The sequence below is a fragment of the Streptomyces sp. NPDC002520 genome (assembly GCF_053595235.1).
Window position 1 is genome coordinate 55,216 of record NZ_JBSFXG010000010.1, and the last position, 55,649, is coordinate 110,864.

The window sequence follows — 55,649 nt, forward strand, 5'->3', positions numbered from 1 at the left end:
GGGCGTTGCTGTAGCGGGGCCGGTTCAGCGAGACCACGGCGATCGGACCGCGCACTTCGTAGGTCACCACGGGACCTACGTCGTGGGGCTGCTCCTGCTCGCTCATGTGTCCTCCGAAAGTCGTCGCCAACGTGTCCTGTGCATGCCGGGGAGGCGGCAGAGCGCGCACATCCGTTATACCAAACAAGTGCTTGGTAGGCTATCGTGCGTGCTATCCCTGCCTGCCGTTCTGCGACGAGCCGACCGTCCGGAGCGCGCGATCACCTGAGGAGTGCTATGGACCTGACCTTCTCCGCAGAGGACGAGGCGTTTCGCGAAGAGGTCCGGCAGTGGCTCAGGGACAACCTCGTGGGCGAGTTCGCGCAGCTCAAGGGCCTCGGCGGGTCAGGCCGGGAGCACGAGGCGCACGAGGCCAGGACCGCGTGGAACCAGCACCTCGCGGCGGCCGGCTGGACCTGTCTGGGCTGGCCGGTCGAACACGGTGGGCGTGGACTGAGCCTGTTCCAGCAGGTCATCTTCCACGAGGAGTACGCCCGTGCCGATGCGCCGGCCCGGGTCAACCACCTCGGCGAGGAGCTGCTCGGCCCGACCCTGATCGCCCACGGCACCGAGGAGCAGCGCCGCCGCTTCCTGCCAGGGATCGCGGGTGTCACCGAGCTCTGGTGCCAGGGCTACTCCGAGCCGGACGCCGGCTCGGACCTGGCCAATGTCCGTACCCGGGCGCGGCGCGAGGGCGATCGCTGGGTGATCGACGGCCAGAAGGTGTGGACGTCGCTCGCCCAGCATGCCGACTGGTGCTTCGCCGTGGTCCGCACCGAGGCGGGATCGCAGCGGCACGCGGGCCTGTCGTACCTGCTGGTGCCGATGCGTCAGGAAGGCGTCGAGATCCGCCCCATCCAGCAGCTGACCGGCACCTGCGAGTTCAACGAGGTCTTCTTCGACGGCGCCGTCACCGACGCCGCCCTGGTGGTCGGTGCCCCCGGCGACGGCTGGCGCGTGGCGATGGCGACGCTCGGCTTCGAGCGCGGCGTGTCGACCATCGGGCAACAGGTCGGCTTCGCGCGCGAGCTCGACCTCGTGACCGACACCGCCCGCGCGAACGGGCGCATCGACGACCCCGACATCGCCGACCGGATCGCACGCGCGACCCTCGGCCTCGAAGTCCTGAGAACCCACGCGCTGCGGACGCTGAGCCATTACGACGCCGGATCACAGGGGCCGGAGGCCTCGGTGTCGAAGCTCCTGTGGGGCCGGTGGCATCGGGAGCTGGGCGAGCTCGCGATGGACGTTCTCGGGGGCAGCGCACTCACCGTCGAACGAGCGCCGTACGAACTTGACCGGCTGCAGAGCCTGTTCCTCTTCAGCCGCGCCGACACCATCTACGGAGGGTCGGACGAGATCCAGCGCACCATCATCGCCGAGCGCGTACTCGGCCTGCCGAAGGAGTCCCGAGGATGACCCGCACGCAGCAGCCCGTTCCCGCCTGCGTCCCGGCCCACGGCCTGCTGAGGGACCGGACCGTGGTCGTCACCGCGGCGGTCGGCGCCGGGATCGGCGCCGCGGTCGTCCGCCGGGTCCTCGGGGAGGGCGTTGACGGCCGGGTAGTCCATGGCGACCACAGCGATGCGACCGTCGACGAGTTCCGTGGAGATGCCCATCACATTCTGACGAGCGATTGCTTTGTGCACTAGCATTTGCTTGGTTTCTGGAAGCGTCAGTCTCACCGAGAGGAAGTGACATGCCAGGGATCCTCGACGGACGGGTGGCCCTCGTCACCGGGGCCGGCCGCGGCCTCGGACGCGAGCAATCGGTCTACGGGGCGCGGTCATGAGCGCCGCCCCCGAACTCGTCCCCCAACTCGCCCCCGCGGGCGCCTGGGCAGGACGCGAACTCGGTACCCGACGCGTGACGTGGACGGAGCGGGACGCGATTCTCTTCGCGCTCGCTGTCGGAGTGTCCCCGGACCGCCTCGACCTGGTCTTCGAAGACCGGCTCCGGGTGCTCCCGACCTTCGCGCTCACGCTCGCGCAGTGGGCGCCCGATCTGCTCGGCGCCGGCGGCGCCTTCCAGGTCGGCACCGCCCTGCACGGCGCTCAGCGGCTCGAGGTGCGCGGTCCGCTCCCACCGCATGGCGAGCTCGACCTGACCGCCCGCGTACGGGCGGTCTGGGACAAGGGAGCCGCCGCCGTCTTCGAGGTGGAGGTCACGAGCGAGCTCTTCCGGGCCACCTGGTCGATCTTCGCCCCCGGTGCGGGCGGATTCGGCGGCGAGCGCGGACCCTCGCGCCCGGCCGGGCCCTCCACACCTGCGACGTGGACGCAGGATCTGGCGGTGGCGCCCAACGCAGCCGCGCTGTACCGGCTCCTGGGCGACCGCCACCACATCCACATCGATCCACAGGCGGCCGCGGGGATAGGCCAGCCCCGGCCGATCCTGCACGGCCTCGCCACCCTGGCCTCCGCGGCGGTCGTCCTGGCCGATCGCGTGGATGCCCACCCGGCTGACCTGACCCGGCTCGAAGGCCGGTTCAGCTCGGTCGTGTTCCCCGGCGAGACGGTGCGCATCGAGGCCTGGGGCGACGGCGGGTTCCGGGTGCGCTCGCCCCGCGAGGTCGCAATCGACGGCGGCGTGGCCGAATTCTCGGACCGGTGCGTATGAAGACCCTGGTCATCGGTGGTACAGGCCTGATCGGCGTTCACGCCGCCCTCGAACTCCTGGGCCGCGGCCACGAGGTGGTGATCGCGGGACGTCGCCGGCCCGACGCGTCGTCGCCCGTCGCATCGCTCGACTTCAGGTCCGGCGACTATGCGAACGGCGACTTCGACATCGACGTGCTTCGGGGTTTCGAGGCGGTCGTCTTCGCGGCAGGCAGCGATGTCCGGCATGTGCGGCCGGAGAACGAGGGCGCGGATTTCTGGACGCGGTACCAGTCCGCCGGCGTGCCCGCACTGGCCCGTCGCGCGCGAGACGCGGGAGTCCAGCGCTTCGTGCAGGTCGGCAGCTGTTACCACATGGTCCGGCCGGACCTGATCACGACCGATCCCTATGTGAGGGCCCGCCGGGACGCCGACGAAGGGGCCCGCGCGCTCTCGAGCGGCGACTTCGCCGTCACCACGGTGAACCCGCCTCCCATCGTCGGAATGATCCCAGGCTCGTCCGCCCGCTGGTTCGCACGAATGGTGCGATGGGCCCGGGGAGAGCACGACGACCGGTTCCCGCCTCTGGTCGCGCCGCCGGGCGGCACCAACTACCTCACCGCACGCTCGCTGGCCGAGACGATCGCCGGGGCGCTTGAACACGGTGCGTCCGGCGCGGCCTACCTGGTCGGCGACCAGAACCTCACATACGCGGAGTACTTCCAGCTGCTCGTCGACATCGCCGGGGGGACCGGGCAGGTCCGGGTTCTCGATGCCGAACACCCTTTCCTCCCCGACCGGATGATCGTCCCCGGTCGCGGAGCAGTGGTGCGTTATGAGCCGCCCGCGGACGAGGTCGCCCTGCTCGGCTACCGGCGTGAGGACGTGGCCGCGACGCTGACCGAGATGGTCGAGGCGAGTTGAGGGTCGGCCCGAAGCTGAGCCGGCCCTCGTGACCGGCGGGTCGGCTCACGCGACCGCTGCCCCGTCCTTCGCCGGGCCTGCCGAGGTGCCCGCCGCCGGGGCGGCCCCGCACCTGGAGGCCGCTGCCCGGCAGCGAACCTGTACCGCGGCGGCCTCGCGCCGACGCGTCGAGAACGGGCGGCCGGCTCCCTGATGCGCCACCGCGATCATGCCCTTGACCTCCGCGATCCTGGACGCCGTGACCGGCGAGTGAATGAATCGAACCGGCGACCGGTGCACCAAGGCAGCCGTCACGGCTGGAGGATCGAGATCTCCAGCTCAGGATCGAATCCGGAGTCCGCAGCGACCCGGCGAGCGAACTCGCGAACACCCTCCAGTTGGCGTTCGCCGAAGGAGAAGTCCAGAGCCTCGGTGTAGTAGCGGCGCAAGGTCTCCTCGTCGAACGCCTCCCATCGGGCGGCCTGCTCGCAGACCTTGTCGACCTCGGCCATCGAGAGGTCCCGGGACTCCAGGAAGGCCCGGTGTACCTCGCGCACGATGTGTGGGTTCTGCTCCAAGTAGTCCTTGCGGGCGGCCCAGGCCGCGAAAACGAACGGCAGACCGGTCCATGCCTTCCACATCTCGCCCAGGTCGTACACCCGCAGGCCCAGCTCCTTGGCCTGATGAAGGTAGGTGCGCAGCGCGGCGTCGCCGATCACAACCGCGGCGTCCGCGTCCTGCATCATCACCGGCAGGTCCGGCGGGCAGGTGAAGTACTCCGGACGGACCCCTTCCCGTTCCTCCAACAGGAGCCGAGCCAGGCGTACCGACGAGCGCGAGGTGGAACCCAAGGCGACCCGGCGCCCGTCCAACTCGCCCAGCGGGACCTGGCTGAGGATCAGGCAGGAGGTCACCGGACCGTCGCTGCCCACCGCGATGTCCGGCAGCAGCACCAAGTCGTCGGCGTGCTTGAGATACTCCATGCAGGCGATCGGACCGATGTCCAGGGCTCCGTCGACCAGCAGGTTGCTCAGCCGGTCCGGGGTGTCCTTGGTCAGCTCCAGGTCGAGCAAGCTGCCGGTGCGGGCCAGGCCCCAGTAAATCGGCAGACAGTTGAGGAACTGGATGTGCCCGACCCGGGGACGCTTGGCCGGTACATGCGGGACGCGAGCTACGCGAGAAATATCCACTCCCGCAGGCTAGTGCTTCACTCCGAGAGCAGGATGTGACCTCTGGTGTCGGCTCCCGGGACTCTCGTGCCCTGCTGGTCCGCGCCCCCCCCCGCGAACGGCTGCCTGCGCTGTCCACCGCGTGACCTGTCGGTCGGTGGCCGCCTACCACGGCTGGTGTGGGCCAAGCGCCGCTGGAACAAGACAATCGCCCGCGACGCCTACGGCTTCCGCAGCCCAGGCAACCAGCGCTTCCGCACCCGCTGCGCGACCACCCGTCGAGCCCGTGGACACCTCGATGCCCGCTAATTTCGTTGAGCCCGCACCCTGCAATCGTGTTGGCTAGCGGCACCGAACTGTCAGTACCGCAGGTGTCCGCTTGGCTGTAGCAGGGAGTTGAACGTGCAGGACATTGCTGTCGACCCGGTTGCCCACAATCGGGCAGCCTGGGACAAGTATGTCCAAGAGGGCAACGAGTGGTCGAGGCCGGTGAGTGCTGAGGATGTCGAGCGCGCCCGCATGGGCGACTGGTCGATCGTTCTCATCGGGCGTGAGCCAGTCGAGCGCTCCTGGCTGCCGACGGACCTGACCGGCAAGGACGTGTTGTGCCTGGCCTCCGGCGGTGGCCAGCAGGGTCCGATCCTCGCCGCCGCAGGGGCGCGGGTCACCGTATTCGACAACTCACCCCGCCAGCTCGGCCAGGACCAGATGGTGGCGGCGCGCGACGGACTCGAGCTGCACACCGTCCTGGGCGACATGCGCGACCTCAGCGCCTTCGGCGACGCAACATTCGACGTCGTATTCCATCCGGTCTCCAACGTGTTCGTACCGGACTTGGCACCGGTGTGGCGTGAGTGCTTCCGCATCCTGCGACCGGGCGGAACTCTGCTCGTGGGCTTCCTCAACCCTGATGTGTACTTGTTCGACCACGAGGCGCTCGACGAGCGCGGCGAGCTGGTCGTCGTGCACAAGCTGCCCTACAGCGATGTCACGCAGTACTCCGCCGAGGAACGCGCCACGAAGTTCGGCGCGGATGCCCCTCTTGAATACAGCCACACCCTCACCGACCAGATCGGCGGGCAACTCGCCGCGGGGTTCGTCCTCACCGGCTTCGTGGAAGCGCCGCACCAATCCAACGCGTCCGCTCAATACATGTCGCACTATTTCGCGACGCTGGCGGTCAAGCCGGGCTGACCCAGCCGTGGGGCCGGCCGAGACGGCCGTGTCTCCGAATGGCCAAGTGGAGCGCTGTGCCAGCCCGACCCCCCCCCCACTAACTTCGCTGAGCCGACATTCACCAACTGGCCGCAGAGCCCGAACACGAAGCTGACCGCAAGGAGCACGGGAACCGTCACCACAGAGGGGGCCTTCCCTCGTGATGGTGGACACGCTTCGTTGATCACGCGGCGAGCGTGAGCTTAGCCGCGTGATCGTTATCGGCCAGCTCGGTCAGGGTGCCGACGACGGCCCGCTGGTAGGCGTCCTCGATGAAGGTCGCGGAGGGTCGGACATATCGCATGGTCGAGCTGACCGTTCAATGACCGCGCATCTGCTGGATCGCGGCCAGGTCGACGCACCGTCGTAGTTGTGGGTCGCACAGGCCCGCCGCAGGGCCTGAGGGCTGAACCGCTCGGCGGGCGGGACGTCCTTCGAGTTCCGTGGGACAGCGCAGCCGGCCGGTTGCGGATCGTCCCGCGATGCGGGCTGCCGCCGCACTCGTCGGCGAACAGCACCGGCGAATCGGGGAACTTGGGCCGCACATCCTCAAGGAACGATCGCAGCACGCAGACGCTGCTTGACCCGAACGCCGTCCAGAACTACGGAGATCGCCGACGGAACGATCCCTGCTTCGAGGCAGGCGGACTCGTGAACAAGGCCAGTGCTTGCCGCGCATTGGGCACGCGGGGATCGGCGACGGCTTGTTGCCCTTGTCTCGGTGTTCGCGGCTCCTTGTGAGTCGCCCCGCCCGTCATGCTTGGTCGGCGCGGTGGAGGGGGCCCGTCCAGCACGGACCGGCCCCCTCCAGTTCGCCGCCGGTTACCGGCGTTCAGCTCAGGTGGTGGGGATGATTCCGAGCTGCTGGAGGACCGTCACGCCGTCGTCGAGCCCGACTTCCTCGACGATGAGGCCGTCCTGGACCTTGAGCACCGTCGTGCCGGTGAAGCGGAGCTTCTTGCCGGAGGCCGCGGGCGCGGAGCCGATGGGAAGGTCATCGAAGATGATCGGCCCGGTGTGCGTGCCGCCGCCCTCCCACTGGCCGACGACGTAGTCGCCCTCGGCGATGAGGTCCGCGGTGCCCCAGAAGTTGAGATCCGGGAACGCGGTGCGGAACTTGGTCGCGAATTCGCGGACCTCGTCGTGTCCGCGCATGGGTTTGTGCAGCGAATACTCGAACCGGATGTCCGGAGCGGCGAGCTCGTCGATGATGCCGGGGTTGAAGGGGTTGCCCCAGAACTCCGTGAACCATCGGCCGACGATGGCCTTGTTCTCCTCGAGCGACATGAGTTTGTCCTTTCTTTCGGTGGTTGCCACCGGTCCGCCGACTGGCGTGGTGACATTTCGAAGACGTTGGCGGGAACCGATATGTGAGATCGGTGGTGAAAATTCGTGGGTGAGGGCGGAGTGCCTGGTGGTACGACCGTGTGGCCTTGTGCAGGGGAGCCCGGGGCGCACTGATACCGGATTTGCGTGCGTCATGAATCGAATGGATCGTCATGGCAGTCGCAGAGCCGTGGTGGTGCCCTCGCGGATTGATCCACGTCAGAATGTCGGACGTATTGCTGTCGGCCAGGCCGATATTCCCCTGGCCGCGTGATGCCGGCGAGCATGCGCGGGAAGGGCCGTTGTACGACCACGGAATGGGAGGGAGGACGAAGCCTGCCGCTACCGGAATTTCCCCTTGGAAGTTCAGACGTGCCCGGTCGGATCCGGTGGGGGCGTGGAGCGTCGGTGATGCCTCGGTCAGGCGGTCATCTCGATGGGGTGCAGGCCGAGGGCCTTGTAGATGGCCTCTGTCGCTGTGCCGTCTCGGACGATCACTCGGTCGATGCCCGCCGCGCGCGCGTTGCGCAAAAGTTCGATCTTGAGTACCTGCTCCACCCACGCCGCGTGGGTGGGCTCCGTCCATGTCACGACGTCGCGAGCGATATCGCCGGTCGGGTCGATGACCGAGATGCCGACGGTCTCGTAGCCCCTGCACGCGACGACGACGAGGCTCTCGTCGCGGATCGTGAAGGGCATCACGTCGATGCCACCGCAGATCGTGGCGGTTTGGAGGAGGTCTCCGACCGCCGCGCCGAGCTGGGCCGACTGGGCGCTCTTATCCGCGAGACTCGGGAAGTGGTAGGTAGGTGGCAGCGGTCGCGCGCTGCGTCACGATCCAGTAGTTGTCGACGTCGAAGCGGGTCAGGTCGTATTCCTCGCCCTGTCGGCTGGTCATGCGCATTCCTCCCTGCACGCCCATCTGCAGCAGCGGTGCCCGCGACCGTCGGGCGCATGACGGTCGCGGGCATGCTGAGCTGACCGATGTCAGCGGTGCCGGGCGATTGCCTCCCGGCACGTGGAAGACGCCGGGGCGAGGAGGAACGTGAGATGGGTGCCTGGCTTCAGGCTCGTGTCGGTCCGGCCCCGGCCCCGGCCCAGGCCCCGGCCGCGCCGTAGGCGACGTCCGCCCACAGGTGCATGAGCGCGTAGGAGCGCCACGGCGCCCACGCCGTGGCAACGGTCCGCGCCTGGCCGACGGTGACGGCTCCGAGCGCCCGGCGGGCAACCAGGTCACCGGGAGCGAAGGTGTCGGGATGCTGCGTCGCGCGCACTGTGAGGTAGTCCGCGGTCCAGGGACCGATGCCGGGGAGCGCGAGCAGGGCGCGGCGCGCCTCGTCGACGGTGAGGTGCGCGAGCGTGAATCCGTTCGCCCATTTCTCGGCGACGGCCCGAAGCGTGCGGGTCCGCGCGCCGGTGAGGCCGACGGCCGCCTGCAGTTCCGCGTCGGGAATCGCCGCGAGATCCCGTGGTGCCGGGAGGGCTCGCAGCCCGGCTGTCGGCGTCCCGTAGGCGGCCACGAGCCTGCCCATGAAGGTGCGGGCCGCGGCGAGTGAGACCTGCTGGCCGACGACCGTCGCGGTCACCGCCTCGAACTCATCGGGGTAGCCGATGAGCCGGAGGCCGGGCCGGCGTTCGACCATCGGCCGGATCAGCGGGTCCGCGGTGAGGTGATCGGCGATCCGCGCGGTGTCGGCGTCGAGGTCCAGCCAGCGTCGAATCGCGACCGCCATGCCGTCGGGGTCGGGCATCTCGTCAGGGAGGTCGGCGACGACCCCGTCCTCGGTGAAGGTCACCTCCACCCGTGCAGGGCCGCCTGCGTGGGGCAGAAGCCGGGCGCAGGTGCGGCCCGGGACGTCGACTTCTTCGGCTCCTGGGATCGCGTGGGCAGCCAGCATCCGTAGAGCGATCTCGAAGTCGGTGGGACCGTTCGGGATCAGGTGCAGGAGGGTCACGATGTCCAGATTCCGGAGCTGCCCCGTCGATGCGAGCCGAGCAGATGGGTGTCGACGATGCCGATCGCCTCCATGAGCGCATACATGGTGGTCGGGCCGACGAAGGCGAATCCGCGTCGGCGCAGCTCCTTCGACAACGCGATGGACTCGGCGGACTTCGTGGGGATCTCTGCAAAGGTCTGCGGGCTGGGCGTGCTCGCGGGCCGGAAGGACCACACCAGCTCGGCCAGGCCCGTCTCCTCACGCAGCTTGATGGTGGCGCGGGCGTTGGTGATGGTCGCCTGGATCTTCTGCCGGTTGCGCACGATGCCGGCGTCGGCCATCAACCGCTCGACGTCGGTCTCGGTGTACGCGGCGATCGTGTCCGGGACGAAGTCGTCGAACGCCGCACGGAACGCGGGTCGCTTGCGAAGGATCGTCGCCCAGGACAGACCCGCCTGGAACCCTTCGAGACTGACGCGTTCGTAGACGCCGCGTTCGTCCGTGACCGGCATGCCCCACTCTGAGTCGTAGTAGTCGCGGAGCAGAGGGTCGACGGCTGCCCATGCGGGCCGGGCGAGCCCGTCGTCCCCGACGACGACGCCGGGGTCGACAGTGGTGGTGCTTGCATCCTGTGTCATTCGATCACCCGGCGAGTCCGGTCATGCGCATCGTGATGTTGATCCGGCCCCGGCTGATGCCGCATCCCTCGGGGGCGGTGTTCTCGTGCACCTTGGTGACACCGTGGTAGGCCAGTCGGGCGGGTCCGCCGAAGACGAAGAGGTCGCCGGAGGCCAGCAGCAGGTCGGTATAGGGTTTTCCGCGGCTTTCCGTGTTGCCGAATCGGAACGTGCAGCTGTCGCCGATGGACAGTGATACGACCGGGGCGCGGGAGTTTTCGTCCTTGTCCTGGTGCATTCCCAAGCGGGCCTTCGCGTCGTAGTAGTTCACCAGCGCGGTGTCGGGCGTGTAGGAGCTGATCGTGGCTGCGTCGTGGCCGGTGACCTTGAGGGCATGCCGTCCCAGACGGATCATCCAGTCGGGGAACGGAAGGACGCGGGCGCCGTTCACGTCGGTGGCCTCTCGCGTGTACTTGTACGGTTGCCAGTGCCAGCCCAGGCATACGGTGCGCACCGACATCTCGTGTCCGCGGACCTTCGCGGCGCGGATGGGGACAGGGCCTTGCGCCCACTGGCGGAACTGGTCCGCGATCCACCTCTGCTGATCCCGGGTCAGCCAGTCAGGGACGAGGGTGACGCCCGGGGCGATGTCTGCCCTGTCACGCCGGGGGAGCTCCGGAGTGAACAGCGCTGTCATCGCTTGCCCTCCGTGTGTGTCTTGCCCTCCGTGTGTGTCTTGCCCTCCGTGTGTGTGAGGTGTACGAGGCAGTCGTCCGCGATGAGCCAGGAGGTGCCGTCCGTGCTTGCACCGGCCAGGCCGTCCAGATTGGTCAGGCCGACGAGTCGGAGGGTGCGCGGGTCGCCGACTCCGGCGGTCGCGAGGGTGCGTGCGGGGCTCCAGGGGGTCGACCACAGCAGCCGCCGGGTCATCTGTGCCCAGCCGGTTGCCGGCCCGACCATCACCCAGAGGTCGGGGTTGGCGGCGGCGAACCGTGACGCGTGGCGCAGCCAGGAGGCCCCGGTCTCGGGCCAGGTGATCGTGTCGAGGGTTCCGCCTCCTGCGCGGTCCCAGGACGATGCGATCAGGCGTGAGGTCGCAAGGGCGTTGGGGGTGCGGCCGGAGCCGATCACGACAGTGCGGGCACGGCGGTCGCGGGCAAGTCTGATGACGGTCGCGACCTCGGCGTCCGTGGCCGTCAGGTCCGCGTCGTAACTCGCTGACGTCTTCAGCAAGGGGCTGGTCAGGGCTTCCATCGTGAGCCGTTCTCTCGAGCGGTCTTCCACGTCTGATAGCGGTCCTTGCAGCAGGCTCCGCAGGGGCGGAACCCGGCGGCGACCGCCGTGGCCTCGTCGGCGAAGAAGACCCGGTGTTTCACATAGCCGCCGCGAGCGATGGCGCGCAGCGCGGAGGGACAGTCGAGTCGTCCGTAGATCTTCGAGTCGCGGTGGCCGCCCCACAGCCCCTTGACCGCAGACCGGCGGGGACGGCCGTCTGCCCCCACAAGGGTGTACGTCTTCGTCGCGTCGCTCATGCGACGCTCATGCGGCGTCATGGAAGACGAGGGCGAGGGTGTGACGTTCGCCGGACCGGATGGCGGATACGCCGTGCCGCACCGGCGCGGCGGACCATCCGCGGGCGGACCTGACGGGTCGGTCGCGGGTGGTGAAGAGGTATCCGTGGCCGTGCGGCAGCAGTATGGCCGTGCCCCGGGACTGGGCGCGCGGGCGCTGTTCCAGCAGCAGGAATTCGCCGCCCGTGTGATCCACTCCGGGTTCGTTGAGGTTGATCACGACCTGCAACGGGAACACGAGGTCGCCGTACAGGTCGCGATGCAGGGCGTTCCAGTCCTTCTCGCCGTAGTGGAGCAGGATCGCCGAAGACTTCGTCTGGCCGGCGTCGTGACACATTCGGAGCCACTCATCAAGCGAGTCCGGCCACGGTGCGGGCCGGCCGAGTTTGGTCCACCAGTCGCGGGCGATGGGAAGCAGCCGCGGGTACAGCGCCTGCTTCAGCCGCTCGATCGGTTCCGGGTACGGCGCGTTGAAGTAGCGGTACCGGCCCTCACCGAAGCGGTGCCGGCCCATGTCGACGGTGCTGCGGAACAGGCCGTCCTGCTCGTACAGGCCCCTGATCTCCACGGTCTCCTCCGGGGTCAGCAGTTGCGGCAGCAGTGCGCCGCCGTACTCGTCGACCTCCGTGGTGATCGCCTTCCAGTCGCCGGACTCGACGCGGTCGTACCACCGATCCGTCTTCTTCCTGGCCGCCTTCGCGGTGTTCATGCCGCGGCCTCCAGGTTCAGCAGAGTGGTCTTGGCCTCGAGTCCGCCGATGTAACCGCCGAGCGTGCCGTCGGTACGCAGCACGCGGTGGCACGGGACGACGATCGGCAGCGGGTTGGTCGCACAGGCGGTGCCCACCGCTCGGACGGCCTTGGGGTTGCCGACGAGCTCGGCCATGTCCCGGTAGCTGCGGGTCTGGCCGTACCCGATCTCGGGCAGATGCGTCTGCACGAGGCGCCGGAATCCGCGAGACAGGGACAGGTCCAGCGTCAGGTCGAAGACCTGGCGGCGCTTGGCGAAGTACTCGTCGATCTCGCGAGCCACTTCGTCCAGCCGCTTCGGGGCGCGCAGGACGCGCGGGCTGAGCTTCTGGCCGAGGGCTTCCAGAACTCGATCGTGGTCCTCGCTGGCGTACGCCACGCGGACCAGCCCCTTCGGGGTGGCGGCGAGCAGCAGCTCGCCGACAGGCGAGTCGATGGTGGTGTAAGCGACATCGACGAGACCGGCCCGCTCTGCCGCCTCCTCCAGACGGCGGTGGAGCCGACCCAGAGTGTCGGCGTCCACGGGCGACGACAGCAGGGCGGTCATGTCGTCATCGTGGCGAGTGTCGTTCATGATGATGCTCCTTTCGTGATCGCGCCCGGATATTGCTTCCTGAGATTCTTGAGCCCGTCCGCGGCGGCTCTTCGGGCCGCATCGACGGTGCCGCCGAGGATCTCCGCGATCTCGGCGTATGCCAGCCCTCCCACATAGCGGTAGGCGACCGCCTGGCGTTGTTTGCTCGGGAGCCCCTTCACCGCGGCCCACAGGCCGGAGTCCCCGGAGTCCGGGATGCCCCGCCCTGTCGGTGCTTCCGGTACCTCGTCGACCGGTAGGGGGCTCCTCTTCGCGACACGCAGCACGTCGATCGCCTTGCGATGCGCGATCGTCACGAGCCATGCCTCCACGTTCGCCGTCTCAGGCAGGTCGGGATAGGCGCGCATGGCGGCGAGGAACGTCTCCGACCATGCGTCGTCCGCGTCGTGCGGGCCGAGAACGACCCGGCAGACGCGCAGCACGGTTGCGCCGTGCCGCGCGACTACGTTCTCGAACGGTTGTTTCATGTCCATCCCATTGAAGACGTACTTGCGGTGGCGAACGCGTTCGTGTTTTCCGGTCAGAACAGCCGTCCTGCGCTGACCGTGGGCGGCTCCTCGAGCTCCAGCAGCGCCTGCTTGCGCTTCAGCCCGCCGGCGTATCCGGTGAGGGAACCATTGGAGCCGACGACGCGGTGGCAGGGCACGAAGATGCACAGCGGGTTCGCACCCACGGCCTGTCCGACCCGTTGCGCGAGGCCGCGGTCTCCGACCTGCTCGGCGATACGACCGTAGGTGGTCGTCTCACCACACTGGATGCTCTTCACGATGTCCCAGACGGCGTGCTGGAACGAGTCGCCCTCGGCGGCGAGCGGAAGATCGAACTGCCTGCGTCGCCCTGCCAGGTAGTCGCACAGCTGTCGGGCCGCTTCGTTCAGCAGCGAGTCCGTCGAGTCGCTCACCTCGGGACCGAACGTCTCCTGCGAAGGCCGACGGACGTGGTGCCTGAAGTACAGGCCGGCGATCGCCTCGCCCTTGGCAACGAGCGTGATCGGTCCGAGGTGCGTCTCGATCACGATGTGTCGCGTGCTCATCTGCTTTTCCCTTCTCCTGGCTGGTAGACGTGTGCCGCCAGCAGAACGTGAGATCTCAGTCGGTGTCGGTGTCGGTGTCGGTGTCGGTGTCGGTGTCGTTACCGGACGCCGTGCTGGGCGGCTGTAAAAACCTGCGGAGCTTCGCGCGAAGAAGCGTGCTCGACACGCCCCCGGTGCAGGAGGAGCGGACGACTCGCACACTGATCTCGGCAAGCTGTGACCTGTAGGCATCCCAGCGCGCCGATCATCTCGGCTATGGCAAGCACGGTCCGGCGGGCAGGGTCGGTGGTAACTCCCGTAACGGCGAACGCTCCAAGACCGTGCTGACGGACGTGGGGCCGGTGGGGACAGCCGCGCCCCGCGACCGGGACGGCTCCTTCGAGTCGAAGATCGTCATGGAGGGGCGGAAGCGTCTGACCGGCGTCGACGAGGTGATCGTCCCGCTGACCGCGAAGGGGCTGACCACCGGCGAGGTCCAGGCCCACCTGGCAGAGGTCTACAGCGCCGACGTCTCCCGTCAGGCCATGTCCACCATCACCGACAGCGACGCTCTTGAAAACCGTCGTGGCGCAAGGACCCACCCGCTGACGGCTACCGTCGTCCGTCTTCGTTTCCGTCAGTCAGTACTTTGCTCTGAAGGGCTTGTGGTGTCGGCGCCACAGCTTGCCTCCGTGAGACCGCGCGCGCCACGCGGTCGCCTGCCGCACGCAGCAGTGCAGTTGGGAGGAAGAGCGAGTCGGCCGAGATCATCGCCAACGCGAAGAAAGGCAGACCGAGCAGGATCCCGATGCCCGCGTGCATGGACATCATGATCGCAACCATCACGGTTCTCACGCGGCTGTTGAAAAGGGTGAAGGGGAAGGCGACTTCGACGATCACCGTGCCGTAGGTCAACAGCAGGACGATCAGACTGCTACTGGCGATGGCGTGGGACAAAGCGGGCCACGGGGCGACGTCGTCGAGGTGCAGCACGTAGTAGAGCGCCGTTCCATCCTGCCAAAAGGAGCCTTGGACCTTGTACCAGCCGGAAACCGCATAGATGAGACACACCTGGGCCGCGATCACGAACATTGCACCCGCGTGCACCACGTTTCCGACCATCTCCATGACGGTGCGAGGCTCTCCGGGGCCGTAGCGTCGCACCAGCCACCACGCCAGCTGCGCGAAGACGAAGGCCCAGAGCAACAGCGCCCAGCCGGTATCCAGCTTGCCCAGCCCGGTGACCAGGGCGAGCACGGCGGTGAAGAAAGCCCACATCACGATCCCGACCACGTCCCGGCCGTGCGCGGCACGCCGCGCGTCCAACGACCAGACCCGGCCGCAGCGGGTGAATACCAGATAGATCGCCATGACGTGGATGACATCTGCGCCGCCGTCCCCCTCGAACGGGTTACGGTTCTGAAGTGCCAGCACGCCAATCATGAAGAGCACCGAGGCGGTACGGGTCCGCCACCCGAGGAGCAGCATCACCGACGCGGCGATCGCCGCCACGTAGACGATCTCGAACCACAATCGGCTGTCATGCCACATGAGTACGGTGAACGCCTGGTCCGTCGTGTTCCATTCACGGGCTATGGCCCAGCTCCATGGGCTGCCCGCCCCGTAGAGCTCGTTACGGTGCACCCACTCGCGCAGCAGCAGGGCGAGCCAGGTAAGTGAGAAGCCGATTCGAATGACGGCCGATTGGTACGGCGCTACGACATCGCTGGTGATACGCGCGAGACCTCGCCTGACAGCTGCGCCAATGCCGCGCGACAGCCGGGCGAATGGGGGCGGTTCGGATGATTCGCCGGGGGTGGTCGGAGAGCGTGTGGTCACTTGAAGTCCTCCGCCTTGACGGCCCACCACGGTTGAACCACATAGCTGGTCCGCGTATCGCTCTGCTGAACACTCCACGGGGGCTGTCCCACCGGCGTGTTGGCCGAGCGAAGCTGGATGAGTTGCACGGTGCCGCCGTTGACCTGTGGTCCCAGACGATGGGCGACGATGCGCAGCAGGTACTGCTGCATCAGCTTCCCGTACAGACCAACTGGACGTCCCTCGTTGTCGAGCGAGTCGACGTAGTTGGCCCAGGCGTGATGAAGCTCGTTCTGGTGCGCCTGGCTGGGGAGGGGATTGTGCACGATTCTCTCGTCATCCATCGCGGTCAAGTCCACCCAGCCGGTATCAGTGAGGCTTCCGCCGGGCATCCGCACTTTCGCGCGAGCCTGCACGTGGGTATTCACCGATTGCGGATTGGGGGCGTAAAGCTGCCACTCCTGCGCAAACTCGGGGACGACATACTTGTCGATGGCCGCGGCGTGCTGCTGGGAGAAGGAATTCAAGGGGGCACTGTTGAAGAAGAGCATTGCCAAGTGCACGGTGGCCGCGACCACGGCACCCACCACCGCGAGCGCGACGATGCTCATCGATACAAATGAGAGACAGCGCTTTTGGCTCGCCCTGTCGACATTACCCATTGCGCGCCGCCCTGGACGTTGCCTGACACGCCGCCCTGCGCATTGCCTGGACAGGGGCGCGTCACCTAGAACTCTGATCGCCGCGTCATCCCGGCGACAAACTGGAGGCTGGAAGTGCCCCGTCCCCTTATGTTCCCTCGCGTTCGCCAGAGTGTCGACCGGGGACGGGCAGGCCGCTGCCTCGCGAATTTCGAGAGATGGCCTATTGGTACTCCAGCCGGACTTCTGTATTTGTCCTGGTCATCGGCCTGGCGGTGGGGAGTGTAGCGGGGGTGCGGCAAGAACAGCTGGCAGCTCGCGGAATACGCCGGCCACGCCACCCCACACGGCCTGCAGCACCTGCTCCCCCACAGCCGCTTGGACGCCAACGCCCCGCATGACGACCTGCAGACGTACGTGGCCGAACAACTCGGCCATCCGAGTGGTGCGTTCATCCTGGACGACATCGGCTTCGTGAAGAAGGACACCACCTCCGCCGGAGTACAGCGCCAGTACTCCAGTACCGCCATGTACGGCCGTCGGCCACCTAAAGCCCTCGTGGGTGAGCGGGACTTCGCCGCAGGCCAGGGATCGTAGATTCGCTGGACGTAGGGCTGGATCGTCCAGGTCAGGGTGCCCTTCGGGAGGCGCGTCAGCCGTAGGGCGTCGAACGGCGGGAGCAGTTCGGCGCGGACGGCGCCGGTGCCGTCGTCGAGAAGTTTGTGGAGGCGTTCGGTCAGGACGCATTGTCCGCAGATCCCTCGCAGGTGGCGTCGTGCTTCTCGTCCGCATCGTTCGCAGGTGAAGTAGCCGAGGCCGCTCGCGCCGGTTGGATCAATGGAACCGTGCTTGGCGCTGAGAGTGATCAGGACCGTCGCCGGTCCTTGGCGTGGGCCTAGGATTGCGAGGGTGACGGCAAGAACCAGTGACATCGAGAAGGCGGCCGGTGTGCTGCGCGCCGGCGGCCTGGTGGCCCTCCCGACCGAGACCGTTTACGGCCTGGGCGCCAACGCCGAGGACCCCGCCGCCGTCGCGCGCATCTTCAAGGCCAAGGGACGTCCGCCCTCCCACCCGCTGATCGTCCACATTGCCGGCGCGGAGTATCTGGACGACTGGGTCCAGGACGTGCCCGCGACGGCACGCCTGCTGGCCGAACACTTGTGGCCGGGACCACTCACGCTGGTCCTGCCGCGCGGTCCCCGCGTGCCCCTCGAAGCGACCGGTGGCCTTCAGACGGTGGCCGTGCGCGTGCCCGACCACCCCGTCGCACTCGCACTGCTGTCGGCCTTCGGCGGCGGTGTCACGGCCCCGTCCGCCAACCGCTTCGGCTCGGTCAGCCCCACAACGGCGGACCACGTCCGTGCCGAGCTCGGCGATGCCGTCGACTTCGTGCTGGACGGCGGCCCCTGTGAGGTCGGCGTCGAGTCGACCATCGTCGACGCCACGGGCGATGCCCCGAGCATCCTTCGGCCAGGTGGGGTGACGCGCGAGGACCTCGAAGCGGTGCTGGGGCGCCCGCTCGAAGTTCCCTCGGCGAGCCCTGTTCGGGTGCCGGGCCAGCATCCGTCACACTACGCGCCGCGAGCGCGGGTCCTCCTCGTCGAGCCGGAGAAGGTCGTCTCCGAAGCGGAGCTGGCGCAGGAGCTGGGGCACCAGGTGGGCATCTTTCTGCCCGCCTCCTTCACCGACGCTGCGGTGAAGGTGCACGCCGTGGTGAGGGTCCCCGGTTCGACGGCCGCCTATGCGCGCGGGCTGTACGGGTTCCTGCGCGAGCTCGACCAGCGAGGGTGCGACCTCATCATCGCGTCCTTGCCGGTGGAGGAGGGGCTGGGACTGGCGATCGCCAACCGGCTCCGCCGCGCCGCGGGGCCCAGGCCCACCGTGTGACCGGCATCGACGCTGTGCCTTTACTGCTCCCGGAGACGGGGGCCGGGCGGATTCGTGGCGGATTCGGCTGAGCGCCCACCGGTCTGGCAAACGGGGCACAGCTCCTGCCGCCAGTCGTCGGTGGCGACCGTTCCCCATCCCCGGCACACCTCGCAGCCCGCGGCCCGCCGCCCTGTCGCGGGCCGCACGGCCAGGGCGGTCAGGACGCGGCGGGGACCTCCGCATCGAGGCCGCGAGAGGCGACGAGCTGTGCACTGCCGTCGGCCAGGCGGTAGCACAGGCCCACCACGGCGGCCTGGCCGGCGGCGACCTTCTGGGCGAGTACCCGGGAGCGGTCCAGCAGCAGGTCGACGGTGTGCCTTATGTGCTCGGCGAGGATCTCCTCGGGCTCGACGTGTCCGGCGGCCCGAGCCGCCAGCACGCTGGGGGTCACGCGCTCGACGACGTCCCGGACGTATCCGGCCGGTGCCATGCCGTTCTCCAGGGCGGCGCACGCAGCGCCTACCGCGCCGCACGAGTCGTGGCCGAGGACCACGACCAGCGGGCAGCCCAGCACGTCCACGCCGTACTCGATGCTGCCCAGCACCTCGGCTCCGACGACGTGGCCTGCGGTGCGCACCACGAACAGGTCGCCCAGGCCGCGGTCGAAGATGATCTCGGCGGCCAGCCGGGAGTCGGAGCACCCGAACAGTACGGCGAAGGGCTGCTGGGACGGTGCGATCTCGGCGCGGCGGGTGGCGTCCTGGTTGGGGTGCTCAGGGGCGCCGGTGACGAAGCGCTGGTTACCAGCCAGTAGCAGCTCGAAGGCGTCGCGGGGCGTCGGGGACTTCAGCTCGGTCATGTCTGCAGCCTAGGACCCGGCACCAGCCGTCGCACCGCATGGTCTCGCCGGAGCTCGCCGGATCGGGCCATGCTGACGGCCTTGTCATCACCCCCAGGGGCCGGGCGTGAGCGGCCTCGATGCGGAACCTCGGCGCGCGGCGCTGCTACCCCGCCCCGGCCGGGCCTCGTTCGAACTTCTTCGGACCTGCGTCCTCACCCGGCCATGATTTCCATGATCTTCACGAACTCGCTGAAGTCGAGCAGGTCTCTGTCCTCGTCGTGCGCCCGAAGGGCAGGCACGACGAGGACCCAGCCGTGGTGGGACGTCAGCAGTTGTCCACGGGCGCGCCCGCCACGAGTTCGTACTGCGCACGCGCGTCGAGCAGCAGCGGCACCAGCGCGCGCATCGACTGCCGCAGCGGCACGAACGCGCCGTCGCCCTCGGGCCGCACCGTCACGCCGTGCAGGGCGAGTTCGTCCTTGACGTCGGCGTACTGGGCTGCGGTGAGCCGGTAGCCGCAGGGCGCGTTGTCCAGCACCTCGGACGGCTGCGCGGGCTGGTTGTCGGCGCCGCCGAGGTAGACCGGGCCGCGGTCGCTGTAGCCCGCCGCCCTGGCGGAGTGGGTGGCCGACACGATCTGACCGTGCCGCTCCCTCGTGAAGTCGAACAGGCCACGGAGAGCGGAGAGTTGAGAATGCACGCGGCGACGTTGGTTCAGTGCGGGGTCGGCCTTCTCGGCGTCACTGAGCGCGTCGACGCGGCTCTCGATGAGCAGGCCGATGGAGTGCTTGACCCCCGCCATATTGCGCAGGATGCGTTCCTGCCCGTCACCGGCGGTCTGCTTGAGGGGCTCATCGGTGACCGGGTCGGTCCAGATGCCGTACGTGCCGGTCGAGTACCCGGCACCGTTCGCGGCCGGCCGTACATACGAACCCGACAGGGCTTCGGCTGTCTCGTGCACCTTGGGGTCGGTGTTGAGATTGCGCGGCCACAGGTCGAAGAGGTCCTTGTCGTAGTACTTGGGTGTGGCGCCGTACTCGTGCAGGTCGTAGATGACGTCGGGCTTTTGGTCGCGGATCACGGCGGCCATGGCCCGCCCTTCGGCGGTCCGCAGGGCGAGGTGGTCGCGGTTGATGTCGATGCCGTCGGAGTTGCCCCGGGTGTTGGCGGCGCGGCCGTCCGGATTGGCGGTGGGCACGACGAGGAGGGTGCTGTGGGCGAGCCAGTCGCGGGTCCGCGCGTCCTGCGCGAAGGAGAGGCCGCGGATGGTGGTCAGACAGGCCTCGCGCCCGGAGGGCTCGTCGCCGTGCTGGGAACAGATCAGCAATACCGTTTCTGCGGTGCGGTGTTCGCCGATTCGAACGAGTTGGAGCGGGCGCCCCTGCTTGGTGGTGCCGATCCGGGACACGGACATCCGGTCGCTGGCCTTGTCGACGGCGGCGAGGTAGTCCTGCTCCTCGGGCTGGGTCGTCCAGCGCGCACCGCCGGAGGTTTCGAATCCGGTACGGGGCGGGGAGTCGGCGGCCTGCGCAGGCGCCGTCACCAGGGGAGAGGCGAGCGCGGCCGTCGCGATGGCCAGGGCGAGGGTGCGGGTACGGGGTGTCATCTGAGATTACCTCCCGGGATGCGGTGAGCCGGGCGCGGCGGGGCCACGCCCTTGGAACGGGACGCGTGGGGGGTGACAGATGCGGACGAGACGGAGGTGCCCCCTGCTCGAGCGGAACCGAGAGCTCGGGGGACCTCGGTGGCGCGTACGAAGACCGAGACGCCGTCGACGAACGGCACCCGGGCCGAGGTACGGGCCAGGTCGAGGGTGAGGGTCGAGGTGCTGGACGGCGGGTCGACGAGATTCTGGTCAGTGCCGGAAACGCTCGGGCGCCGCAGCCGCCTGAGCTGTTACGGCGATGCCGGCTTCTGCGACAAACAGCGACGTAACTGCCATTGCAAGACGATTGCGGCGTCTGCGGCTTGGCGCTGACGGTTGTTCAGATAAATACGCAACGCGTTGTCTCCTTCCGGGTGGAGCGAAGCAAATTCCTGCACCAAACCGCGCCAGTGGCAGAACCTAGCTCGGAAGATCAACTCCGCTGAAGATGATTTCAAGTCACGCCAAGGCTGCGTCAAGAAACCGCCCGGTAACCGTAAAGAGGTACTGGAATCCCGAACTTAAACGTTAGATCCATCACGGAAGATCACTGAAAATACCGCAGCGGCTGATTACTCTGCGCTAACGACCCCTCCAAATTTTGCCACCCAGATGGCTGAAAATTGCTGTTTCGGGCGCGGTTCGATCAAGCTCCCACCGGCACCGGCCGCACGACTTGCCGGGCGGTGGTCGCGTCGGTGAGGGGGGTCCTGCCGGGCGGGGACAGCAGCTGTGGACGGTAGCCGCATCCAGTGGCGGTCCACCTCTTGACAGGTATGAGTCGCGCTGAGTTTCATGGCGACGCTAACCGAATGTTCGGTCGGGAAATGGTGTCTATCGTGACAGAAGCTACTGAAGATGCGCCCAGTGCTGTTGAGGCCATGTTCGCTGCGGACAAGGCTTCCCAGCTCCTGGGAATCGAGATTCTGGAACATGGCGAAGGATCTGCGAGGCTTCGCATGACCGTGACTCCGGCGATGGTCAACGGTCACGGGATCGCGCACGGGGGCTATCTCTTCCTCTTCGCCGACACCGCCTTCGCGTGCGCGTGCAACAGCTACGGCCCCACAACAGTGGCCGCCGGCGCCGACATCGATTTCGTCGCCCCTGCCCATGAGAGCGACGTTCTGGTGGCCAAGGCCCAGGAGCGAACCCGGTTCGGGCGCAGCGGCATCTACGACATCACGGTCATGCGCGGCGACGAAGTGATCGCCGAATTCCGTGGCCGCAGCCGCGTTCTCCGGAGCGGTACGGCAACCTAAAGCGTGAAGGGCCCAGTCGGTCCTCTGCGGACATCTGTGTGTGCGGAAGCGGTGATCGGCGAGCCGGCCGATTCCCCGCGCTCGCTGAGCATCACGCCAGGCATCGGCTGCAAATGCATCGAGTCCTCCCGCCAACTGGGCTGTCGCCGCTGGACTGTGCAGGCAACGGTGACCTGACCTGACCTGACCTGACCTGACCTGGCCTGCCGGATGCCGCCGCTTGCACCGCCGCTACGAGCGAAAGGCCACGCACTTCCCCGCCTTCGTCACCATCGCCGCCACCCTCGTCCGTTATCGCAGGCTTGACGACCTCGCGCCGCGGTAATTCGATGGCGCGTACGGAACAGTGTGCCCACCCTGGTACCCGTGGCAGAACCCAAACACCAGATTCGAGCCCTACACACGGACTCCACGATCACCGTCTACCAGGCGTACGCCCCGGAGATAGGCCTACCGGCGGCCCGAGAGGGCCGTTTCCCGGCGGCGTGGCAGCGGGACCGGATGACATGGATCAAGCCGTCGTTCCTGTGGATGATGTACCGCTGCGGGTGGGGCGCCAAAGAGGGACAGGAGACCGTCCTCGCCGTCGAGATCTCCCGTGACGGCTTCGAGTGGGCACTGGAACACGCCTGCCTGTCCCACTACGAGCATGGGCTCCACGCCGACCACGCCACGTGGAAGCGCCAATTGAAGCGGGCTCCGGCCCGGGTGCAATGGGACCCCGAACGCGACCTGCACCTTCAGCCGCTTGCCCACCGGTCGCTCCAGCTCGGCCTCGCCGGCGAAGCCGCACGCCTCTACGCCGATGGGTGGACCGTCTCCATCACCGACGTCACATCGTTCGCCCACACGATCCACGCGCATGTACGAGACGGAGACCTGGACGCCGCACGGCAACTCCTGCCCCGTGAACGTCCCTACTCCGTGAGCGACGGGGTCCTGGCTCATCTGCGCGAATAAGGTTTGTGAACATCACAGAAACGCCCGAGCCGCGGCGGAGTGGATCAGTCCGGCTCGTGCATGATCACGCTGTGCCGTGAGTCAGCGCAAGTCGTACCCCGGCGAGCTGTCCGACGCCCGATGGGCCCTGACCGAGCCGACGTCGACGGCCTGGAGACAGGCGCGGCTCGACCGCAGACCCACCGGCCAGTCGGCCAAGGTCGACTTCCGTGCCGCTGCCGACTCGACAGCCTCGTACTCGGTCACGTTCTCACTGGTCATCGACGCATCTTCCATGCTCGGGAGTTACACCGAACGTTTTGCAGTCCTCAACAGGGAACTCGTGCTCATAGACACCGCGTCCGTCGGCCCGGCCGGAGGCGCGGTGCTCCTACGCCGTGAGACTCACGCACTGTACGGATGGGCCCGGAAAACTGCCTCGGCGCTGAACCGGCGGCGTGACCACTCGTCAGGGCTCCACGTCGGTCGAGGCGCGAACGACGAGCTGGGGAGGGAACCGTTCGACCCGTTCGCTTCGTTCGCGGCCGGGTGCCTGAAGCAGAGTCAGCGCGCGTTCGGCCATGGCGGACAACGGGTGCCGGATGGACGTGATGGGCGGGTCGAGGAGCTCGAGTATCTCGGTGTCGTCGAACCCGGTGACGGCGATCTGTCCGGGTACGGCGACCGCTGAACGGTGCAGCGTGCTCACGAGCCCTACGGCGAGGACGTCTGCTCCGCAGACGACCGCGTCGACCGCGTCGCGCTGTTCGATGATGCGGCGCCCCGCCGTCCGTCCGGCGTCGGTGGTGAAGCTGGGCAGGAGGATGGTGGTGGCGTCGGGTCCTTGCGCCTCGGTGAAGGCTGTGAGCCGTTCGGCGCCTGACGAGGAGGCCTGATCTGCGGCGACGAGAGCGATACGGTGCCGCCCGATGCCTTCCAGGTGATCGACGAGAAGCCGGACCGCGGACGCGTTGTCGAGCGTGACGGCGACAGTGCCGGATCCTTTGGCCCATCGGTCGAAGAGAACGACGGGACGACGTCTGGCGGCATCGCGGATGGCGGGCCCGGACGCGTTGGCCGATACGGGGACGACGAACAGGCCGTCAACCCGGCCACCGAGCAGAGTGTCGATCTGCTCGGCCTCGATCGCGGTGTCGTTCGCCGCGTCGGAGACCACGAGCGTGCCGCCGGCAGCACGCACGTGCTGTGCGATGGCATCGGCGAGTTGGACGAAATAGGGGTTGGCGAGCGTGGGGACGACGACGCCGATGGTGCCGGTAGTGCCGGTGCGCAGCGCCCGGGCGGAGTGATTGGGCTGGTAGCCGAGCCGCTGCGCGGCCTCTTCGACACGGCGCGCGAGTTCGGGATCGACGTTGCGCGGCGTGCTGGCGAGAACGCGTGACGCAGTCGCGCGGGAGACACCGGCGGCCTTGGCCACGTCGACAAGTCGGGGCGCTGTCACGTAGGTGTCCTTCTCGGTCTGTGGGCGGATGCGCCGAAGCGGCGGAGATCGTGCACGACGAGACTACTTGACGGTGTGTGAGCGCTGGTACAGCATGTCGGAGATCGATCTCCCAAGGAGTGTCAATGTCGTCCATCACCGTCGTTGGTTCGGTGAACCGTGACTTCGTCCTGACCGTCAAGGACCTGCCGCACCCCGGCGAGACCGTGCTCGCGCGGCACTTCGTGGAGGGTGCTGGTGGCAAGGGTGCCAACCAGGCCGTCGCGGCCGCCCGCCTCGGATCGCGGGTGCGTCTCGTCGCCAGGGTCGGCGCTGACGCGGCCACTATCCTCGACGCGCTCGCGTCCGAAGGTGTGGACGTCGATGCCGTGCGCTCGGACGAGCGGGCCACGACCGGAATCGCCGCGGTGGTCGTCGACGACGCCGGCGAGAACACCATCGTCGTGAATCCGGGGGCCAACGCCGAACTCGGTGTCCAGGACCTGCCGTCCCGGCTCGTCCGGTCGAGGGGAGAGGTCGTCGTCGTGCAGAACGAGATCGCACCCGATGTGGTCGACCTAGTGGTCCTACGAGCGCGCGAACAGGGCGGGGTCGTCGTCCTCAACCCCGCCCCCGCTCGGCCGATCGACACGCGGGTACTGGCCGCCGTCGACGTCCTCGTCCCCAACCTCGGCGAACTCGCCTCACTTCTCGGCACCGACCGGCCCGCCACCGTCGATGACGCGCGAGGCCTGCTGGAGCGCGCCGCGCTCCCGTGCCGGGCCGTCGTGGTGACACTCGGGGCGGACGGCGCCATCCTGAAGGAGGCGCACAGCACGAACACCACACATATCCCCGCGCCGTTCGTGGATGCCGTCGACACCGTGGGTGCCGGCGACACCTTCTGCGGTGCACTCGCGGACGCCCTCGGGCGCGGCACCGACCTTCCGGCCGCAGTCGAACGCGCCGTACACGCGGCGTCGTACGCCGTCACCGGCCTCGGCGCACAGGCCTCCATGCCCTACGCGGCCCAGCTCGACGACTACCCAGTCACCTCTGCTTCCTGACACCCCGCGGGTCACCCACCAGCACTACGGAGAACCACCCATGAGGAACCTCAAGCTCGGCGTGTTCGAGAACGCGCAGGCCAATGCGAGTGGCACGGCCACCTGGCGTCACCCCGACAGCCGACGGCATCTTTTCGACACTCTCGAGTACTGGCGCGATCTCGCCGCGATCTGCGAGGACGCCAAGCTGGACTTCCTGTTCCTCGCCGACGCCTGGGGCTGGTCCGAGATCGACGGCACGCGCCCGCCCATCGCCACGGAGGAATCCCTCGACCTCCCGCGGCTCGACCCGATGGTCGTGGTGTCCGCGCTTCTGTCCACCACGACCAACCTGGGTCTCGTCATGACGGGCTCCGTCCTCGTGGAACCGCCGTACGCGTTCGCGCGCCGCATCGCCACGCTCGACCAGCTCTCCGGTGGCCGGATCGGCTGGAACATCGTGACGACCGGCACGGCCGACACCGCGGTCAAGGCGTTCGGCATGGAGATGGTGGCGCACGACGACCGCTATCGGATGGCCGAGGACTTCCTCGACCTCGTCTACAAGTACTGGGAGGGGGCCTGGGAGCCGGACGCGCTGGAGAAGGACAAGGACGGAAGGTTCGCCGACCCCGCCAAGGTGCACCTCGTCACCCACAAAGGCCCGTTCTTCCGCTCGCAGGGGTACGGCAACACCGCGCGTTCCCCGCAGGGCACGCCCGTGCTGTTCCAGGCAGGGGCATCGCCCGCCGGTCGCCGGGTCGGCGGCCGGCACGGCGAATGCATGTTCGTGGGGAGCGGTTCGGTCGAGCAGCTCGCCGGGCACACCGCCTCGATCCGTGAAGAGGCGGTCAAGGCGGGTCGTCGATCCGACGACGTGAACGTGATGTCGGCGTTCTCGTGTGTCGTCGGTGCGACGACATCCGATGCGGAGCGGCGCTATCAGCGGATCCTCGACGCTCAGCGGCCTGACGTGGCCGTCGCCAGCTATGCCATGTTCACCGGGCTCGACCTTTCGTCCTATGCGCCCGAGACGCCCATGGCGGATCTCTCCACCGAGCTGTCGCAGACCCAGGTGGCCCGCTTCGCCGGCAAGACGGTCGGCGACGTCCTCGCCGACTGGCACACCCACGGCGTCGGAGCGCGGCCTGTCGTCGGCACGGCCGAGGAGATCGCCGACGAGATCTGCGCGCTCGCGGAAGGCGCCGACCTCGACGGGTTCCTGCTGTCCCCGATGGTCCAGCCGACCTCGACGACGGACTTCGTCGAGTCGGTCCTGCCGATCCTGCGGGCACGCGGAGTCTTCCGCGGTGAGTACACGGAGGGCGAGAGCCTGCGCGAACGACTCACCGGAGCAACCGACCGCGCGCTGCCGGCCAGCCACCCCGCGGCACAGTACAGACACTGAAAACAGAACGAGCGACGAGAGGATGTCGAAGACCATGGCCACGTTTGCCCAGAACCCGTCCGGGGCGTCCGTACCGGCGGAGCTGGACGCGGCGACGCTGCGACAGGCCTTCGGGGCCTACCCGACCGGTGTCGTCGCGATAAGCGCGCTGCGCGGGAACGAACCGGTCGGGTTCGCGGCGAGCTCGTTCGTCTCGATCTCGCTCCAACCGCCCATGGTCGCGGTCAGCGTGGCCCGCACCTCGACCACCTGGCCGCGCCTCGCGGGGGCACCCGTTCTGGGACTGAGTGTGCTCAGCCGCGGTCAGGGTGCGCTGTGCCGGCGTCTGGCGTCCCGGGAGGTCGACCGCTTCGACGGCGTCGCGTGGAAGGCGACGCCGTCGGGCGCCGTCACGATCGAGGACGCCGCGCTCTGGCTGACGGCTCGGGTGAGTGCGACCTACGACGGCGGCGATCACGACATCGTGCTCATGGAGTTGATGACGGCTGAGCTGTTCCCCGGCGTGGAGCCACTCGTTTTCCACACCAGCCAGTTCCGCGAGCTCATCCCCCATGCGTGACACCCAGACCGTCCATGCGCACCTCACGGGTGTGGTGGTGCACGGTGCCGGTCGAGGCCGTGGGCTCGGGTTCCCCACCGCGAACGTCGCGGCCGGTCCCGACTCACGGGTCCCACCGTCTGCGGTCTACAGCGGCTGGGTCGTACGCCACTCGACCGGCGCCGTCCACCGCGGAACGATCAGTGTCGGGTCGAACCCGACCTTCTGCGACACGGCGGATGTGCACGTCGAGGTGTACTGCCACGACACGTCGGACGAGTTCTATGGAGAGCGCGTCGGACTGTGGTTCGTGGCACGGATTCGAGACACGGTGAAGTTCGCGTCGCCCGACGACCTGGTGCGCGCCGCCCAGCAGGACGTCCTGCGGTCCGAAGCGCTTCTCGCCTCGGACCGCGGGCGGCGCGCCCTCACCGACGCGCTCGCCGCGTACGGGAGAACCGTCTCCGCCTGAAGTACCACTCCGCACGGACTCTGCGCGCACTGTCGAACTTCATGCGACATGACTGGCCCGGTCCGGGGCCATAGCTCACGCCCAATCCTGCTCTGAACGAACAGAGGAGTTAGTAATGAGCGCAATCCAGTGGCTGAATGAGCAGTTCAGCCTCTTCGGCGTCCCCGTCTACTGGTCCGACTTCCTGGGCAACATCCTGGCGCTCGCAACCGTTTGGCTGGCGTTGCGGAGATCGCTCGTGGCCTGGCCGGTGCAGATCCTCGGATCGGTCCTGCTGCTGATCGCGAGCCTGAACGTCCATCTTGGAGGTAATGCCGCCCGGCAGATTGTGATCATAGCATCGGCGTCGTGGGGTTGGGCAACGTGGCGGCGCAGCAGGGAGAAGGAAGGCGTCATCAACGTCCGCTGGGCATCGTGGCGGGACCGTGCCGTGCTGATCGCTGTCATGGCCGCTGGGACGTTCGCGTTCGGTGCCCTGCTCAAGACGACCGACGCGTCGTTCTACCCGGGTGCTCCCTGGTGGATGGTCCTCGCCGACGCCTGGATCTTCGTCGGCTCGATCCTGGCCATGTACACCCAGGCCCGGCGCTACGTGGAGTTCTGGTTCGTCTGGCTGGCCGTCGACCTCGTCGGGGTGCCCCTCGCCATTCATTCCCAGCTGTACTTCTCCGGGGTCGTCTACGCGATCTTCTTCGTCATGGTCGTCATGGGGATCCGCGACTGGGCGTCTCACTCCAAGGACCAGGAGATCGCCTCGCCGCTCGAGCCGGCTGCCACCCTGGAGAGCCGGAACGACACGTCACCGGCCACGGCGCCGTACGACACCCGTCCAGAAACGGCAAATGGCTCTTGAGATCTGACTGGCCGATGGTCACGGTCGCGGACACACCTCAGCCGACAACACCCGGCTGAGCCCTCGGAACCTTACTCACCTTCCCGGGACGAGCGTCGCATTGCCCGGCGCGATTCCCCAAGCTCCTCGAGCAGGGGGCATCCCCCAGAGCAGGCATCGAACGCCGCTCTGTGACGGGCGAACGTCCCCCTGGGGCACGGCCGGCAGAGCTTGGCCGGGCTCGCGCTTGGAGAAGTCGCGGTGGCGGGTGAGGCAGGTTCAACGGCCGCTCCTTCACGTTCCGGTACCCGGCATCCCGAAGCGTGAAGGACGGCCGTGTCGCGCGCCGCGGAAACAGGAAGGCTCGACAGGTCGGAGCGCGCTCCACTCGCACATTGATCCCGGGAAACAGCACAACCTCGACCGTCATGCTCGTCATGGCTGGAAACACTCTGCCGAAGCTGTCCCTCGTTCCCCTCGCTGACCTGCGGATTCACGGAACTGCGAACAGAGCCGATCTCAAAGAGTCTCATCACAGGGCGGAGGCGATGGCGGTGTCTGCCGAGATCACACGCAAAAAGCGCCTCGGCAAGAGGCGATCGTCCCTCTGCTTTCGTTCCCGTCGCCCTGGCGACGGAAGCCGGCGCGGACGCCTGCTCGCCGGGTTCGGTGATGGTCCGGGCCAGTTCCGTGGCCTGGTCATTGGCCGCAGCGCGTGAGGGTGGCTATACAGGCGTGCTGTGCCGCTGTCCGGTTCTTGGCGTCGAAGCGATGCGCCAACTCGAGGCGCAGGTGGTCGACGACGCGCTCGACCTGTTCGCGGTGTTGACGGCGAACCGGCTGATCAGCCCATCCCGCAGTCATCTGCATCGCGGCTCAACCCGCTGCCGTGCTGGCGGCCAGCGCGTCGCGGAGCCAGGAGTCGGCCGCGCCGAGGGTGAGGCCGGGCGTCAGTTGTCCTGCCAGTTGCCAGTAGCGGGACATCACTGGGTGATCTGCTGCGGCGAGGCGGACAGTGAGGGCGCGGCGGAAGGTAGGCGTGTCGCGGGTGCCGGAGGCACGCGCGTGGGCGGCGACGTAGCAGTCCAGGGCCTCGCCCGGGCCGGGGGTCCCGTCGGTTCGTACGGCTGCGTCCACGAGTTGGTGGGCCTCGTACAGGCCGTCGTAGAGCAGGTCCGGGTGCTCGACGGTGATGGGTCGGTGGGATGCGAGGCAGTGGTCGGTGGCCGCCGTTGCCAGGGCGTGCAGATGGGCGAAGGCGAGGACCTGGTCCGTGGTGGGGTCGGCGGGAGGCTGCGGAACGGCGGCCTCGGTGATCGCGGAGCGGAGGCGGGCGGAGAGGCGAACGGGCAGCAGGCGGCGCCAGTAGTGGGCGATGACAGATGTGCTGGGCGGCACGCTGACCGCTCCGATCAGCTCCAGGCGTTCCGCCATCTGCTCCGGGGCGGCCTCCTGGAGTGCCCGCAGGGCGGCCTCACGCCAGCGCAGGACGGCGAGCTGGGTGTCGAGGTCGTCCAACTGGCGTGCCACGACGGCTTCCAGGGCCTCCCCGGAGTCGAGAACATGCTTGATCTCAGGAACGGGGACGCCGAGGGAGCGCAGGGACCGGATCGTGCGCAGCCGAGCCAGGGCCTCGGGCGCGTAGCGCCGGTGGCCGCCGCTGCTGCGCGCCGCTTCGGGCAGCAGGTCCTGGTCGGAATAGAAGCGGACGGTTTTGACCGTGGTCCCTGCCTGCGCGGCGAGTTCGCCGATGCTCAGGGTGGCGTCCGATGGCAAGGGTTGAACCTCCCTCAGGGGGAGTTCCTAGGTTACCTGCGACGACCCTACTGTCTGGAGGCGTTGATGTACGTTTTCATCCTGGTCTCCGGCCCGTTCACCGACGGGCGGATCTGGAATGCGGTGGCCGACCGGCTTCGGGAGACGGGCGCCGGGGCGCACTCGGTGACGCTGAGCATGCAGCCCGACGCGGATCTGGAGACGCATGTCGAGGACGTGGTCCGGCTGATCGACTCCCTCGACCCGGCGCAGGTGGTACTGGTTGGCCACGACTACGCCATCCACCCGGTGCTGGGCGCGGCCGACCTCCTCCCGGAGCGGGTCGCCCGCATCGTGCACCTGGACACCGGGCTTCCGCAGCACGGCGACCCGCCGCTGGCCCTCGTCCCGGACCCGGTAGTCCATCAACTACTGGATGCCGACGGCAGCCCCCCGCCGATACCGCCGCCGGGGCCACAGGACTGGCACCGGTGGGGCAGCACGGAGGACCTCTCGGCGCACCAGCTGCAGCTGCTGAGCCGGCTGGCCGGCCCCCAGCCGCCGCGCACGCTGACTCAGCCGCTGCGACTGACAGGCGCGGCGACCGCCGTGCCGACCAGCGGAATCCTGTGCACGGCGGGAGGGATGACCATCGAGGCGGTCGAGGCGCTGGTGCGCAGCGGCCCGCCGCAGTTCCGAAAGCTGGCCGATCCGCAGGTGAGCTTCTTCGAACTGGCCACCGGCCACTGGCCGATGCTCTCCAGCCCCGACGAGCTGGCTGAGGTCCTGCTTCGCGCGGCCGCAGGCGAGGGACGGAGGCTGACCGCACCCGAGGGCGAGCCGCTCTTCCTCCGGCCCTTCCTGCTGGAGGTCCCGGAGCGGCCGCGGGTGCGGAACGGGCACGTGGACCTGCACCTGCCGGAACCGGGGGAACCGCACAGGCCGTGGCCCGCGGTGCTGTTCGTGCACGGCGGTCCGCTCCCGCCCGACCTCGACCCGGCGCCGCGCGACTGGCCGTTCTATCTCGGCTACGCCCGCTACGCAGCGAGCCTGGGCGCGGTGGGCGCCATCGCGGAACACCGCCTGCACGGCATCACCGATTACGTACGGTCCGCGGACGACGTGACCGAGGCCATCGAACTGCTGCGGGCCGACCCACGCGTGGACCCGGAGCGCATCGCCCTGTGGTTCTTCTCCGGCGCTGGACTGCTCGCCGCGGACTGGATCACCGCCCCGCCCGAGTGGCTGCGCTGCCTGGCCCTGACCTACCCGATCCTGGCCCCGCTGCCCGGCTGGGGCGCGGTCCCCCCGCGGTTCGGCCCGACCAGCGCGCTCCGGGCCGACGGAAGGACGCTGCCGCCCCTCTTGCTCACCCGGGCGGGCCTGGAGACACCGCACATCGCCGCCACCGTCGAGGAGTTCGTGACCGCAGCGGAGGAGACCAAGGCCCCGATCGAGATCATCGACGTCCCACACGGCGTCCATGGCTTCGAGATCCACGAGCCGTCGGACGAGTCCCGCAAGGCAGTGACCCGTGCCATGCGCACAGTGCTCGCCCATCTGGAGTCCTGATGCCCCTGGAAGCCGTCAGGAGATCGCATCTCCAGCTATCTCACCCGTGTCGCGGGGGAGAGGAGGACCGCTCTCGACCTCGTGGAAACCTCCGTGCAGGGCCTCCACGACCGGGGACACCGATGTCCGACTACCGGGGCGAGCCGCTCGATGAGGTGCTCGAGCGCTTCACCCAGTCGTCCGGCGGAGCGTGGGATCTCGCAGGCGCCCTGCACGGCAACGTGAGCAGTCGGCAGCAGGGAGTTGAGGCCACGCCAGGCTGGGTGTGATCGTCTGCGGGCGACGTGAGTGGAAGGCCGGGACCGGTGTTGACGGTCCCGGCCTTCGGTCTGTGTCCGGCGCCCGAGCCGGTGGGGTGTCGGGCCCGCGGCGGTCAACTCATACCGAAACCCCTATCTAATGAGTGAGGTTCACAAAAATCGGTGTGACTTCATTCTGAGATTGTGTGGATACTGCTACCATCTCGGTGAGTTGGTATGTCTGGGGAGGGTGAGTGAGTCGGTCAGCGTACGAAGGGGCCGCGATGAACGCGACTGAGGCACGCAAAGCCCTCTACGCCCTGGTGAAGCGCGCTGAGGAAGACGGGCGCACGACCCTGATCCACAAGGGCCAGAAGCGGCAGGATCGCGTTCTGCTGGCGCCGCTCGATGTGCTTCCGGCGGCACGGAAGACCGAGGTGCTTCCGTCCCACGTACTGAGTGCCGCGCAGAAGGATTTCGGTGACCTCATCACGCGGGCGGCTCAGGGCCAGCCCCAGGTGCTCCTGCGGAACACCACTCCGGTCGCGGTGCTGCTGCCCGCCGACGCCGTCTCCGCTACCCACTCATCCGATCCGGCTGCGGCCACGGGCCCGGTGCCCGCAGGAGGTGCGGTGAACAGCTCACGCAATCCGGAACGCGACAGTGCGCCGCGCAGGCTTGCCACCCTGGGTGACGCCATCGGCGCCGTACTCACCTCCGGCCAGGTCACCGGCCCCCTGTTCGGACTGTCCGGACTGGACGTGGCGACGGGCGGCTTGCCGTCCGGCCGACTGACGCTGGTAGCGGCCGCCCCGAACGTCGGTGGGAGCCTGTTGGGGCTGGCCGCCGCACGGCAGACCGCTCTCGTCGACGGCCACAAGGTCCTGTACGCGGCGTCGGGCCCGAACCGGGCCGACATCATGCGCCGGATCCTCGCCGCGGAGACCGGCGGCGACTACCCGCGCCTGAAGCAGGGCCGCCTCACCGCACAAGAGCAGCAGGTCGCCCAGCAGCTGGTCCAGGCGCCGCTGCTGATCGACGACGGCAGTGACCTGACCGCCGAGGCGATCGCGGAGACCGCTCCGCTCGTGAAGGACCTGGCCCTCGTGGTCGTGGACCGGCTTCAGGCCGCCCCCAGCGCCCGTCTCCCGCTGTCCGGCGAGCGCCTGGCAGACGCCTCACAGGTGCTGGCCTCTCTCGCCCGCACGCTGCACGTCCCGGTCCTGGCCATCATCGACAGCGACGACCCCGCGCTCCTCGGTCTTCTCGACGCCGACGTCCTGGTCACGCTCACGCCGATGGACGACCGCTCCAAGGTCCAGGTGACGGTCGAGGAGCGCGACTTCGGCGCGATCGGTACGGCGTACCTGCGGCCCGACCTGCTGCACGCCCGCTTCCTCGACGTCGGAGCAGCCCCTGTCGGCCGTGCGGGTGGCGAAGGATCCACGCGGAGTCTGGGCAATCCGGTGGAGCAGGAGCTCGCCGAAGCAGCGCTTACCTACACGTCCGGTGCTCAGCAGGGGCTGCCAGCCTCCGTCACCCACGTGTTGGCCGCCCTGCGCACCGCACTGACCAACGGCGACCCCGAAGCCCTCGCGGAACTCGGGCCCTCCCTCGCTGAGACGGCTGCGGTGCCGCCGCAGCTGCCGGACACGGCGGAGGGACGCCGACTCGCCGCCGCGCTGCAGGCGTACGGCACCGCCGCGTCCGCGGGCACCACCGGGCAGCCCGTCGCTGCCGCTCTCCAGCCCACCGCTGACCGTGGGCAGGTCCCCGACATCGACGAAGAAGACGACGGGGACGGTCTGGTACCGGGGGATGAGGAGGACGAGCCCGAGGGAGCTGTCTTCCCCGCCCTGAGGATCCTCAAGGATGCGGTCGCCCGCTCGAAGATGCACCCGATCCCGGTCATCCGCACTGAGGAACGCGACAGCGGCCCGTGGCCCCTCATCAGTGAGGACATGGACGGCGAGCCTCGCTGGGTGCACCCCGACGTCACCCTCACCCGCGTCCCCCACATCAAGGTGAACGGCAAGCGCGTGCGGCGCGACCAGCTCGACGTGCCCGACTCCTTCGGCGAGGGTGTGCTGTGCCTGATCGACCGTAACGGCAGCTACCCGTCTGCCTGTTCGGCCGTTCCCCTCGCCCCGAACAAGCTCCTGCACACCGGCCCCCTACACGCTTTCGACAAGACCAAGGCTGGCATCTATCTCATCGACATCCCGGAGTGGAACCGCACCGACATGCCGCACCCCCTGGGGCGGCTCATCGACAGACCCGACGAGCAGGGCCGCGTGTGGGTCACCACCCCGCACATCAAGCAGTTCGAGAAACTCGTCCGCGAAGGCCACCTCGCCACCGCGCCGACCATCCACGACTCCTGGACCGGGAAGGCCAACGAGTCGCTCTTCAAGCCCTTCTACGAGGCCACCCGGAAGGCACGGACTGAGCTCGTCCAGATCGGCGGTGACCCCTACAAGGCGTACAAGACCCGGCTGTCCATCGCACTGCGCCTCCTGTGGCCCAAGCGCGCGGAGCAGCGGTCCCCGTTCTGGCGGCCGGACTGGCGCATGAGCATGGTTGCCGAGGCGTCCGTCCGTCACTGGAGCGTGGCCTTCAGGGCCGTCCAGCAAGGCCACACTCTTCTCGCGCTACGCAATGTCGACGCGGCCGTCTTCTGGACGCCTCCGGGCACGCCGCCCGCCACGTACCGTATCGGGACCGGCTTCGGCGAGGTGAAGGCCAAGTTCATCCGGCCCGGCGAGATCATCCCCGAAGGTGACGACGGATGGCCGGGCCCACAGGCCACGGAGGCTCCCTGGGCGCCGCCCTGGGCGACCTCCTACGCTCCCAGGTCACCCCCCGCCACCGGCTGTCCTCGTACACCGCCAAACATTGGCACGCCCAGCTCACCCAGCTCACCGCAACTCACCGCGGTCATCAGGCCCTGGAGGACGCCGGCCTCCACGTGACCACCAAGACCCTGATCAACTGGCTGTCCGACCCCGAGTACAACATCCGCCGCAGCTACCGCGACCTCATCCACACCGCCTACGAGAACACCGCCATCGTCCCCGCCGAACCGATCTCTGACCACGTCAAGAGGGGCCAGTTCGAGATCAGCGGCATCGTCAGGACAGGCGACGACGAACGCGAACGCGGCAACCGCCGGGCGGCACCTCTGCGCATCGACGGCAGCAGGGGCGACTGGAGCGGGATCGAGGAACTCTGGCTGGCCGGCGAGCTCTCCGACGATGAGTTCGAGGACCACTTCATCGACGACGTCATCGTCGCGGACATCGGGGAAGGCACCGACGGATGGGAGTTTCCCGGCGCCTCGTACTCCGTCGAGCTCAGGTAAGAGCAGGCGCTGAGTAGGCGAACCGCCCGCCGGAACAGGGGAATCCGCACGTGGGTGATCACACCGAACGTCCCGCGTTGCCGCTGATCACCGTATCTTCAGGCACCAGGCCGGTGAATTCGGGTTCAGGTACCCTCCAGTCTCACCGCCGCTTCCTCTCCGCGTTTTGGTGGCATCCCTGAGGGGGTGAAGCCGTGCCCATTCCACCGGTATTCGATCGTGACCGCGGGCAAGGAGGAACAGCACAATCCATCATCGGGCCCGTAATGGGCGTAGGTGACTCGGATAGTACCCGGTTTTCCGGGAGTGATCGCTTGAATGGCGAGGCTTTCGCTGGTGCTGTCCCAGCCGACAAACGTCGTGCCGCGCCAGAAGAAGACCAGTCGCCCGTACCCGTCTACGCTCGGAGAACGGGTGCCGATCACCGCGGTCAGATGACCGCCGGAACCGTCCGCTACCGTGACCGGGGCGCTGGACGGCGCGAAATGTTCCGAGGGGTCGCCTGTCTCGACGGTCGTGGTCATCACCCGCGCGATCGCGCTGGGACTGGGCACGTCGGCCCGGGAGGAGCCGGGCAGCGCCCCGATCGTCGCAACGCTCAGACCCGGCCGGGACCCTACGGAGGGGGCAAGCCCCCCGGAGAGGGGGGCGGCTAGTGCCGTTGCGGGGGCCAGGGTCAAGACGACGGCGGTGGTAGCGAGGGCGGTGTACAAGAACCGGGAACGGAATTCCGGCTGTCTCGGTGGCAAGCCCTGAGCAGGTGCGGCCGCCGCGGGCACCGGGTGATGTGTGCATGGGGGAGTGCTCATGGGTTTTTCTTTCCGGGGTGCAGGGTTTTCGGCCCGGCACACGGGTTGGTGAATTTTCGCCGTGCGCCGGGGCGACCACATCGCGAGGGATGAGGAAAAGCACTGCGGTGGGGTTCGTGTCCTTCGGGGTTTCGCATCGAGTCGGCCCGGCCGGAAAATCGTCAGGAGGAATGAGAATTCACGGACCGGCAAGTTCGGTGGTCCAGGTTTCCGGGGCTGCTCTGTCCAGTGCCGTCACTGCTGGTGCCCCGCCGGTGCCGCCAGGGCCGCCGTGGTCGTGGCCCTCCTGGTGGCGCTGCCCGTGCCGAGGGCCGTCTCTCCGCGCCGCAGCGCCAGATACCTCCGCAGGCCGCTGTTGGCTTCCCGTCGTACCCGGCGCAGCACCGGGACCTGGGTCGCCCTGTGCAGCTGGTAGTGCCACGGTGCCTGGGCACCCTGCCGTACCGACATCGCGTAGGCGAAGTCCACCAGATCCTGCTCGAGGTAATGGTCGAGATGCTCGAACCAGGCCATGCTCGTGCGGGCCGCGGCCTGCACGGGATGGAGTGCGGCCCGGCGGCGCTTGTCGTAGGCCTGCAAAGCGGCAGGCAGCTCTGTCTCCGTATACAGGCTCTGCGCGAGCTCGATCGCATCCAGCAGCGCCAGCCGGGTGCCTGAGCCCAGGGTGTAGTGGGTGGTGTGGGCGGCATCCCCCAGCAGCACCACGTTGTCGTGGCACCAGGTGGCGTTGCGTACCTCGGTGAAGTGCTGCCAGCGTGCCGGTTCCCCCCGGGACTGGCCGAGCAGGGCGTGGCCGTCCAGAGCGGAGGCGAAGATCTGTTCCAACAACCGCACACCGTCGGCGGTGTCGAGCGTATCGAGCCCCAGCCCCCGCCAGGTCTCTGGGGCGCACTCGACGACGCAGGTGCTGACTTCCGCGCTCGAGGGGTAGGCGTAAAACCAGATCCACCCGGCCGGGGTCGGTTCGAAGGCGAAGGTGAAGCGGGGGAACACCTTGTCGGTGCCCAGCCATATGTAGGGGTTGCGGCCGACTTCCAGGCGGGTGCCGAAGTGGTCGCCGTGCAACTGGCGCACCCGGCTGTTGGCCCCGTCGCAGGCGACGATCAAGTCGGCGTCGGCGAGCTCGGCCAGGTCGTCGACCTTGCGGCGGTGCTGGACATCCACCCCCAGCTCGGTTGCGCGTCGGTTGAGGATGTCGAGCAGGGTGGCGCGGGCGATGCTGTAGCCGTACCGGCCCAGATACGCGGTCTGCTCCCCGCGGCGGACCTCCTGGTCTTGCCACAGGGCCGAGGCCGCACGTACCGCCTGGGCGCTGTGGGGGTCGTTGCGGTAGAGGTGGTCGAGCAGGTCGTCCCCGTACCCGACGCCCCAGCCGTAGGTGGCCCCTGGCGGGTCGCGTTCGATGACGGTGATGTCATGGCCGGCATCGCGGCGCTTGGCCGCGATCGCGAAGTACAACGCGCCCGGTCCACCGCCGACGCACACGATCTTCATGGCGTGTCCCGTTCTGGCTGCACGGCCGGGCGGCCGCATCGCGGCTGCGGCACCCTGGTGCGCGGTCGGTGTCGGATCGGGGCCGCCCAGCGGCGGAGGGGCGGTCCCGGCCGGCGTCCCCTGCCGGTCGGTTCCTTGGAGTAGTGGTCGCATGGGTTCCTCTTTCCTGGGTTGAGTCTCTGGGTCGACTCGGTGGGGTGGGTCTTGGTGCCTGTGGGTCGGTGCGCGCTCGAGAGCACTGAAGGGGGGGGCTGGGCCTGTGCCCGGCACCGGGCGCGCGGGTGCGGCGATCTCACACCTGAGGTGTGTCTGCCGCACCCGCGCCCGGGCCTTGGCGATCTGACCGGGTTCTCTTCGTGGCCGGTCAGGCGCCGCCTCGGGGTGCCGCGGGGGTCAGGGCAGCGTCGGTGCCGCCTGCCCCGGGTCGGCTATCCCCAGCCCCAGCTGCTGGAGCTGCCCCAGCTGCTGCTGGAGCTGCCCCAGCTGCTCGAACTGCCCCAGCCACCCCCGTTACCCCAGCCTCCGTTGTCACCCCAGCTGCTCGAGCTGCCCCAGCTGCTGTCGGAGCTGCCCCAGCTACTGGAGCTGCCCCAACTGTCGCTGTCGTCGCCCCAGCCGCCCCAGCTGCTGACGCTTGCCACGGTGGTGGCGTGCGTCGTGGCGGGTGCGGCCTGGGCGGCGGCGCCGCCGCCCAGGAGCGCCCCTGCGGCGGTGACGGTGATGGCCGCGACCTTGGCGATCTTCTTGCTCGTTCGAAACATGACCTGTCCTTACTTTCGGTGGATGAGCCTCACTCCGGATCGGTGAGGTCGTGTTTCGAGTAAGCCCGAACGGGTCATGTGTCGTCACGCCACTGAAGGCCGTGACTTGACACTCGTAAATGATCTTGATATAGGTCCGCGTTTCGCCCAGGCCACCCCGGTGCCCCGCCCCATGACAGCCCTGTCGGCCCTGGGACGGGCCCCTTGAGGCGTCGGCCCCGTAGACCAGCCGGACGGCGACCGCGTCCACTGGTGTCCACCTCGGAACGGCTTTGCATCGGCGGCTCCACGGACGGCACCGCCAGAGACGTGATCACGGGCTACAACGGCCTCGGCCGGGTCCTCGGCGGCAAGGTCGACGACGGAGGTGGCGGTGGCGGAGGCGGCGGCTTCTCCGGCGGCCAGCAGGGCAACGGCAAGACGGGCGGTACGGCCCCGAACGGCGCCGGCGACAACGGCCGTACCGGCGGCACGGCCGCCGGCCCGGCGGTGCTCACACAGGCGGCCGCCGTCAGTCCAGCGGCGAGGCCGGCGAGTACGGTTCAGGCGAATGGTGTCACCGTAGGACCCATTGGTGGTGCAGAAGCGGACTCGCCGGGAATCGCAGGGAGTTGAGCCATCTGGCACCACGGAGAAAACCTCCCCCGGCGCACGCGTGCGCGCCTCGGCACACGAAAAGAACGCGAGGCTCAGGCTTCGAAGCCGTACTTCAGGATGTACGCGGACGCGTCCAGCACCATGTCGTTCAGCTCGACCGCCACACTGTCTGCGTCGAATGCGGTACGGGCAATGAGTGCCACGCAGGTGCACTGGACGGCAGGCCCAGCCGGTCAGCCTCTTCCGCGGTCGGCATGCGGGAACGGATCTCCTCTCGAAAGCGAGTTGGCCCCGCGGCCCAGTTCCTCAAGTCGCGCGTCCGTACCGCCGGGTCCCGTGTCCGGCTGCGCAATCGGCGTACCGGCAACCAGGTCGGCCGCCGAATACGACGTGGAGAAAAGTGCCGGCTTGCCGTCAAGGGCGAAGCGGCGCCTGCCACACAGACCCGCTCGCTTTCTCCCAGACCCAGGACTGCGGCAATCACGGTCGAGGGGCGTCTTCGACCAACTCGACTGAGCTGAATCAGCTGAAGCATTCAGACACACGCCAGAGGTAAGGACGAAATGGCGTACCCGCTCGACTGGCGTCCCGAGAGGGCCGTGCCAGATCCGTGCCAGATCGAGGGGCGATGAGCGGACACGCGCGGTCGAACGGGACGTCCTCCGTGAGAGGTTGGTGGCCTGGCCCCAGGACGAGTCCGTGGCCTGACGTGCGCTCCGCACGCGGTCCTTCTGCTGGCCCAATGTCCGTGCGGATTACTAGAGTTGCTCCTCCGGCCGCGCCCGTGCGTCCGGATCCCTTCTCGAAGGAGCTCTTATGGTGCGTATACGAAGACGTGCGGCGGGTGTCGCGTTTGTCCTGGCGGCCGCGTCGTTCAATCTGCTCGGTGTCCCCGGCACGGCAGCGGGTCAGCCCCAGGGCGGCATCGTCCTGCCCGTACGGTCGCACTGGCAGACCCTCGCCGACAGCCGTCATGTGTACGTCAGCGCGCCCGGCGACGACGCGGTGCTGGTCACCGACCACGACGGGCAGGTCGTGAAGAAGGTGGAAGGTCTCGACGGGGCGCGGGGCATGGCCGAGTCGTCCGACGAGTCCACCCTCTACGTGGCGCTCTTGGACGCTGACGCGATCTCCGTCATCGACACCGCGACCTTGACCGAGACGCGGCGCATTCCAACCGGGGCCGACACCGAACCGGAGAGCCTTGCCCTCGCTGGCGGCCAGCTGTTCTTCGGCTACCAGGCCACCGTCTTCGACGCCGGCATCGGGTCGGTCTCCATCGCCGAGGCGACCCCTACCGTCAGCCTGGACGACGACCCCGTCTGGTACGGCAAGCCGCGACTCGCCTCGTCGCTGGGCGCGCCCGGCCGGCTCGTCGCCGCGGAGAGCCAGGGCGCGCCGGGCATGCGCGTGTACGACGTGGGCTCCGGCACGCTTCAGGAGACCGCCTACAGCGACGCCGTCGGTGATGTCGAGGACGTGGCGGTGACGCCGGACGGTAGCAGTGTGATCACCGCGAACGGCTCCAACTACTACCACCAGCGGTGGCGCCTGTCGGACCTGACGGAGGAGGCCCAGTACGACACCGGCCCCTACCCCAACTCCGTCGCTGTCGACTCTCACGGCACGGTCGCCGCGGGGATCGTGGCGGGAGGGGAGTGGGACGTCTATGTCTACCGTCCGGGAGAAACCGCCGCGTACCGCACGGTCGCTTTGTCGCCGGGGTACGCGGATCTGCTCGACCGAGGCTTGGCCTGGGCGCCCGACGGCAGCAGGCTGTTCACCACCCGCTTCCCCTACTCGGGCGAGGTCGTTCTCGACATCGTTACCGACGTCGCGAAGGCATCCAGCACGATCACTCTGTCCGCCCCGCCGACGAACCCAGTCGGCACGCCGGTCACCGTGACGGGGGAACTGACCTCGCTGGTCCCCTTCCCCAAGCGCAGAGCGGTCGTCACGGTGACGCGCAACGGCGTGGAGCTGCCGGATGTGAAGGTTGGACGGGACGGCGCCTTCAGCTTCAGGGACACACCGCCCGACTGGAACACGTATCCCCAGTACACGGTCACCTACGCGGGCGACGCCCGGCATGTGCCCGGCACGGCGACCGTCATGGTCGAGTTCGTCAGCTGACCGGACTGGGCAGTTTGCCCGAGTGCGTCACAACGGCCCCACACCGAGCTGGCGTACCCCAGGTCGTTGGCCGCCGGCACCGGCTCCGGCGCCTCCCGCACGGCCGTATCCGCCGCATCATCGCGGGCGGACAGGGCCTCGGCCAGCTCCACCCGGGCGATCGCCCGGTGTTCCAACACCACGTCAGCCGCAGCGAGTTCGGACAAGTTCCGGTTCGCCTCCGCCTGAAACTCCTCCATCCGCACCCAGGCAGCGGCCTCCCGTTCTTCCATCAAACCCATCACCGACGCCACCGGCCACCTCCACATCGTCTGGGGAACTGATCGCCCGAACGCTCCCACGACGACACCGGAGCCAAGCTCGAACAGCGGAAACTCAGTAATCACATCCGGTAGGACAACGGCTTCTTGAACCCCAAGCTGAGACATCACACAGGGCGGGCACCACGAACCTATCGGCAGCCACTGACAATCCGGTCTCTCGGGATCAGTGGAATCACTCATGCCTCCCTACGCCCAAACGGCCTCGTAGACGAGCAGTTGACAACCCCACCCCGCACAAGTCCTGGGTCGATGGCGGCTACCGCCAGCCGCCGAACATGCGGTCGCCCTGCGCCGAGGTCAGGCTGCCTGAGGTGCCGTGGTCGACGACTGCGAGGTGAGGACGTCATCGCCGCACAGGTCCTGCACCCAGGTGGTCTGGTAGACGGTCTCCAGGTACCGCTCACCCAGATCCGGGGCGATGGCCACAGCGGTCAGCTCCCGTCCGTCCTGTCGAGCCAGCCAGGCCATCGCGCCGCTGACCACCGTCCCGGTGGAACCCCCGAACAGAAACCCACGCCTGGCCAACCGGTGACAGGCCCGGATGGTGTCGGCCTCTTCGACGCGCACCACATCGTCGACATAGGACTCGTCCAGCAGCGGGGGGCGCATGCTCGTGCCCAACCCCGGGATCATCCGGCGACCAGGGACGCCCCCGAAGGTCACCGAGCCGATGGAGTCGACGGCCACGACGCGTACCGGCCGGTGCCACTTGCGGAAGTAGCGCGCGCAGCCCATCAGGGTCCCGGTGGTGCCGGCCCCGACGAACAGCACGTCCAGGTCCGGGAACTGCCGGGCGATGGCCGGGGCGGTCCGTTGGTAGTGGGCCATGCTGTTGCTGGGGTTGGCGTACTGGTTGAGCCACACATAGCGCTCGTCGCGGGCGCACAGCGCCTGGACGTGATCGATGCGCGCGCCGAGGAGCCCGCCGACGGGGTCGGGTTCGGTGATGATGTGGACCTGGCTGCCCAAGGCCTCCATCATCATCCTGGTCGCCAGGTTGCAGCGGGAGTCGGTCACGCACAGAAACCGATATCCCTTGTTGGCCGCGATCACGCTCAGGGCCACGCCCAGGTTGCCCGAGGACGACTCGACCAGAACCGAGTCCGGCGTCAGCAGTCCGTCGCGTTCGGCAGCCTCGACCATTTCGACGGCGGCCTTGAGCTTGATCGAGCCGGCGAAATTGAATCCCTCGCACTTGAGGAACAACGGGTACTCGAATATTTCCTCAAGGTCGACGTAGAGATCGTCCTCGTTGAAGGCTTGGGGGGTGGATATGACAGGCATGTCGTCTCCTCGCGGCTACAGGGACCTCCCGGTAGCCGATCCGTCTCTGTGTCGTACAGAGAGAAGTTCGGCGGCGAGCGGCGACTCGCCGGAATGCCTCCAGTACGCCCAAATCGGAGCAGCCGTGTCATGCCACCGAAATTCGGGACTTGACACGCGCCCTGTGCGCGCATATACGGCGCGATGGGGTCCGGTTGTTGCGGCACCGGGATCAGTGGCCGCTTTCCAAGCCCGATTGCCATCGGTTGGCGCCCTGTGTCCTGCCCCGCAGTCCCCACCCGTGAAGCGCCGTACGGCACGGTGGCGTGCGATGCAATTGCCGGGCTTGTCGGGCGATTCGCCCGTGGATTGATCGGGTGCGGTGCAACGCGGTCGCGACCAGTGCGACGTGCGCGGAGATCAAGGGGCCACCGTGCGGCGAGCATGAAGCGGCTCAATATCAATGCCAGATTTCGATGTCAAGTCCCGAAATTCAGGGACGGGACAGGAACTCTCCGGACGGGCCTACTGAAGAGGCCGGATATCACGAATCCGTACCCACTGAGGAAACGCCCTCGAGGAGTTCTCGTGCTAGATAAAATGACGGACGCAATTGCGGCTGATCCGGCCGGCGTCTCGGCCTTTCAGGACGACAGGGCGGCCGGTTCAGCGACCGGCACCGAGAGGCGTCTGGCTGAGGTGCTGGCCGACATCGTACGTGTGGAGCAGGTGCCGCCCGACAGTCACTTCTTCAACGACCTGGGTGCAGATTCCCTGGTGATGGCACAGTTCTGTGCGCGGGTGCGGAAGCGGGAAGACCTGCCGTCGGTGTCGATGAAGGACATCTACCGGTATCCCACCGTCCGGAGCCTGGCCGTCGCGCTCTTCGACGCCGCGCCTGCTCCCGTCCCGTCCCCGAACTCGCTCGTGGAGGCGTCGGCACCGGCGCAGACCCCGGCCACGCGGACACCGGCCGGTGCAAGGGCTCCGGCCGCCACAGTGCGATACATCTTCTGCGGAGTGCTGCAGTCCCTGTTCTTCCTGGGCTATTCCCTGCTTGCCGCCTTCGCCGCCGCCGCAAGCCACGCATGGATCTCCGCAGGCTCGGGTCTGTTCGACCTCTACCTGCGGTCGGCCCTGTGCGCCGGCGGGGGCTTCCTGGGGCTGTGCGCCTTCCCGATCGTGGCGAAATGGACACTCATCGGCCGCTGGCGAGCAGGCGAGTTTCCCGTCTGGGGCATGAAGTATCTGCGCTTCTGGGTCGTCAAGACCCTGATCCGCACAAGTCCCCTGCGGCTGTTCACCGGCTCACCGCTTTACGTGCTCTACCTCAGGGCGCTCGGCGCGCGGATCGGCAGGGGCGCCACGATCCTCACCCGCACGATCCCAGTCTGCGCCGACCTGCTCACCATCGGTGACGGTACGGTCATCCGCAAGGACGTGCTGCTGTCCTGCTACCGCGCCCACGGAGGGCTGATCCAGACCGGCCGGGTCACGCTCGGCAGCGATGTGCTCGTCAGCGAGCACACGGTCCTCGACATCGGAACCGAGATGGGAGACGGCGCCCAGCTGGGCCACGCCTCCTCCCTGCACGGCGGCCAGGTGGTGCCCGCCGGTGAACGCTGGCACGGCTCGCCGGCGCAGCCGACCGACGTGGACTACGGGTGGGTCGGCCCAGCCGACTGCCCCACCCGCAAGAGGGCCGCGTACGGTGTTCTGCAACTGCTGAGTCTGCTGCTGGTGTGGCTGCCGCTGACGATGGGCGCCGTAAGCGCCCTGGCCGGCGTCCCGCTGCTTCACCCGCTTCTGAACCCCCGGCCGATGGCCAGCCCGGCGTTCTTTGGCGATGCCCTGATCATCTCCTTGATCGTGTTCTGCGGCTCGACACTCGCCGGCCTCCTGGTCCTGGGCACCGTGCCGCGTGTCCTCAACAGGGCCATCAAGCCCGGCAAGCTCTATCCGTTGTACGGCTTCCATTACGGCATCCAGCGGGTGATCGCGCTGATGACCAACAGGAAGTTCTTCACCACGCTCTTCGGCGACAGCTCCAGCATCGTCCACTACCTGCGCTACCTCGGATACGACCTGTCCCGCATCGAGCAGACCGGCTCGAACTTCGGCACCGAGGTGCAGCACGACAACCCTTACCTGAGCTCTGTCGGCACCGGCACCATGATCGCCGACGGTCTGTCCCTCATGAACGCCGACTTCTCCAGCACGTCCTTCCGCGTGTCCCGCGCGTCGATCGGGCCCCGGAACTTCCTCGGGAACCGCGTCGCCTACCCCTCACAGGGCAGGACCGGCGACAACTGCCTGCTCGCCACGAAAGTCATGGTGCCCACCGATGGTCCGGTGCGTGAAGGCGTGGGCCTGCTGGGCTCACCCAGCTTCGAGATACCGCGCACAGTGCTGCGGGACAACAGGTTCAACCATCTGCGGACCGGCGATGAGCTGCGCCACCGCCTGGCCGCCAAGAACAGGCACAATGCCGCAACCGCCGGCCTGTACCTGTTGGCGAGGTGGAGCCACCTCTTCGTGATCACCCTTGTCACCATGGGCGCGGCCAACCTCTATCCCTCGCTCGGTGCACCGGCGATCGCTCTGGCCACCGTCCTCACCTTCACGTACACCGTCGTCCACTTCGCGCTGATCGAACGGGCCTCCACCGGCTTCACAGCGCAGCAGCCGCTGTACTGCTCGATCTATGAGCCGGGCTTCTGGCACCACGAACGCTTTTGGAAGATGGCGTCGGTCGACTACATCCAGGTCTTCAACGGCACCCCCTTCAAGAACGTCATCTGGCGGCTTTTGGGGGCCCGGATCGGCAAACGGGTCTTCGACGACGGCTGCTTCCTCCCGGAGCGCACCCTCGTCACCATCGGCGACGACAGCACGCTCAACGCCGGGACCGTGATCCAGTGCCACTCACAGGAGGACGGCGCCTTCAAGTCCGACCGCAGCGCCCTCGGCAGCGGCTGCACCCTCGGGGTCGGCGCCTTCGTCCACTACGGCGTGACGATCGGCGACGGCGCCGTGCTTGCCCCTGACTCCTTCCTCATGAAGGGCGAGCAAATCCCCCCGCACGCCCAGTGGGCGGGCAACCCGGCCCAGGACATGCCGGGCAACGAAATCCCCCTTAAGGACCGCCCGTAAGCCGACGCCGCCCACGCCGCCCGAGCCCATGGCAACTGACACCGCGACACCAGCCACATCAGTCACAAGTACAGGAAACTAACCGATGGCAACGCACCCGAACCCCACCCGAAACAATCTGGAATATTGGCGCGACGTACTGACAACCGGCGGATTCACCCCCGTCCCACGCTGGACCCTCCACCCGGTGCCCGGCGTGAGCCAGTACGAGACACACGTCCCCGAAGGCATCGTCACCGGGCTGTGCCGGCTGGCCGACGAACTGGCGATACCGCTTGACTCGCTTCTGCTGGCGACGCACGCCAAGGTGCTCGCGGCGCTGTCCGCCGAGCAGCAGATCACCACCGGCTACGTCACCCACGGCGGCAACCTGCTGCCCTGCCGGCTCACCACCGCACCCGCCTCATGGAGACAACTGCTGCACACCACCCACCAGGCGGCCGCTGAACTGCTGACGCACCAGGAAGTTCCGGCCTCGGACATCGACCATCTCAAGTGCGAACTGGGCCTGATCGGGCCGTTGTTCGAGACCGTTCTCGATCCCACCACGATCGACGGGGACCTCACCGGGGACACTACGCTGCGGGTGGGCATCCAGCCCCACAACGGCCGACTCGTGCTGCGACTGCGTTACCGCACCGACAGACTCGACGCCGACAGCGCCTCCCGCATCGCCGGTTATCACGTGGCCGCGCTCGCGCTGATCACCGCCGATCCCGATGCAGAACACGCGCGCCAGAGCCTGCTGTCCGATGAGGAACTGCGCTTCCAGCTCGACCGACTGGCCGGACCGAAAAGGGAGTTGCCGAGCGCGAGAGTACATGAACTGTTCGAGGACCGGGTGCGAATGCACCCGGATGCCATAGCCGCCGTTCACGCCGACCGGCAGTGGACCTATGCGGAGCTCAACGCCCGGGCAAACCGGCTGGCCCGCGCCCTCGCAGGCCGCGGACTCGCCCCCGAGGATGTCGTCGCGGTGGTGACCAGACGCAACTTGGACTGGCTCGCCGCCGTTCTCGCGGTCTTCAAATCCGGAGGCGCCTACCTCCCCATCGAGCCGCACTTCCCGGCCGAGCGCATCGCCGCCATCCTCTCCCGCGCCGACTGCACCCTGGTGCTGACCGAACCTGGCAGCACCACCACCCTCGACCAGGCACTCGAGTCCCGGCCCGGCACCGAGAGGCTCTTCGTCGAGGCGGCCTACGAAGAAGCCCACGCAGACGACGATCCCGGCATCCACGTCACGCCCGACCAACTCGCATACATCTACTTCACCTCCGGCTCGACCGGTGAGCCGAAAGGCGCAATGTGCGAACACGCCGGCCTGCTCAACCACCTCTACGCCAAGATCGACGACCTCCGCATCGGCGAGGGACAGGTGGTCGCCCAGACCGCGCCACAGTGCTTCGACATCTCCCTGTGGCAGTTGCTGTGCGCCCTGCTGACCGGTGGGCGAACCCTGCTGGTCGAACAGGACGCCATCCTCGACGTCCCTCGATTCCTCGACACCGTCACCGACGGCAGGGCCACCGTGTTGCAGCTCGTGCCCTCCTACCTCGAAGCCGTCCTGACCGAGCTCGAACAGCGGCCCCGGGCGCTGCCCGACCTGCGCTACCTGTCGGTCACCGGGGAGGCACTGAAGAAGGAGATCGCCGAGCGCTGGTTCACCGCTCAGCCCCGAATCGCGCTGGTCAACGCCTACGGGCTCACCGAGACCTCGGACGACACCAATCACGACGTCATGCACCGAGCGCCGGAACGCATTCTGCTCGGCCGTCCGGTCAACAACGTGCACATCTACGTCGTTGACGAACACCTCGCACCGGTGCCACTGGGCGCCCCGGGCGTGATCGCGTTCTCCGGGGTCTGTGTCGGCCGTGGATACATCAATGACCCCGAACGCACACGAGCGGCCTACCTGGCCGATCCGCAACGCCCCGGCACACGGCTCTATCTCGGCGGCGACTACGGGCGCTGGCATCCTTCGGGGAAACTGGAGTTCCTCGGCCGTCGCGACGCCCAGGTCAAGATCCGCGGGTTCCGGATCGAGATCGGCGAGATCGAGAACGCACTACTCGGCCTCCCCGGTATCCGCGACGGCGCGGTGGTGGTGGCCGAACGCGCCGATCAGAGCAAGCATCTGGTCGCCTTCTACTCCGCCGTGAAGCCCGTCGACCCCGGGACCCTCAACGACCTGCTGGGTGCGTCTCTGCCCACGTACATGGTCCCGGCGGCCTTCCACTGGCGCGCGAGCCTGCCGCTGACCGCCAACAGCAAGATCGACAAGAAGGCACTGACGGCGCTCGCCGCACAACTCGCCACCAGCGAGGACGATCACGAGGCGCCCGCCACCCCGACCGAGCAGCGGTTGGCGGCCGCCTGGGGGTATGTCCTCGGCCTGCCCCAGCACCACATCGGACGCCGCGACCACTTCTTCGACCGCGGCGGCACCTCCCTCTCGGCGGTGAAACTCGCCGTGGCCCTGGACCGCGCCGTGGCCCTCAAAGACGTCATCGCACACCCGGTCCTCACCGACCTCGCCGCCCTGGTCGACCACCGACGCGAGCGCCATGCAACCGCACCAACGACCTCTCCTTGAACCGCATCGAAAGGAACAGCACCATGCCATACCCGACACCCGTGTCCCTCCTCAACGTGGAGCTGGATCCCGGCAAACCCCCGATCCTGCACGTGGACACCGCCGATGACCCACCCACCTGGGCGGCGGAACACCGCCGCGCACTGCGCACCCTGGTCACCGAACACGGCGCGCTCCTCATCCGCGGCCTGCACCTGCGCGACGCCGAGCAGGCCGGCGACGCCCTCCACCGCCTGGCCCCGGCCCTGATGACCGACAAGGAATCCTTCGCCTCCCGCCGGACCTACGCACCTGGCGTGTACTCCTCCTCCGCATGGCCGCCGAACCAGCCGATGTGCATGCACCACGAACTCAGCTACACCCTCCAGCCCCCTGGCCTCATGCTGTTCGCGTGTCTGACCGCACCCACGACCGGCGGAGCCACCGCCATCGCCGACGCCGCCACCGTCCTGGAAGCACTGCCCACCGATCTGGTCCACCGCTTCGAACAAGAAGGCTGGCTGCTCTCCCGCACCTACAACGACGAGATCGGCGCCCCCTACGGCAAGGCCTTCGGCACCGATGACCGCAGGGCCATCGAGGACTACTGCCGCACAGCCGGCATCGAATTCGACTGGCAACCCGACGGCAGCCTGCGCACCCGCCAGCGCCGCCCCGCCGTTACGGCCCACCCCGTCACCGGCCGCCGCTGCTGGTTCAACCAGATCGCCTTCCTCAACGAATGGACGATCGATCCCGAGATCCGCGATTACCTCATCGACGTCCACGGCGCCGAGTCACTGCCGTTCAACACCCGCTTCGGGGGCGGCGACACCATCGGCCCGGACATCATTCAGCTCCTCAACGACACCTACGCCGCCCACACCGCCCGCGAACCGTGGCGGGCCGGCGACCTCATGCTCGTCGACAACGTGCGCACCGCACACAGCAGGGAGGCCTTCCAAGGACCACGTGAGGTGCTTGTCGCCATGGCCGAGCCGCTGAGCCCGGTCCCGTGCCCGCCGACCGGCGATATGAGCGCCGGATGACCACCGTCCGTTCCACGGCAATGGAGCCCGCCATGTCCCAGCCGCACACAGTGCCCCCGTTCGCAGTAATCTCCGGTGCCCAGGTCCAGCACGCCCTGCAGGACAGGGAAGCGCAGGTCGTGGACCTCATCGAGGCCACCTACCGGCTGCACGCCGCGGGGGAGTCGGTCAATCCTCCCTCCTACTTCCTGCGCTTCCCCGACCGACCCACCTCCCGGATCATCGCGCTGCCCGCCTCGCTCGGCGGCCAGGCGCAGGTGGACGGCCTCAAATGGATCTCCAGCTTCCCCGACAACGTCCAGGCCGGCATCCCCAGGGCGTCCGCCGTCCTGATCCTCAACGATCACGACACCGGCTACCCCTTCGCCTGTCTGGAAAGCTCCATCATCAGCGCCACCAGAACCGCCGCATCCGCAGCACTGGCCGCCGACCGCCTCACCCACAATCGGCAACGCCCCACCCGCATCGGGTTCTTCGGTACGGGCCTGATCGCCCGCTACATCCACACCTTCCTGACCGCCGTGGGCTGGTCCTTCGACGAGATCGGTGCCTATGACCTGTCCCACCGCAGCGCAGCGGGATTCCGCGACTACCTCCAACAGACCGGCAGCGCCGCACGGATCACCGCGCATGGCAGCCCCGAGGACCTCGTCCGTTCCAGCGACCTCGTCGTGTTCGCCACCGTTGCGGGCGAACCACACGTCAGCGACCTGGCCTGGTTCCACCACAACCCACTGGTTCTGCATGTGTCCCTGCGCGACCTGGCACCGGAGATCATCCTCGCCTCGACCAACATCGTCGACGACGTCGAACACTGCCTCAAAGCCGACACATCCCCGCACCTGGCCGAACAGCTCATCGGCAACCGCGGCTTCCTGCATGGCACACTCGCCGACGTCATGAGCGGACGAGTAGCGCCCCCCACCGGCCGGCCTGTGGTCTTCTCGCCGTTCGGCCTCGGAGTACTCGACCTCGCTGTCGGCAAATACGTCTACGACGAGATGGCCCGCTCCGGAGAGCTCAACGTGATCGAGGACTTCTTCCACGACCTGCGCCGACACGGGTGACCGGCCCACAGCACCCGGTGGGTCCGCCCGGGACGAACGGCCCTGTCTCGCTCGAGTGCGGGGGTCAGGCAAGACAGCGTCCGATGCCCCCTTGGTGCGATAGGCGATCCGCTCGACCTGCACCGTGCCGAACTGTGTGGACAAAGCCGCGTATGGCCCTTCGCGGCGCGGTGGCGGGATCGTCGGGAATCAATCGGTTGCTTCCGGGACTTGGGCTCTCGTTGATGCGGTATAGGGCGCTTTGATGAGTTGATCGGCCCGTTGTAGGAGAAGTTCGAAGCAGAAACCCATGTCTGAACGAGCGTCAGCGCCGGTTGCTGTACAGCGCGGAGGCCCGGCACTCGGGCACAGGAGGATCGCCGCCGTAGCCGTGGCGGAGAAGGACCCGCCGGTAAGCCGACCGCAAGGAAGGCCCAACTCCGCAGCGGGGACAGGACGATCCAGGAAGCCAAGGCCGGCGGCCGGAAGGCAGCAGGAAATCGGGACCGGTGGTCGGGCGCCTCCGCTGGCCGTCCCGCACAACTGGCCGGATACGGGCACTGACCGGACCCGAAAGGGTGCCGACGTGGATCAGGTGGGCCTGCCGACGTGCGCGAGGATCCTGCCCTCTTCGCCCCAGTCAACTTGGGTCTGGGCCCCGGGGATGACCTCGAAGCGGCGGTGCAGCAGCCGACGCGGTTCGTCCGTCCCGACGCCCAGTTCGGCCGCGCTGCGGGGCCGGGCCTCTTGCCGATAGATCTTGACGCGCTGGTAGGTGCCGGCGAAGCCGTACCGCTCGACCAGACGCTCATGCACCACCGTGCCCTGGATCAGCCTTTCGGCCCGCAGCGTCGCGTCGATCAGCGGTGCCACCTCGGTCACCACCCACGCCCGCGTTCCCTGGCTGCCGCTGCCCCGCGGCGTGCCCGGCGGAGCCTGCGAGGAGAGGTACTTGCGCACGGTCTGCCGGTGCAGACCCGCCTCCCGGGCGATCTCCGGGACGCTCATCGCACCAGACGCACGCAGGGGGTGAAAACGGCGCAAGCGGTCGCTCGTGCCACCTTCAAGGATTCCTGCGATGCTGATCTCGCCGCGTGCGCCGGCCCTCCCTAGGGAGCCTCACTACCGCGCCTACGACGGTGGCGTGCACGACGAGCGCAGTTTTCGGCGGCTTGCCGACCGGGGTCCGCGGCGCCAGCAGTCACGGCATTGCATGCCCGGCGACCCGAGCGGTCGATCACGTCCCGCTCGCAACCAGCTACCGACAGCTTCTAACAGCCCGGCGGGTTCTGGGGGCCCGCGCAGTCCGCGCTCAGTGATTCCGCCGTGGCCTTCGTTGTCTGAGGCATTGCCTCAGCACTTGTCACGCCCACCGCTCCGGCGAGCAGCGCAGCAACGCAGAACGCACCGACGAGGTGTCTGATGTGCTTCTGGACGCTTGTCACCATGGTGATCTCCCTTGACCTGGGGTGATGGATTACTCCTGATTTGTCGGTTTGGTACTACAGCTTGGTGCTACAGCCGGACCACTGTCAACGGCCTGGAGGTGGGGGAGTCCAGTGGGGCCGGTGCGGCAGTGGGGGCGGTCTTTGCGGGGCCGTCCCGCGATGGTGTGCCCCTGCCGCATGTAGTGGCGACACTCCGGACAGCCCACCCACGTGATCGATGACAACTGGACCACTCCCACGCGACGGTCCCACAGACAGAGACGAGGAGGATCCACAAGGGAAACACCCGGTCCCTGCCCGTCTACGACCCGAGGATTCCTGGAGAGCCCGACCCCAGCGTCGGGCGGCAGCCATGCCCGCCCGGCGACCAACAGCCGACAGCCGCCGGCCCACCGCGACCAACTCGACTCCGCCGCCCCAAGCGAAAAGGGGAGGCTGGAACCAATACCGTATTGAGGCTAGAACTTGATCACCGACACCGAGGCCGAGCCCTCATTGGCCGTGTAGGCCCGGCGTCCGTCCGGGGAGACCGCCACCCACACCGGGTACCCGCCGACAGGGATGGGGTTGCCCACGGTGCGGTTGGTGGCGGTGTCGATCACCGACACCGAATCCGGGCCGGAGTTGGCTGTGTAGGCCCGGCGTCCGTCCGGCGAGACCGCCACCCCGACTGGCTTCTTGCCGACGCTGATGGGGTTGCCCACGGTGCGGTTGGCGGCGGTGTCGATCACCGACACGGAATCCGAGCCGGAGTCGGCCGTGTAGGCCCGGCCTCCGTCCTGGGAGACCGCCACCCCGTACGGCTTCTTGCCGACGCTGATGGGGTTGCCCACGGTGCGGTTGGTGGCGGTGTCGATCACCGACACGGAATCCGAGCCGGAGTTGGCCACGTAGACCCAGCGTCCGTCCGGGGAGACCGCCACCCCGACCGGGTCCTTGCCGACGCTGATGGGGTTGCCCACGGTGCGGTGGCTGGCGGTGTCGATCACCGACACCGAATCCGAGCCGTAGTTGGCCGTGTAGGCCTGGCCTCCGTCCGGGGACACCGCCACCCCCTGCGGCTTGTCGCCGACGCTGATGGGGTTGCCCACGGTGCGGTGGGTGGCGGTGTCGATCACCGACACCGAAGCCGGGCCGAAGTAGTTGGTCGCGTAGGCCCGGCGCCCGTCCGGGGACACCGCCACCGCGCCCGGGGATTTGCCGACCTGGATCGAGGTCACGGACGGTGCGGTGGGACCCGAGGAGCGGGACTGTGCCAGGTAGATTCCGCCGCCCGCCGCGGCAAGCGCCACCAGCGCCACCCCTGCGATGAGCCTGGCCCGTCGGTTTCTGGGCCGCGGTGGGCGGGGCCGCGGCCGGGCCTCGTCCCCTTTGTGTGGCAGCGGTTCCAGGGGCGGGCCGGTCGGTTCCTCCGGCTCGACCGGCGACAGGATCTCGGTCGGCGGGGCCGATTCCCGGGGGCGCGGCGGCTTCGAGGCGGGGGGCCGCTCGGGCGGCGGCACCTCCGGTGAGGGAGCCGGCTGCGGCAAAGGGGACGGGTGGGGCTGGTCGGCGATGGAGGCGAGCCGCCGGGCGGCCTCCTCACCGTCCATCCTGTCCGCGGGGTCCTTGGCCAGCAGCCCGACGAGGACCGGGGTCAGCTCCGTCGCCCGGCGCGGCAGGCTCGGGGGCTCGAACAGCAGGGCGCCCAGCGTGGCGAGGGCGGTGTCGCGGTCGAAGGGACCGGCCCCCTCGATGGCGTAGTACAGGGTGGCCCCGAGCGAGAACAGGTCGGCGGCAGGGGTGGGCGGCTGACAGTTGGCTCGCTCCGGGGCCATGAAGCGCGGCGTCCCGAGGATCTCCAGGGTGGCGGTCAGGCGGTCCTCCCCGGAACTCGGCTCCAGCGCGATGCCGTAGTCGGTGAGCATCACCTGGCCACCGCCCTCCGTCGGATAGGAGGGCCGGGGCCCCGGATGGGTCAGCAGGATGTTGGCCGGTTTGACGTCCCGGTGCAGGACGCCGAGCCGGTGTCCCTCCAGCAGGGCGTCGAGGACCGCCAGACCGATCCGGGCGACGTCGCCGGGAGGCAGCGGCCCTTGCTCGCGCACCACCGCCTCCAAATCCATGGCACCGGGCACGAACTCCATGACGATCCACGGCAGACCGCCGTCCTCCACGATGTCGTGCACGGTGACGACATGCGGATGGTTGCGCAGCCGGGCGGCGTGCCGGGCCTCGCCGCGGGCCCTCGCGATCCGGGTACCCACCTCGCATTCGGGAACGTCCGGCGGCAGAATGATCTCCTTGAGCGCGACCTCGCACGCCAGTTCCTGGTCGTACGCCAGCCACACACGTCCCATGCCGCCGGTACCGAGCCGACGCAGAAGCCGGTAACGTCCGGTGATCACGCGTCCGGCGGCCTCTTGCGCTCCTGTCATGGCACTCCTCTTCCAGGACGGCCAGCAGGGGTTCCCCGGTGAGCGCTGAAGGGGCTCTCTCCACGTATCGCATATCGCTCGAAGAACGGCAACTCGCCCAGAACGGCTGTAGCCCGAACAATTTCTCGACTCTCGCGCTTTCCCGCTCCTGATCCCGACACCGCCGCGCCGGAAACATACGTTCCCCACGCCCTCCTTGATCCACGTCGTGGTACCCGCAGGCATGCTGGCCGAATGCCCGCAAACCACGCTGGAAGCGGAGGGCGGCTCGACCATCCGCCCTTGGGCGGACAAGGACGCCCCCGTCGCGCTCATGGAGTTCCAGAACCCGGCCATTCAGCCTGGGTCCACCGCGTAACACCTGATCACGTGACGTAATGGCTGATCACGTGACGTGATCGGTTTCCAGATGGATATCCCCGGGTCCGGGCAGGGGAGCATTTCCGGATGGCGGTTCTGGTGGCGGGTTCTCCAAGATCCTTCACGTCGCGGGCAGGCAGCGTGCGCGGTCGGTCAGGTGCGCAGGCAGTGGCCGACTGCCGTCTTCAGCTGTTCCAGCGCGTCGAGCCAGGGTCACCGAGCCGGCAAGTGCCGGGTCGAGATCCGTGCCCCAGCGGCCAGCCGGGCCGGGACGCCCCGATGCGACCGAGGAGAGCGTCGTGGAGGGCTGGCCTCGAACCGGCGACGACGGCTGCTTCTCCACCGTCGACCGCAAGAAGGACCTCAGCATCCGCAGCGACTTCATCGCCTACCCGCGGGAGATCGAAGCGGTTCTGTACGAGCACCCCTTCGTCGCCGAGGAGCTGAGGTCATCCGTCCGTGACCCGGTCGCGGGCCGTACGACCGTGACCTGGTCGCGGGCCGTACGAGTGCCCGCGCGAGGCCCGGCTCGTCGACGCCCTCCCGGAGGGGCCCACCGGCACGATCCTCAAGGGGCGGATCGCCGTTCCCACGTCGCCCTGGCGCGCGGTGTGCACCCCGCCTCGGAGGAGGGGCGGCGGGTCGGGGACGTTTGTCAAGCCCCGAATTCCGGGGACATGACGCGGTGCGCCGGGCGGGGGTCAATTGAGGCATGGGTTCACGCAGACCAGGTGGCCCACCGGGATGGTCCGGACGGCATTGGCGGGACGTTTCTCCCGCGGCCGCCCCGCCCGGGAACCGGCAGGACC

General features: G+C 68.3%; 50 protein-coding genes and 2 pseudogenes (1 of these 52 running past the window's edge). 24 read left to right on the top strand and 28 right to left on the bottom strand.

Annotated elements, in window-relative coordinates:
• On the bottom strand, nucleotides 1-106 hold the beginning of the coding sequence (locus ACWD5D_RS16525) for an enoyl-CoA hydratase (RefSeq protein ID WP_451373396.1). Its footprint begins 776 nt before the window's first position; 106 of the gene's 882 nt are visible here — the first part of the coding sequence; it begins with the start codon at nucleotides 104-106; the stop codon falls past the left edge of the window.
• Nucleotides 107-276: 170 nt separating this feature from the next.
• On the opposite strand from ACWD5D_RS16525, the gene ACWD5D_RS16530 reads away from it, so the two are divergent.
• The 4 genes from ACWD5D_RS16530 (at nucleotide 277) to ACWD5D_RS16545 (ending at nucleotide 3,560) form a co-directional block, all read left to right on the top strand.
• Complete coding sequence (locus tag ACWD5D_RS16530; RefSeq protein WP_451373397.1) at nucleotides 277-1,458, top strand: acyl-CoA dehydrogenase family protein; 1,182 nt, start codon at nucleotides 277-279, stop codon at nucleotides 1,456-1,458.
• Nucleotides 1,455-1,691 (top strand): hypothetical protein, encoded by a 237-nt coding sequence (locus tag ACWD5D_RS16535; RefSeq protein WP_451373398.1) that lies wholly within the window; start codon nucleotides 1,455-1,457, stop codon nucleotides 1,689-1,691. The genes ACWD5D_RS16530 and ACWD5D_RS16535 overlap by 4 nt, the downstream gene beginning before the upstream one ends.
• A gap of 136 nt (nucleotides 1,692-1,827) precedes the next feature.
• Nucleotides 1,828-2,658 (top strand): MaoC/PaaZ C-terminal domain-containing protein, encoded by an 831-nt coding sequence (locus ACWD5D_RS16540; protein ID WP_451373399.1) that lies wholly within the window; start codon nucleotides 1,828-1,830, stop codon nucleotides 2,656-2,658.
• On the top strand, nucleotides 2,655-3,560 hold the full coding sequence (locus ACWD5D_RS16545) for an NAD-dependent epimerase/dehydratase family protein (protein ID WP_451373559.1): 906 nt from the start codon (nucleotides 2,655-2,657) through the stop codon (nucleotides 3,558-3,560). The genes ACWD5D_RS16540 and ACWD5D_RS16545 overlap by 4 nt, the downstream gene beginning before the upstream one ends.
• 290 nt (nucleotides 3,561-3,850) lie before the next feature.
• On the opposite strand, the gene ACWD5D_RS16550 is transcribed toward ACWD5D_RS16545, so the two are convergent.
• Nucleotides 3,851-4,729 (bottom strand): menaquinone biosynthetic enzyme MqnA/MqnD family protein, encoded by an 879-nt coding sequence (locus ACWD5D_RS16550; protein ID WP_451373400.1) that lies wholly within the window; start codon nucleotides 4,727-4,729, stop codon nucleotides 3,851-3,853.
• A gap of 381 nt (nucleotides 4,730-5,110) precedes the next feature.
• Between ACWD5D_RS16550 and ACWD5D_RS16555 the strand changes: the two genes are divergently transcribed.
• Entirely contained in the window at nucleotides 5,111-5,902 is a 792-nt protein-coding gene (locus ACWD5D_RS16555; RefSeq protein ID WP_451373401.1) for a class I SAM-dependent methyltransferase, read from the top strand.
• Nucleotides 5,903-6,760: 858 nt separating this feature from the next.
• Here the strand turns inward: ACWD5D_RS16555 and ACWD5D_RS16560 are convergent.
• The 11 genes from ACWD5D_RS16560 to ACWD5D_RS16610 form a co-directional block, all read right to left on the bottom strand.
• Nucleotides 6,761-7,210 carry an ester cyclase gene (locus ACWD5D_RS16560; protein WP_451373402.1) on the bottom strand — a complete coding sequence of 150 codons (450 nt, stop codon included), beginning with the start codon at nucleotides 7,208-7,210 and terminating at the stop codon, nucleotides 6,761-6,763.
• A 459-nt stretch (nucleotides 7,211-7,669) separates the two neighbouring features.
• Nucleotides 7,670-7,948 carry a hypothetical protein gene (locus ACWD5D_RS16565; RefSeq protein WP_451373403.1) on the bottom strand — a complete coding sequence of 93 codons (279 nt, stop codon included), beginning with the start codon at nucleotides 7,946-7,948 and terminating at the stop codon, nucleotides 7,670-7,672.
• 365 nt (nucleotides 7,949-8,313) lie between these two features.
• Nucleotides 8,314-9,204: a DNA-3-methyladenine glycosylase family protein gene (locus tag ACWD5D_RS16570; protein ID WP_451373404.1), complete on the bottom strand. Its 891-nt coding sequence runs from the start codon at nucleotides 9,202-9,204 to the stop codon at nucleotides 8,314-8,316.
• Nucleotides 9,201-9,824: a DNA-3-methyladenine glycosylase I gene (locus ACWD5D_RS16575; protein WP_451373405.1), complete on the bottom strand. Its 624-nt coding sequence runs from the start codon at nucleotides 9,822-9,824 to the stop codon at nucleotides 9,201-9,203. Before ACWD5D_RS16575 ends, ACWD5D_RS16570 begins: the two co-directional genes overlap by 4 nt.
• A 4-nt stretch (nucleotides 9,825-9,828) precedes the next feature.
• On the bottom strand, nucleotides 9,829-10,500 hold the full coding sequence (locus tag ACWD5D_RS16580) for an alpha-ketoglutarate-dependent dioxygenase AlkB family protein (RefSeq protein WP_451373406.1): 672 nt from the start codon (nucleotides 10,498-10,500) through the stop codon (nucleotides 9,829-9,831).
• Nucleotides 10,497-11,057 (bottom strand): hypothetical protein, encoded by a 561-nt coding sequence (locus ACWD5D_RS16585; RefSeq protein WP_451373407.1) that lies wholly within the window; start codon nucleotides 11,055-11,057, stop codon nucleotides 10,497-10,499. The genes ACWD5D_RS16580 and ACWD5D_RS16585 overlap by 4 nt, the downstream gene beginning before the upstream one ends.
• Nucleotides 11,045-11,335: an Ada metal-binding domain-containing protein gene (locus ACWD5D_RS16590; RefSeq protein WP_451373408.1), complete on the bottom strand. Its 291-nt coding sequence runs from the start codon at nucleotides 11,333-11,335 to the stop codon at nucleotides 11,045-11,047. Before ACWD5D_RS16590 ends, ACWD5D_RS16585 begins: the two co-directional genes overlap by 13 nt.
• A gap of 7 nt (nucleotides 11,336-11,342) precedes the next feature.
• The gene (locus ACWD5D_RS16595; protein ID WP_451373409.1) at nucleotides 11,343-12,083 is read right to left on the bottom strand and encodes a 2OG-Fe(II) oxygenase; all 741 of its coding nucleotides are present in this window, start codon (nucleotides 12,081-12,083) and stop codon (nucleotides 11,343-11,345) included.
• Nucleotides 12,080-12,697: a methylated-DNA--[protein]-cysteine S-methyltransferase gene (locus tag ACWD5D_RS16600; protein WP_451373410.1), complete on the bottom strand. Its 618-nt coding sequence runs from the start codon at nucleotides 12,695-12,697 to the stop codon at nucleotides 12,080-12,082. Before ACWD5D_RS16600 ends, ACWD5D_RS16595 begins: the two co-directional genes overlap by 4 nt.
• Nucleotides 12,694-13,185 carry an RNA polymerase sigma factor gene (locus ACWD5D_RS16605; RefSeq protein WP_451373411.1) on the bottom strand — a complete coding sequence of 164 codons (492 nt, stop codon included), beginning with the start codon at nucleotides 13,183-13,185 and terminating at the stop codon, nucleotides 12,694-12,696. The genes ACWD5D_RS16600 and ACWD5D_RS16605 overlap by 4 nt, the downstream gene beginning before the upstream one ends.
• Nucleotides 13,186-13,238: 53 nt before the next feature.
• Nucleotides 13,239-13,751 carry a methylated-DNA--[protein]-cysteine S-methyltransferase gene (locus ACWD5D_RS16610; protein WP_451373412.1) on the bottom strand — a complete coding sequence of 171 codons (513 nt, stop codon included), beginning with the start codon at nucleotides 13,749-13,751 and terminating at the stop codon, nucleotides 13,239-13,241.
• A gap of 242 nt (nucleotides 13,752-13,993) precedes the next feature.
• Here ACWD5D_RS16610 and ACWD5D_RS16615 point away from each other — a divergent pair.
• Nucleotides 13,994-14,296, top strand: a pseudogene (locus ACWD5D_RS16615) (transposase); the annotation flags it as partial.
• A gap of 46 nt (nucleotides 14,297-14,342) precedes the next feature.
• On the opposite strand, the gene ACWD5D_RS16620 reads toward ACWD5D_RS16615, so the two are convergent.
• On the bottom strand, nucleotides 14,343-15,569 hold the full coding sequence (locus ACWD5D_RS16620) for an HTTM domain-containing protein (protein WP_451373413.1): 1,227 nt from the start codon (nucleotides 15,567-15,569) through the stop codon (nucleotides 14,343-14,345).
• A complete protein-coding gene (locus ACWD5D_RS16625; protein ID WP_451373414.1) occupies nucleotides 15,566-16,159 on the bottom strand; it encodes a DUF5819 family protein in 594 nt (197 codons plus the stop codon). The genes ACWD5D_RS16620 and ACWD5D_RS16625 overlap by 4 nt, the downstream gene beginning before the upstream one ends.
• Before the next feature lie 330 nt (nucleotides 16,160-16,489).
• Here ACWD5D_RS16625 and ACWD5D_RS16630 point away from each other — a divergent pair.
• Nucleotides 16,490-16,717, top strand: a pseudogene (locus ACWD5D_RS16630) (transposase); the annotation flags it as partial.
• A 381-nt stretch (nucleotides 16,718-17,098) separates the two neighbouring features.
• On the top strand, nucleotides 17,099-18,076 hold the full coding sequence (locus ACWD5D_RS16635) for an L-threonylcarbamoyladenylate synthase (RefSeq protein ID WP_451373415.1): 978 nt from the start codon (nucleotides 17,099-17,101) through the stop codon (nucleotides 18,074-18,076).
• Between the two features lie 199 nt (nucleotides 18,077-18,275).
• Here the strand turns inward: ACWD5D_RS16635 and ACWD5D_RS16640 are convergent, their stop codons facing one another.
• Together ACWD5D_RS16640 and ACWD5D_RS16645 are read right to left on the bottom strand one after the other, a co-directional pair.
• Nucleotides 18,276-18,917 carry a carbonic anhydrase gene (locus ACWD5D_RS16640; protein WP_451373416.1) on the bottom strand — a complete coding sequence of 214 codons (642 nt, stop codon included), beginning with the start codon at nucleotides 18,915-18,917 and terminating at the stop codon, nucleotides 18,276-18,278.
• 307 nt (nucleotides 18,918-19,224) lie between these two features.
• Nucleotides 19,225-20,505: a M14 family metallopeptidase gene (locus tag ACWD5D_RS16645; RefSeq protein WP_451373417.1), complete on the bottom strand. Its 1,281-nt coding sequence runs from the start codon at nucleotides 20,503-20,505 to the stop codon at nucleotides 19,225-19,227.
• A gap of 866 nt (nucleotides 20,506-21,371) precedes the next feature.
• Here ACWD5D_RS16645 and paaI point away from each other — a divergent pair.
• Together paaI and ACWD5D_RS16655 are read left to right on the top strand one after the other, a co-directional pair.
• Entirely contained in the window at nucleotides 21,372-21,806 is a 435-nt protein-coding gene (paaI, locus tag ACWD5D_RS16650; protein ID WP_451373560.1) for a hydroxyphenylacetyl-CoA thioesterase PaaI, read from the top strand.
• A 366-nt stretch (nucleotides 21,807-22,172) separates the two neighbouring features.
• Nucleotides 22,173-22,766: a DUF4291 domain-containing protein gene (locus ACWD5D_RS16655; protein WP_451373418.1), complete on the top strand. Its 594-nt coding sequence runs from the start codon at nucleotides 22,173-22,175 to the stop codon at nucleotides 22,764-22,766.
• Nucleotides 22,767-22,847: 81 nt separating this feature from the next.
• Here the strand turns inward: ACWD5D_RS16655 and ACWD5D_RS16660 are convergent, their stop codons facing one another.
• Complete coding sequence (locus ACWD5D_RS16660; protein ID WP_451373419.1) at nucleotides 22,848-23,027, bottom strand: hypothetical protein; 180 nt, start codon at nucleotides 23,025-23,027, stop codon at nucleotides 22,848-22,850.
• Nucleotides 23,028-23,214: 187 nt separating this feature from the next.
• On the bottom strand, nucleotides 23,215-24,207 hold the full coding sequence (locus tag ACWD5D_RS16665; RefSeq protein WP_451373420.1) for a LacI family DNA-binding transcriptional regulator: 993 nt from the start codon (nucleotides 24,205-24,207) through the stop codon (nucleotides 23,215-23,217).
• Nucleotides 24,208-24,332: 125 nt separating this feature from the next.
• Here ACWD5D_RS16665 and ACWD5D_RS16670 point away from each other — a divergent pair, with 125 nt between their 5' ends.
• The 5 genes from ACWD5D_RS16670 to ACWD5D_RS16690 all read left to right on the top strand — a co-directional run bounded on the left by ACWD5D_RS16670 (nucleotide 24,333) and on the right by ACWD5D_RS16690 (nucleotide 28,503).
• On the top strand, nucleotides 24,333-25,253 hold the full coding sequence (locus tag ACWD5D_RS16670; RefSeq protein WP_451373421.1) for a ribokinase: 921 nt from the start codon (nucleotides 24,333-24,335) through the stop codon (nucleotides 25,251-25,253).
• A gap of 40 nt (nucleotides 25,254-25,293) precedes the next feature.
• Nucleotides 25,294-26,640: an NtaA/DmoA family FMN-dependent monooxygenase gene (locus ACWD5D_RS16675; protein ID WP_451373422.1), complete on the top strand. Its 1,347-nt coding sequence runs from the start codon at nucleotides 25,294-25,296 to the stop codon at nucleotides 26,638-26,640.
• A 34-nt stretch (nucleotides 26,641-26,674) separates the two neighbouring features.
• The gene (locus ACWD5D_RS16680; protein ID WP_451373423.1) at nucleotides 26,675-27,199 is read left to right on the top strand and encodes a flavin reductase family protein; all 525 of its coding nucleotides are present in this window, start codon (nucleotides 26,675-26,677) and stop codon (nucleotides 27,197-27,199) included.
• Nucleotides 27,192-27,650, top strand: coding sequence for a riboflavin kinase (locus tag ACWD5D_RS16685; protein WP_451373424.1), 459 nt, complete (start codon nucleotides 27,192-27,194; stop codon nucleotides 27,648-27,650). Before ACWD5D_RS16680 ends, ACWD5D_RS16685 begins: the two co-directional genes overlap by 8 nt.
• Before the next feature lie 115 nt (nucleotides 27,651-27,765).
• On the top strand, nucleotides 27,766-28,503 hold the full coding sequence (locus ACWD5D_RS16690) for a nicotinamide mononucleotide transporter family protein (RefSeq protein WP_451373425.1): 738 nt from the start codon (nucleotides 27,766-27,768) through the stop codon (nucleotides 28,501-28,503).
• 678 nt (nucleotides 28,504-29,181) lie between these two features.
• On the opposite strand, the gene ACWD5D_RS16695 is transcribed toward ACWD5D_RS16690, so the two are convergent.
• Entirely contained in the window at nucleotides 29,182-29,352 is a 171-nt protein-coding gene (locus ACWD5D_RS16695; RefSeq protein ID WP_451373426.1) for a hypothetical protein, read from the bottom strand.
• Between the two features lie 6 nt (nucleotides 29,353-29,358).
• A complete protein-coding gene (locus tag ACWD5D_RS16700) occupies nucleotides 29,359-30,258 on the bottom strand; it encodes a MerR family transcriptional regulator (RefSeq protein WP_451373427.1) in 900 nt (299 codons plus the stop codon).
• A gap of 66 nt (nucleotides 30,259-30,324) precedes the next feature.
• On the opposite strand from ACWD5D_RS16700, the gene ACWD5D_RS16705 reads away from it, so the two are divergent.
• From ACWD5D_RS16705 to ACWD5D_RS16715, 3 genes are all read left to right on the top strand, one after another.
• Nucleotides 30,325-31,809, top strand: a complete 1,485-nt coding sequence (locus ACWD5D_RS16705; RefSeq protein ID WP_451373428.1) for an alpha/beta hydrolase — start codon at nucleotides 30,325-30,327, stop codon at nucleotides 31,807-31,809.
• 523 nt (nucleotides 31,810-32,332) lie between these two features.
• Nucleotides 32,333-35,020: a DnaB-like helicase C-terminal domain-containing protein gene (locus ACWD5D_RS16710; protein WP_451373429.1), complete on the top strand. Its 2,688-nt coding sequence runs from the start codon at nucleotides 32,333-32,335 to the stop codon at nucleotides 35,018-35,020.
• The gene (locus tag ACWD5D_RS16715; protein ID WP_451373430.1) at nucleotides 35,017-35,409 is read left to right on the top strand and encodes a hypothetical protein; all 393 of its coding nucleotides are present in this window, start codon (nucleotides 35,017-35,019) and stop codon (nucleotides 35,407-35,409) included. Before ACWD5D_RS16710 ends, ACWD5D_RS16715 begins: the two co-directional genes overlap by 4 nt.
• Nucleotides 35,410-35,534: 125 nt before the next feature.
• Here the strand turns inward: ACWD5D_RS16715 and ACWD5D_RS16720 are convergent, their stop codons facing one another.
• The 3 genes from ACWD5D_RS16720 to ACWD5D_RS16730 all read right to left on the bottom strand — a co-directional run bounded on the left by ACWD5D_RS16720 (nucleotide 35,535) and on the right by ACWD5D_RS16730 (nucleotide 38,473).
• The gene (locus ACWD5D_RS16720) at nucleotides 35,535-35,933 is read right to left on the bottom strand and encodes an LppP/LprE family lipoprotein (RefSeq protein ID WP_451373431.1); all 399 of its coding nucleotides are present in this window, start codon (nucleotides 35,931-35,933) and stop codon (nucleotides 35,535-35,537) included.
• A gap of 519 nt (nucleotides 35,934-36,452) precedes the next feature.
• The gene (locus tag ACWD5D_RS16725; RefSeq protein WP_451373432.1) at nucleotides 36,453-37,712 is read right to left on the bottom strand and encodes an FAD-dependent monooxygenase; all 1,260 of its coding nucleotides are present in this window, start codon (nucleotides 37,710-37,712) and stop codon (nucleotides 36,453-36,455) included.
• Between the two features lie 428 nt (nucleotides 37,713-38,140).
• Nucleotides 38,141-38,473 carry a hypothetical protein gene (locus tag ACWD5D_RS16730; protein WP_451373433.1) on the bottom strand — a complete coding sequence of 111 codons (333 nt, stop codon included), beginning with the start codon at nucleotides 38,471-38,473 and terminating at the stop codon, nucleotides 38,141-38,143.
• A gap of 252 nt (nucleotides 38,474-38,725) precedes the next feature.
• On the opposite strand from ACWD5D_RS16730, the gene ACWD5D_RS16735 reads away from it, so the two are divergent.
• Both ACWD5D_RS16735 and ACWD5D_RS16740 read left to right on the top strand, forming a co-directional pair.
• The gene (locus ACWD5D_RS16735; RefSeq protein WP_451373434.1) at nucleotides 38,726-39,088 is read left to right on the top strand and encodes a hypothetical protein; all 363 of its coding nucleotides are present in this window, start codon (nucleotides 38,726-38,728) and stop codon (nucleotides 39,086-39,088) included.
• 798 nt (nucleotides 39,089-39,886) lie between these two features.
• Entirely contained in the window at nucleotides 39,887-41,203 is a 1,317-nt protein-coding gene (locus ACWD5D_RS16740; RefSeq protein WP_451373435.1) for a hypothetical protein, read from the top strand.
• On the opposite strand, the gene ACWD5D_RS16745 is transcribed toward ACWD5D_RS16740, so the two are convergent.
• On the bottom strand, nucleotides 41,140-41,706 hold the full coding sequence (locus ACWD5D_RS16745; RefSeq protein WP_451373436.1) for a hypothetical protein: 567 nt from the start codon (nucleotides 41,704-41,706) through the stop codon (nucleotides 41,140-41,142). The two genes, ACWD5D_RS16740 and ACWD5D_RS16745, sit on opposite strands and share 64 nt — an antisense overlap.
• A 117-nt stretch (nucleotides 41,707-41,823) precedes the next feature.
• Nucleotides 41,824-42,810 carry a 2,3-diaminopropionate biosynthesis protein SbnA gene (gene sbnA / locus ACWD5D_RS16750; protein WP_451373437.1) on the bottom strand — a complete coding sequence of 329 codons (987 nt, stop codon included), beginning with the start codon at nucleotides 42,808-42,810 and terminating at the stop codon, nucleotides 41,824-41,826.
• A gap of 579 nt (nucleotides 42,811-43,389) precedes the next feature.
• Between sbnA and ACWD5D_RS16755 the strand changes: the two genes are divergently transcribed.
• The 4 genes from ACWD5D_RS16755 (at nucleotide 43,390) to sbnB (ending at nucleotide 50,636) form a co-directional block, all read left to right on the top strand.
• Complete coding sequence (locus ACWD5D_RS16755; RefSeq protein WP_451373438.1) at nucleotides 43,390-45,942, top strand: Pls/PosA family non-ribosomal peptide synthetase; 2,553 nt, start codon at nucleotides 43,390-43,392, stop codon at nucleotides 45,940-45,942.
• An 85-nt stretch (nucleotides 45,943-46,027) separates the two neighbouring features.
• On the top strand, nucleotides 46,028-48,541 hold the full coding sequence (locus ACWD5D_RS16760) for a non-ribosomal peptide synthetase (RefSeq protein WP_451373439.1): 2,514 nt from the start codon (nucleotides 46,028-46,030) through the stop codon (nucleotides 48,539-48,541).
• 23 nt (nucleotides 48,542-48,564) lie between these two features.
• Nucleotides 48,565-49,569, top strand: a complete 1,005-nt coding sequence (locus tag ACWD5D_RS16765) for a TauD/TfdA family dioxygenase (protein WP_451373440.1) — start codon at nucleotides 48,565-48,567, stop codon at nucleotides 49,567-49,569.
• On the top strand, nucleotides 49,566-50,636 hold the full coding sequence (gene sbnB / locus ACWD5D_RS16770) for a 2,3-diaminopropionate biosynthesis protein SbnB (RefSeq protein WP_451373441.1): 1,071 nt from the start codon (nucleotides 49,566-49,568) through the stop codon (nucleotides 50,634-50,636). The genes ACWD5D_RS16765 and sbnB overlap by 4 nt, the downstream gene beginning before the upstream one ends.
• Before the next feature lie 570 nt (nucleotides 50,637-51,206).
• On the opposite strand, the gene ACWD5D_RS16775 is transcribed toward sbnB, so the two are convergent.
• The gene (locus ACWD5D_RS16775) at nucleotides 51,207-51,623 is read right to left on the bottom strand and encodes a hypothetical protein (protein ID WP_451373442.1); all 417 of its coding nucleotides are present in this window, start codon (nucleotides 51,621-51,623) and stop codon (nucleotides 51,207-51,209) included.
• Between the two features lie 898 nt (nucleotides 51,624-52,521).
• On the bottom strand, nucleotides 52,522-54,480 hold the full coding sequence (locus tag ACWD5D_RS16780; protein ID WP_451373443.1) for a serine/threonine-protein kinase: 1,959 nt from the start codon (nucleotides 54,478-54,480) through the stop codon (nucleotides 52,522-52,524).
• Nucleotides 54,481-55,649: the final 1,169 nt, after the last annotated feature.

What these genes read in the sequence shown, in the direction of transcription:
- ACWD5D_RS16530 (WP_451373397.1), top strand. Translation starts at nt 277, where the DNA reads ATGGACCTGACCTTCTCCGCAGAGGACGAGGCGTTTCGCGAAGAGGTC.
- ACWD5D_RS16535 (WP_451373398.1), top strand. Translation starts at nt 1,455, where the DNA reads ATGACCCGCACGCAGCAGCCCGTTCCCGCCTGCGTCCCGGCCCACGGC.
- ACWD5D_RS16540 (WP_451373399.1), top strand. Translation starts at nt 1,828, where the DNA reads ATGAGCGCCGCCCCCGAACTCGTCCCCCAACTCGCCCCCGCGGGCGCC.
- ACWD5D_RS16545 (WP_451373559.1), top strand. Translation starts at nt 2,655, where the DNA reads ATGAAGACCCTGGTCATCGGTGGTACAGGCCTGATCGGCGTTCACGCC.
- ACWD5D_RS16560 (WP_451373402.1), bottom strand. Translation starts at nt 7,210, where the DNA reads ATGTCGCTCGAGGAGAACAAGGCCATCGTCGGCCGATGGTTCACGGAG.
- ACWD5D_RS16565 (WP_451373403.1), bottom strand. Translation starts at nt 7,948, where the DNA reads ATGCCCTTCACGATCCGCGACGAGAGCCTCGTCGTCGTCGCGTGCAGG.
- ACWD5D_RS16575 (WP_451373405.1), bottom strand. Translation starts at nt 9,824, where the DNA reads ATGACACAGGATGCAAGCACCACCACTGTCGACCCCGGCGTCGTCGTC.
- ACWD5D_RS16580 (WP_451373406.1), bottom strand. Translation starts at nt 10,500, where the DNA reads ATGACAGCGCTGTTCACTCCGGAGCTCCCCCGGCGTGACAGGGCAGAC.
- ACWD5D_RS16585 (WP_451373407.1), bottom strand. Translation starts at nt 11,057, where the DNA reads ATGGAAGCCCTGACCAGCCCCTTGCTGAAGACGTCAGCGAGTTACGAC.
- ACWD5D_RS16590 (WP_451373408.1), bottom strand. Translation starts at nt 11,335, where the DNA reads ATGAGCGACGCGACGAAGACGTACACCCTTGTGGGGGCAGACGGCCGT.
- ACWD5D_RS16595 (WP_451373409.1), bottom strand. Translation starts at nt 12,083, where the DNA reads ATGAACACCGCGAAGGCGGCCAGGAAGAAGACGGATCGGTGGTACGAC.
- ACWD5D_RS16600 (WP_451373410.1), bottom strand. Translation starts at nt 12,697, where the DNA reads ATGAACGACACTCGCCACGATGACGACATGACCGCCCTGCTGTCGTCG.
- ACWD5D_RS16605 (WP_451373411.1), bottom strand. Translation starts at nt 13,185, where the DNA reads ATGAAACAACCGTTCGAGAACGTAGTCGCGCGGCACGGCGCAACCGTG.
- ACWD5D_RS16610 (WP_451373412.1), bottom strand. Translation starts at nt 13,751, where the DNA reads ATGAGCACGCGACACATCGTGATCGAGACGCACCTCGGACCGATCACG.
- ACWD5D_RS16625 (WP_451373414.1), bottom strand. Translation starts at nt 16,159, where the DNA reads ATGAGCATCGTCGCGCTCGCGGTGGTGGGTGCCGTGGTCGCGGCCACC.
- ACWD5D_RS16640 (WP_451373416.1), bottom strand. Translation starts at nt 18,917, where the DNA reads ATGACCGAGCTGAAGTCCCCGACGCCCCGCGACGCCTTCGAGCTGCTA.
- ACWD5D_RS16645 (WP_451373417.1), bottom strand. Translation starts at nt 20,505, where the DNA reads ATGACACCCCGTACCCGCACCCTCGCCCTGGCCATCGCGACGGCCGCG.
- paaI (WP_451373560.1), top strand. Translation starts at nt 21,372, where the DNA reads ATGGTGTCTATCGTGACAGAAGCTACTGAAGATGCGCCCAGTGCTGTT.
- ACWD5D_RS16660 (WP_451373419.1), bottom strand. Translation starts at nt 23,027, where the DNA reads ATGACCAGTGAGAACGTGACCGAGTACGAGGCTGTCGAGTCGGCAGCG.
- ACWD5D_RS16670 (WP_451373421.1), top strand. Translation starts at nt 24,333, where the DNA reads ATGTCGTCCATCACCGTCGTTGGTTCGGTGAACCGTGACTTCGTCCTG.
- ACWD5D_RS16675 (WP_451373422.1), top strand. Translation starts at nt 25,294, where the DNA reads ATGAGGAACCTCAAGCTCGGCGTGTTCGAGAACGCGCAGGCCAATGCG.
- ACWD5D_RS16680 (WP_451373423.1), top strand. Translation starts at nt 26,675, where the DNA reads ATGGCCACGTTTGCCCAGAACCCGTCCGGGGCGTCCGTACCGGCGGAG.
- ACWD5D_RS16685 (WP_451373424.1), top strand. Translation starts at nt 27,192, where the DNA reads ATGCGTGACACCCAGACCGTCCATGCGCACCTCACGGGTGTGGTGGTG.
- ACWD5D_RS16690 (WP_451373425.1), top strand. Translation starts at nt 27,766, where the DNA reads ATGAGCGCAATCCAGTGGCTGAATGAGCAGTTCAGCCTCTTCGGCGTC.
- ACWD5D_RS16695 (WP_451373426.1), bottom strand. Translation starts at nt 29,352, where the DNA reads ATGCAGATGACTGCGGGATGGGCTGATCAGCCGGTTCGCCGTCAACAC.
- ACWD5D_RS16705 (WP_451373428.1), top strand. Translation starts at nt 30,325, where the DNA reads ATGTACGTTTTCATCCTGGTCTCCGGCCCGTTCACCGACGGGCGGATC.
- ACWD5D_RS16710 (WP_451373429.1), top strand. Translation starts at nt 32,333, where the DNA reads ATGAACGCGACTGAGGCACGCAAAGCCCTCTACGCCCTGGTGAAGCGC.
- ACWD5D_RS16720 (WP_451373431.1), bottom strand. Translation starts at nt 35,933, where the DNA reads ATGACCACGACCGTCGAGACAGGCGACCCCTCGGAACATTTCGCGCCG.
- ACWD5D_RS16725 (WP_451373432.1), bottom strand. Translation starts at nt 37,712, where the DNA reads ATGAAGATCGTGTGCGTCGGCGGTGGACCGGGCGCGTTGTACTTCGCG.
- ACWD5D_RS16730 (WP_451373433.1), bottom strand. Translation starts at nt 38,473, where the DNA reads ATGTTTCGAACGAGCAAGAAGATCGCCAAGGTCGCGGCCATCACCGTC.
- ACWD5D_RS16740 (WP_451373435.1), top strand. Translation starts at nt 39,887, where the DNA reads ATGGTGCGTATACGAAGACGTGCGGCGGGTGTCGCGTTTGTCCTGGCG.
- ACWD5D_RS16745 (WP_451373436.1), bottom strand. Translation starts at nt 41,706, where the DNA reads ATGAGTGATTCCACTGATCCCGAGAGACCGGATTGTCAGTGGCTGCCG.
- sbnA (WP_451373437.1), bottom strand. Translation starts at nt 42,810, where the DNA reads ATGCCTGTCATATCCACCCCCCAAGCCTTCAACGAGGACGATCTCTAC.
- ACWD5D_RS16755 (WP_451373438.1), top strand. Translation starts at nt 43,390, where the DNA reads ATGACGGACGCAATTGCGGCTGATCCGGCCGGCGTCTCGGCCTTTCAG.
- ACWD5D_RS16760 (WP_451373439.1), top strand. Translation starts at nt 46,028, where the DNA reads ATGGCAACGCACCCGAACCCCACCCGAAACAATCTGGAATATTGGCGC.
- ACWD5D_RS16765 (WP_451373440.1), top strand. Translation starts at nt 48,565, where the DNA reads ATGCCATACCCGACACCCGTGTCCCTCCTCAACGTGGAGCTGGATCCC.
- sbnB (WP_451373441.1), top strand. Translation starts at nt 49,566, where the DNA reads ATGACCACCGTCCGTTCCACGGCAATGGAGCCCGCCATGTCCCAGCCG.
- ACWD5D_RS16775 (WP_451373442.1), bottom strand. Translation starts at nt 51,623, where the DNA reads ATGAGCGTCCCGGAGATCGCCCGGGAGGCGGGTCTGCACCGGCAGACC.
- ACWD5D_RS16780 (WP_451373443.1), bottom strand. Translation starts at nt 54,480, where the DNA reads ATGACAGGAGCGCAAGAGGCCGCCGGACGCGTGATCACCGGACGTTAC.